The sequence below is a fragment of the Bacillus sp. PK6-16 genome (assembly GCF_056530295.1).
The window spans coordinates 4,845,172-4,902,842 of the sequence record NZ_CP096511.1; the positions used below are offsets into that span (position 1 = coordinate 4,845,172).

General features: G+C 35.3%; 47 protein-coding genes, 2 pseudogenes, 3 riboswitches and 1 other annotated feature (2 of these 53 only partly in view). Of the genes and pseudogenes, 12 read left to right on the top strand and 37 right to left on the bottom strand.

Annotated elements, in window-relative coordinates; genetic code table 11:
• Positions 1–127, top strand: partial view of an EamA family transporter gene (locus M1D66_RS24910; RefSeq protein WP_000100295.1) — the 3' portion only. Its footprint begins 302 nt before the window's first position; 127 of the gene's 429 nt are visible here — the last part of the coding sequence; its start codon lies beyond the left edge, outside the window; it ends in the stop codon at positions 125–127.
• Positions 128–138: 11 nt separating this feature from the next.
• On the opposite strand, the gene M1D66_RS24915 is transcribed toward M1D66_RS24910, so the two are convergent.
• Positions 139–732, bottom strand: a complete 594-nt coding sequence (locus M1D66_RS24915) for a DedA family protein (protein WP_000434878.1) — start codon at positions 730–732, stop codon at positions 139–141.
• Between the two features lie 487 nt (positions 733–1,219).
• Between M1D66_RS24915 and M1D66_RS24920 the strand changes: the two genes are divergently transcribed.
• Positions 1,220–3,982, top strand: coding sequence for a tetratricopeptide repeat protein (locus M1D66_RS24920; protein ID WP_086385309.1), 2,763 nt, complete (start codon positions 1,220–1,222; stop codon positions 3,980–3,982).
• Between the two features lie 36 nt (positions 3,983–4,018).
• Here M1D66_RS24920 and lepB read toward each other — a convergent pair whose 3' ends face one another.
• The 3 genes from lepB to M1D66_RS24935 form a co-directional block, all read right to left on the bottom strand.
• On the bottom strand, positions 4,019–4,555 hold the full coding sequence (lepB, locus tag M1D66_RS24925; RefSeq protein WP_000983310.1) for a signal peptidase I: 537 nt from the start codon (positions 4,553–4,555) through the stop codon (positions 4,019–4,021).
• 177 nt (positions 4,556–4,732) lie between these two features.
• A complete protein-coding gene (locus M1D66_RS24930) occupies positions 4,733–5,413 on the bottom strand; it encodes a lysoplasmalogenase (RefSeq protein ID WP_001051080.1) in 681 nt (226 codons plus the stop codon).
• 120 nt (positions 5,414–5,533) lie between these two features.
• Positions 5,534–6,484, bottom strand: a complete 951-nt coding sequence (locus tag M1D66_RS24935) for a DMT family transporter (RefSeq protein WP_000845697.1) — start codon at positions 6,482–6,484, stop codon at positions 5,534–5,536.
• A 271-nt stretch (positions 6,485–6,755) separates the two neighbouring features.
• Between M1D66_RS24935 and M1D66_RS24940 the strand changes: the two genes are divergently transcribed.
• Positions 6,756–8,681 carry a heavy metal translocating P-type ATPase gene (locus M1D66_RS24940; protein WP_086385310.1) on the top strand — a complete coding sequence of 642 codons (1,926 nt, stop codon included), beginning with the start codon at positions 6,756–6,758 and terminating at the stop codon, positions 8,679–8,681.
• 187 nt (positions 8,682–8,868) lie between these two features.
• Here the strand turns inward: M1D66_RS24940 and M1D66_RS24945 are convergent, their stop codons facing one another.
• From M1D66_RS24945 to M1D66_RS24955, 3 genes are read right to left on the bottom strand one after another with little or no spacing between them, the layout of a single operon-like run.
• Positions 8,869–9,735, bottom strand: coding sequence for a YihY/virulence factor BrkB family protein (locus M1D66_RS24945; protein ID WP_242554881.1), 867 nt, complete (start codon positions 9,733–9,735; stop codon positions 8,869–8,871).
• Between the two features lie 6 nt (positions 9,736–9,741).
• Positions 9,742–10,257 carry a DUF4075 domain-containing protein gene (locus M1D66_RS24950; RefSeq protein ID WP_001085387.1) on the bottom strand — a complete coding sequence of 172 codons (516 nt, stop codon included), beginning with the start codon at positions 10,255–10,257 and terminating at the stop codon, positions 9,742–9,744.
• A 53-nt stretch (positions 10,258–10,310) separates the two neighbouring features.
• Complete coding sequence (locus M1D66_RS24955) at positions 10,311–10,775, bottom strand: low molecular weight protein-tyrosine-phosphatase (RefSeq protein WP_242554882.1); 465 nt, start codon at positions 10,773–10,775, stop codon at positions 10,311–10,313.
• A gap of 174 nt (positions 10,776–10,949) precedes the next feature.
• Between M1D66_RS24955 and M1D66_RS24960 the strand changes: the two genes are divergently transcribed.
• Entirely contained in the window at positions 10,950–11,174 is a 225-nt protein-coding gene (locus M1D66_RS24960) for a DUF1128 domain-containing protein (protein ID WP_000366196.1), read from the top strand.
• A 192-nt stretch (positions 11,175–11,366) separates the two neighbouring features.
• Complete coding sequence (locus M1D66_RS24965) at positions 11,367–14,033, top strand: cation-translocating P-type ATPase (RefSeq protein WP_242554883.1); 2,667 nt, start codon at positions 11,367–11,369, stop codon at positions 14,031–14,033.
• 188 nt (positions 14,034–14,221) lie between these two features.
• Here the strand turns inward: M1D66_RS24965 and M1D66_RS24970 are convergent, their stop codons facing one another.
• The 7 genes and pseudogenes from M1D66_RS24970 to M1D66_RS25000 form a co-directional block, all read right to left on the bottom strand.
• A complete protein-coding gene (locus M1D66_RS24970; RefSeq protein WP_001064409.1) occupies positions 14,222–15,304 on the bottom strand; it encodes a toxic anion resistance protein in 1,083 nt (360 codons plus the stop codon).
• Positions 15,305–15,322: 18 nt separating this feature from the next.
• Positions 15,323–16,954, bottom strand: a complete 1,632-nt coding sequence (locus M1D66_RS24975; RefSeq protein WP_000492859.1) for a YceG family protein — start codon at positions 16,952–16,954, stop codon at positions 15,323–15,325.
• A gap of 109 nt (positions 16,955–17,063) precedes the next feature.
• Positions 17,064–17,855, bottom strand: coding sequence for a TerC family protein (locus M1D66_RS24980; protein WP_000025704.1), 792 nt, complete (start codon positions 17,853–17,855; stop codon positions 17,064–17,066).
• Positions 17,856–17,927: 72 nt separating this feature from the next.
• Complete coding sequence (locus M1D66_RS24985) at positions 17,928–18,506, bottom strand: TerD family protein (RefSeq protein ID WP_000236643.1); 579 nt, start codon at positions 18,504–18,506, stop codon at positions 17,928–17,930.
• 85 nt (positions 18,507–18,591) lie between these two features.
• Positions 18,592–19,176, bottom strand: coding sequence for a TerD family protein (locus M1D66_RS24990; protein WP_000146726.1), 585 nt, complete (start codon positions 19,174–19,176; stop codon positions 18,592–18,594).
• A 22-nt stretch (positions 19,177–19,198) separates the two neighbouring features.
• Entirely contained in the window at positions 19,199–19,795 is a 597-nt protein-coding gene (locus tag M1D66_RS24995; protein ID WP_001121586.1) for a TerD family protein, read from the bottom strand.
• 128 nt (positions 19,796–19,923) lie between these two features.
• Positions 19,924–20,802: pseudogene (locus tag M1D66_RS25000) on the bottom strand (ROK family protein).
• Positions 20,803–21,003: 201 nt separating this feature from the next.
• Between M1D66_RS25000 and M1D66_RS25005 the strand changes: the two are divergent.
• On the top strand, positions 21,004–22,080 hold the full coding sequence (locus M1D66_RS25005) for an LPXTG cell wall anchor domain-containing protein (RefSeq protein ID WP_242554884.1): 1,077 nt from the start codon (positions 21,004–21,006) through the stop codon (positions 22,078–22,080).
• Positions 22,081–22,195: 115 nt separating this feature from the next.
• On the opposite strand, the gene proS is transcribed toward M1D66_RS25005, so the two are convergent.
• Positions 22,196–23,626, bottom strand: a complete 1,431-nt coding sequence (gene proS / locus M1D66_RS25010; RefSeq protein ID WP_006927466.1) for a proline--tRNA ligase — start codon at positions 23,624–23,626, stop codon at positions 22,196–22,198.
• Positions 23,627–23,673: 47 nt separating this feature from the next.
• Positions 23,674–23,880, bottom strand: a binding site (T-box leader).
• A gap of 93 nt (positions 23,881–23,973) precedes the next feature.
• Positions 23,974–24,267 (bottom strand): YesK-like family protein, encoded by a 294-nt coding sequence (locus M1D66_RS25015; RefSeq protein WP_000383850.1) that lies wholly within the window; start codon positions 24,265–24,267, stop codon positions 23,974–23,976.
• Positions 24,268–24,421: 154 nt separating this feature from the next.
• Here M1D66_RS25015 and M1D66_RS25020 point away from each other — a divergent pair, with 154 nt between their 5' ends.
• Together M1D66_RS25020 and M1D66_RS25025 are read left to right on the top strand one after the other, a co-directional pair.
• Positions 24,422–25,735, top strand: coding sequence for an alkaline phosphatase family protein (locus M1D66_RS25020; protein ID WP_016121785.1), 1,314 nt, complete (start codon positions 24,422–24,424; stop codon positions 25,733–25,735).
• Between the two features lie 108 nt (positions 25,736–25,843).
• On the top strand, positions 25,844–27,127 hold the full coding sequence (locus M1D66_RS25025) for an MFS transporter (RefSeq protein ID WP_000738812.1): 1,284 nt from the start codon (positions 25,844–25,846) through the stop codon (positions 27,125–27,127).
• Positions 27,128–27,196: 69 nt separating this feature from the next.
• On the opposite strand, the gene M1D66_RS25030 is transcribed toward M1D66_RS25025, so the two are convergent.
• The 7 genes from M1D66_RS25030 to M1D66_RS25060 all read right to left on the bottom strand — a co-directional run bounded on the left by M1D66_RS25030 (position 27,197) and on the right by M1D66_RS25060 (position 30,690).
• The gene (locus M1D66_RS25030; RefSeq protein WP_002023181.1) at positions 27,197–27,448 is read right to left on the bottom strand and encodes a helix-turn-helix transcriptional regulator; all 252 of its coding nucleotides are present in this window, start codon (positions 27,446–27,448) and stop codon (positions 27,197–27,199) included.
• Positions 27,449–27,504: 56 nt separating this feature from the next.
• Complete coding sequence (locus M1D66_RS25035) at positions 27,505–28,737, bottom strand: MFS transporter (protein WP_212126049.1); 1,233 nt, start codon at positions 28,735–28,737, stop codon at positions 27,505–27,507.
• 66 nt (positions 28,738–28,803) lie between these two features.
• Entirely contained in the window at positions 28,804–29,385 is a 582-nt protein-coding gene (locus M1D66_RS25040) for a TetR/AcrR family transcriptional regulator (protein WP_001254452.1), read from the bottom strand.
• Between the two features lie 80 nt (positions 29,386–29,465).
• Complete coding sequence (locus M1D66_RS25045; RefSeq protein ID WP_000817973.1) at positions 29,466–29,609, bottom strand: hypothetical protein; 144 nt, start codon at positions 29,607–29,609, stop codon at positions 29,466–29,468.
• 125 nt (positions 29,610–29,734) lie between these two features.
• The gene (locus M1D66_RS25050; protein WP_000505774.1) at positions 29,735–29,980 is read right to left on the bottom strand and encodes a hypothetical protein; all 246 of its coding nucleotides are present in this window, start codon (positions 29,978–29,980) and stop codon (positions 29,735–29,737) included.
• A 13-nt stretch (positions 29,981–29,993) separates the two neighbouring features.
• The gene (locus M1D66_RS25055; protein ID WP_000206515.1) at positions 29,994–30,308 is read right to left on the bottom strand and encodes a thioredoxin family protein; all 315 of its coding nucleotides are present in this window, start codon (positions 30,306–30,308) and stop codon (positions 29,994–29,996) included.
• A gap of 10 nt (positions 30,309–30,318) precedes the next feature.
• Positions 30,319–30,690 (bottom strand): DnaJ family domain-containing protein, encoded by a 372-nt coding sequence (locus M1D66_RS25060; RefSeq protein WP_000382375.1) that lies wholly within the window; start codon positions 30,688–30,690, stop codon positions 30,319–30,321.
• A gap of 371 nt (positions 30,691–31,061) precedes the next feature.
• Between M1D66_RS25060 and M1D66_RS25065 the strand changes: the two genes are divergently transcribed.
• Entirely contained in the window at positions 31,062–33,086 is a 2,025-nt protein-coding gene (locus M1D66_RS25065) for a glycosyl hydrolase family 18 protein (RefSeq protein ID WP_242554885.1), read from the top strand.
• A gap of 454 nt (positions 33,087–33,540) precedes the next feature.
• Here M1D66_RS25065 and M1D66_RS25070 read toward each other — a convergent pair.
• The 7 genes and pseudogenes from M1D66_RS25070 to M1D66_RS25100 form a co-directional block, all read right to left on the bottom strand.
• Positions 33,541–33,735 (bottom strand): annotated as a pseudogene (locus M1D66_RS25070) (P-loop NTPase family protein); the annotation flags it as partial.
• On the bottom strand, positions 33,732–34,481 hold the full coding sequence (locus M1D66_RS25075; protein WP_000016084.1) for an ABC transporter ATP-binding protein: 750 nt from the start codon (positions 34,479–34,481) through the stop codon (positions 33,732–33,734). The pseudogene M1D66_RS25070 and the gene M1D66_RS25075, both read right to left, overlap by 4 nt.
• The gene (locus M1D66_RS25080; protein ID WP_000715573.1) at positions 34,478–35,476 is read right to left on the bottom strand and encodes an ABC transporter substrate-binding protein; all 999 of its coding nucleotides are present in this window, start codon (positions 35,474–35,476) and stop codon (positions 34,478–34,480) included. Before M1D66_RS25080 ends, M1D66_RS25075 begins: the two co-directional genes overlap by 4 nt.
• The gene (locus tag M1D66_RS25085; protein ID WP_001057166.1) at positions 35,473–36,246 is read right to left on the bottom strand and encodes an ABC transporter permease; all 774 of its coding nucleotides are present in this window, start codon (positions 36,244–36,246) and stop codon (positions 35,473–35,475) included. Before M1D66_RS25085 ends, M1D66_RS25080 begins: the two co-directional genes overlap by 4 nt.
• Positions 36,218–36,538, bottom strand: coding sequence for an MTH1187 family thiamine-binding protein (locus M1D66_RS25090; protein ID WP_000082906.1), 321 nt, complete (start codon positions 36,536–36,538; stop codon positions 36,218–36,220). The genes M1D66_RS25085 and M1D66_RS25090 overlap by 29 nt, the downstream gene beginning before the upstream one ends.
• Positions 36,539–36,639: 101 nt before the next feature.
• A riboswitch (TPP riboswitch) is annotated at positions 36,640–36,741 on the bottom strand.
• 52 nt (positions 36,742–36,793) lie between these two features.
• The gene (locus M1D66_RS25095; RefSeq protein ID WP_242554886.1) at positions 36,794–40,375 is read right to left on the bottom strand and encodes a non-ribosomal peptide synthetase family protein; all 3,582 of its coding nucleotides are present in this window, start codon (positions 40,373–40,375) and stop codon (positions 36,794–36,796) included.
• 132 nt (positions 40,376–40,507) lie between these two features.
• Complete coding sequence (locus M1D66_RS25100; RefSeq protein ID WP_000761085.1) at positions 40,508–42,250, bottom strand: methyl-accepting chemotaxis protein; 1,743 nt, start codon at positions 42,248–42,250, stop codon at positions 40,508–40,510.
• Between the two features lie 134 nt (positions 42,251–42,384).
• A riboswitch (cyclic di-GMP riboswitch) is annotated at positions 42,385–42,469 on the bottom strand.
• 282 nt (positions 42,470–42,751) lie between these two features.
• Between M1D66_RS25100 and M1D66_RS25105 the strand changes: the two genes are divergently transcribed.
• The gene (locus M1D66_RS25105; protein WP_000498724.1) at positions 42,752–44,065 is read left to right on the top strand and encodes an anaerobic C4-dicarboxylate transporter family protein; all 1,314 of its coding nucleotides are present in this window, start codon (positions 42,752–42,754) and stop codon (positions 44,063–44,065) included.
• Positions 44,066–44,180: 115 nt separating this feature from the next.
• Here the strand turns inward: M1D66_RS25105 and thiE are convergent, their stop codons facing one another.
• Both thiE and thiM read right to left on the bottom strand, forming a co-directional pair.
• Positions 44,181–44,840 (bottom strand): thiamine phosphate synthase, encoded by a 660-nt coding sequence (thiE, locus tag M1D66_RS25110; RefSeq protein ID WP_242554887.1) that lies wholly within the window; start codon positions 44,838–44,840, stop codon positions 44,181–44,183.
• Positions 44,841–44,855: 15 nt separating this feature from the next.
• Positions 44,856–45,665: a hydroxyethylthiazole kinase gene (thiM, locus tag M1D66_RS25115; protein ID WP_016121778.1), complete on the bottom strand. Its 810-nt coding sequence runs from the start codon at positions 45,663–45,665 to the stop codon at positions 44,856–44,858.
• Positions 45,666–45,737: 72 nt separating this feature from the next.
• Positions 45,738–45,850: riboswitch (TPP riboswitch) on the bottom strand.
• 209 nt (positions 45,851–46,059) lie between these two features.
• On the opposite strand from thiM, the gene topB reads away from it, so the two are divergent.
• Positions 46,060–48,249, top strand: coding sequence for a DNA topoisomerase III (gene topB, locus M1D66_RS25120; RefSeq protein ID WP_069604063.1), 2,190 nt, complete (start codon positions 46,060–46,062; stop codon positions 48,247–48,249).
• Between the two features lie 40 nt (positions 48,250–48,289).
• On the opposite strand, the gene M1D66_RS25125 is transcribed toward topB, so the two are convergent.
• The 4 genes from M1D66_RS25125 to M1D66_RS25140 all read right to left on the bottom strand — a co-directional run bounded on the left by M1D66_RS25125 (position 48,290) and on the right by M1D66_RS25140 (position 55,760).
• Positions 48,290–51,151, bottom strand: coding sequence for a YhgE/Pip domain-containing protein (locus M1D66_RS25125; RefSeq protein ID WP_049106505.1), 2,862 nt, complete (start codon positions 51,149–51,151; stop codon positions 48,290–48,292).
• A gap of 305 nt (positions 51,152–51,456) precedes the next feature.
• Complete coding sequence (locus M1D66_RS25130; protein WP_242554888.1) at positions 51,457–52,248, bottom strand: endonuclease/exonuclease/phosphatase family protein; 792 nt, start codon at positions 52,246–52,248, stop codon at positions 51,457–51,459.
• 4 nt (positions 52,249–52,252) lie between these two features.
• Positions 52,253–53,890, bottom strand: coding sequence for a PTS transporter subunit IIBC (locus M1D66_RS25135; RefSeq protein ID WP_000705569.1), 1,638 nt, complete (start codon positions 53,888–53,890; stop codon positions 52,253–52,255).
• A gap of 205 nt (positions 53,891–54,095) precedes the next feature.
• Positions 54,096–55,760, bottom strand: coding sequence for a glycoside hydrolase family 13 protein (locus M1D66_RS25140; protein WP_001044710.1), 1,665 nt, complete (start codon positions 55,758–55,760; stop codon positions 54,096–54,098).
• Positions 55,761–56,004: 244 nt separating this feature from the next.
• On the opposite strand from M1D66_RS25140, the gene M1D66_RS25145 reads away from it, so the two are divergent.
• Positions 56,005–57,339: an FAD-binding oxidoreductase gene (locus M1D66_RS25145; RefSeq protein ID WP_242554889.1), complete on the top strand. Its 1,335-nt coding sequence runs from the start codon at positions 56,005–56,007 to the stop codon at positions 57,337–57,339.
• A gap of 124 nt (positions 57,340–57,463) precedes the next feature.
• Here M1D66_RS25145 and M1D66_RS25150 read toward each other — a convergent pair whose 3' ends face one another.
• Positions 57,464–57,671: the final stretch of an ABC transporter permease gene (locus M1D66_RS25150; protein ID WP_242554890.1), read on the bottom strand. It continues 476 nt past the right edge of the window; only the last 208 of its 684 coding nucleotides appear in the window; the start codon falls outside the window, past its right edge; it ends in the stop codon at positions 57,464–57,466.

Below are 57,671 nucleotides of genomic sequence, written 5' to 3' on the forward strand. Positions count from 1 at the left end.
CGATAAATTAAGCGTCGTATTTTCTATCATTCTCGCTATGATTATCCTCGGTGAAAAGTTAAACTTTATGACCGGCGTTGGTGTAGTCTTTATTACAGCTGGTGTATTATTTATTGCTTTCAGCTAAAAAAACCGCTATTAGCGGTTTTTCTTTTTCTTTATGTACAACCATACAACACATGTAACAACTGCTGAAATTAATAAAATCCATATTCCATAATGATGTAAACTATACTCAACGAAGCGCCACTTCTCGCCTAACTTCCAGCCAAGCCCAATAAAAACACTTATCCAAATGAGCGCACCACCGTAAGCGTACAAACAAAAACGCCAAAGTGTCAAATTTGATACCCCAGCAAAATATGCTGTTAAATGACGTACGCCCGGTATAAAATAACCAATCATTAAAAGAAATGGCCCATATTTTTCAAATAAAATATGTGTTTTTTCAATGTGATGTTCTTTAATTCTAATTTTCGGCCCATATTTCTTTAAAACAGGGAGCCCAAGTTTTAAACCTAATATGTAGCTTAACGTGATTCCTAACATCGCACCAGCCATCCCACTTAAAAAAGCAGCAGTTCCTGACATAACTCCTTTTGAAACATTATAACCAACAAAGGTCAATAAAAACTCGTCTGGTATCGGTAATCCGACAATCCCACCAGCCAAAGCTATAACAATTCCAAAATAGCCATAATGCGCGATTAACTCGCCAATATGTTGTTCCATTCGGAAGACACATCCTATGCACGGTCGTTATTCCACATTGTACCCTTTCTATCTTTAAGGCAAACATGGTATACATATTCACTATACATTGTTTTTATAATGAACTCTACTTCTATTCTTTCCTTTAACAGAGATAAAGTAAAACTTTACTCAGTGGGAGTTTTGTTCATCCTCTACTAATTATTAACCTATGCCAATCTTGCTTTTACAGACATCCCGACTCCCACATAACTCACTTACATTCACCAATTTTGAGATTAGATTCTTACTGCCCGCAAATAACCCGATAAAAAATAAAAATTCATATGCGTGTTTTTTTGTTACAATAAAGGAAAGTTACTTTTCGCAACGGTTTAACTCTCAAGAAAAATGATATATCTAGCAAAAACATAGTTTGGTCTATATAATGAAACTTTTACCTATTAAAAGAACATACACCCTTTTACATACAACATCATTTTTCTAAATTATACAGGGGGGAACGAACATGACCATTGAAAATCAATTTATTCAAAAAGTTTACTATAAAACATTTTTAACAGAAGAAACTTCTACTCCTGCATCGGAAGTACTCGGTGAAGCATATATAAATGAATCTAAAAATGAATTCTCCAACATTTCTAATATTCGATTTGCTCAAGGTGAATTTTATTATCAAAATAAAGATTTTGAAGCAGCTATATTTAAATGGGAAAAAGTAAATAATGCTCTTGCACTTTGGGCGACAAAAAATATTGCAGATGCTTATTTTGAACTAGGATTCTTACCAAAGGCAGAAGAAATTTATCAATCTATTCAAACGGAAGATACGACTCTTACGATGGAGGTTTCCTTACAACTTCTTTCTCTTTATATCGAACAAGATCGTTTAGGACTCGCTTTTAAGACGATTAGTGAAGCTGTTGCATTCCAACCGGATTACCCAAATATTACTGCAATTGCACGTTCTTTCTATGAAAAACAAGAAGATTGGAACAACGCTATCGAACTAGCTGTTCAAGAAGGTATCCGAACACAATCTTTACACTGGTTTGATACGTTAATAACTTACATAAACAAAGGATTTACAAAAAATATTAAGCCTGAATATTTCTATGAGTCTTTAAAAGCTCTATATGCTGTTGATCAAGCTCAATTTAAAGAACTTGTTATTGCTCTTTGGAATAGCTATCAACATGAATCCTTATACCTTCCTTGGATTCAAAGTATTAATCATTTATTCTTGCATATTGAAACAGACAATAATGACGATTGGAATGAAATTTCTACTCGCTACCAAGAAACATACTTTGCATTAATTACCGGAAATCATTTTATGCATGAATTAAACGGACTTGTACCAAATTTATTAACAAATTGGTTCAGTTTAACGAAAGCAAAAGATTCTCTAGTTGTCTCTGCAGCAGTGTTAGCATGGAATGAAGTCTCACCTACAACTTTAGAATCATTACTCGTAAAAAGTGCTGGATCCTTACTTTCTAATACATCAGCTGAAGCAGATGTAAATATGGAAACAGTTTCTCATTTATTCGAAACAATCGCTGTATGGGCTGAGAAAAATGATGTAGATTTAAGTCATCAATTTACGCTACTCGTCCATGAACTATGTGATTTAAATGTCACACCAATACTAATAGCTGGAACTAGTGACCATGATAAAACATCATTTGTTAATTCAATATTGGGAGAGAACATCTTAACTGAAACTTTAACAACTCCTATTCTATTTAAAGACGCTAGTCAAACTGAAATAACAGAATTTACCGAGTTAGATATAAGAAATATCCCTAACCTTGATGAATTCCATCAAATAACGGCTACATCTGCTCAGTCAGAACTTGAGAAAAAATGTATAGAAATTAAGCTACCAAGTAGGTTTTTAAGAAAAAATAAGTTTACATTTCTTATTACACCATCCATTCAAGGACAATTGGATAAAAACAATGCATACTTTGAATACTTACAAGCAGCAGATAGCCTTGTATACGTATTAAATTCTTCTTCACCATTGCATAGTCAAGAAATTGATACGTTAATTTATTTACGTGAACAAGTACCAAACTTACAAATTCACTTCGTATCACACACAAATAATACGACTACTAATGAAAAACTAATTAGTAAACTTAAAGTACATTTTCCAGATGCACAATTCTTCCCATACTCTCCTTCGCAAGAGAGTAGCCAGCAACTTGGAGATGTAACAGAATCTATTCTTTCTAATCTTGCAAAACGCGATATAGAAAAAGAACGTATAGAAAAGCTAATATGGTTTACGCAAAAGACAATTGCTTATCTCATAAATGAACGTGTGGAATTAGAAAATACATTAGTAAAATCCGTACGCTGGAATAAACACATCTCAGTGAAACTTACTGGATTTATTAATAACCTTACTGCTCTTGAAAAAGATAAAATTCGCTCTATTACCGAATCCTATCTTTTAACGAAAGAAGAAATTACACGAGATATACATTCTCAAATCCCTGAATTATTACAAAGCTGCTCTGATCTTGTTCAAGAAGATAGTGATTTCAAACTAGTTCATGAAGAATTAAATGCTGCAATGAATGAACGAGTTCAAAAGCATGTACAACAGGTACTTCTTCCTAAATTTACTGGGTCTATTCAAGAATGGATTGAAACAGCACATAATGAATTTATTCAAGCTCAAGCTTATTTAGATGAAATGAGTGAAACGTTTAATAAATTATATAAAGAAGAACGTATGAAACTTCCTTGCGATTTCAAATTATTAGATGATTGGAATCGAGATGTTGTACGAATGACAAATCGAATTACAGTAACGAACATCAATATTTTATTACGCTTTACACCGACACAGTTTTTCTTAAAAAGTGCCGGAAAATTATTTGGTAATATGCAAAAAAACCAATCTATGCTCGCCAACAAATATAAACAATATATTGAAACAGAAGACTATACAGAAATTGCTCACACAATTTCAAAACAATTCTTCCTTCAATTTGAAGTATTTGAAGGTGCATTAGAACGTGATATCATGATGTTCTTCAAAGATCCACTTAATATATTGAAACAAAATGTAGATGCAGCTCAACTTGAGATAAAGGAAGACGAGCAAACATTAGCAACGCTAAGAAGCAATCCAGAAACATATCATGATCCTTTGGCGTTATTTAAACTACAATTGCTACAACATAAATTCGTTTTAAGTACTACAAAGAAACATGAAGATATGTTCGTATCTAACGAATCTCCTACTGTTTAACAAAAAAACCAAGCAAACTAAAATTTGCTTGGTTTTTTACTTTATTATTTTCATATGTTCAAACGGATAATAAATGCCTGCTAACTTTCCTAACACATCTTCTCTATCAATAAAACCTAAACCATTTCTACTATCTTTACTTATTAAGCGATTATCTCCCATAACAAAAATCTTATTTTTAGGAACTGTAATCGGTCCAAAGTCCTCTGTTAAATTCATAAGTTTTTTTTCTGCTTGTTTTTTATTACTATCCAAATACTCTTCATCTTTCACTTCAGAATTTACATATAATTGATCATTTCTCATCTCAATTATATCTCCAGATAATCCAATCACTCTTTTGACATAAAAATTATCTGTTTTCACAACAATAATGTCTTCTCTCCCATAGCTTTCAAATTGTTTTGCTAACTTATTAACAATTACCTTATCTCCATCTTGCAACGTTGGCCTCATAGATGCTCCTTTTACAGTCGTAGGGAAAAACACAAAAATTTTCGCCAAAAACACCAATAAACATGCAATTGCAATAGTTCCAAAGAATTCACGCCAACGTTTTTTCTTTTGCATCATTTCACCATCTCATCATCTTTTTACTTTTATTATAAATAATACAACCGATATTTTTCTACAAAATTCTGAATTATAAAATTATAATATTAGAAATTTCAAAATGGTAATACTGATCAAATTAAACAAGCAAAAAAGATACTCTCAAAATAGTCTATCCACTATTTTGAGAGTATCTTTTTATAATCCCACATATACAATACACATTTGAGCAGCTACATATGTAAACCAAATCCAAAGTGGCTCATACTTCAATTTACGCCCTCCGATATCTGTCACGCCAATAATAAAATCAGAAATCACAAACAGTAAACCACCAAACGCTGGTATCCACCATATTCCTGTATTTTCATAATATAAGGCGAATGCAAAGCAAGCCATTCCTCCAACCCACAAGCCGTAAATTAGAGCTCCTATCGTAAACAATTTATCCTGTTTATCATTTCGGATAAAGAAGAACCATCCTACAATTAGAAAGAGCCCATATACGAGTAAACCAATCCAAAAACCATTCCACGAAATTCCTGTTTGCAAAAATGCTTTTACATAAAAACAATGAGCAAGAGCGAAAGTAACCATCCCTCCAATTAACCTGTGACCAATTGGAATCAGCCCAGCCATAAACAAATCTCCCACAGTCGATAAAGTCATACCAAGTGCAACCCACGTACTATACTCTACAGATGGATCTTGTAACCATATCCAAATTGCACTACCTGTTAAAGAAAAACTAAGAATAAGACGGATTGCTAAAGGTAACGGCATATTATCTTTCGTTCTTTTTGTCTGCCGCATTGCATAAATTGCACCAATTAAAAAAAGAAGTATTTGCCCAATTAACACCACGTAAAGTAGATTCATAATATGTTCTCCTCAATAAATGCTTTTTGTATCTTTTTTCGTTACACTTAGTCTATTATCCTTTTTCTATAAAAAAAGAAGAACAGTACTGTTCTTCCATTGTAATCGCTTTTCTGCTTTCTATGCTACTTGTTTTTCTTTCTCTATTTTTTGCTTAGCTGGCGTCCGATTTACCACAATAATTCCCGCGGCTACACATGCTAAACCGAGTAGCACAAATGAATGAATTGCTTCACCTAAAATCATGCTCGATAATAACACACCAAATACGGGTATAAAGAACATATACATAGATACTTTTCCAACCTTGTTGTACTTCATAATTGTATTCCAAATGCAAAAACCAGCTGCAGATAAGAAAGATAAATAAATCAGCATAAGTAGTGCATGTAGACTAAATGTAAATGGCATGACTCCAACTTGTAAAGCCCCTATACATAATAATCCTATAGAACCAAACATCATTTGGTATGCTGTCATATAGCCAACATCTAATGTTTTACTACCTTCTTTTGCTAATATGTTTCCATATGAATACAGCATTGCTGCACTAAGAAGTAATAAGCTTCCGATTCCAAAATGAAATGATAAGCTACCATCACTCGGCACATTTACTAAAACGACGCCACAAAAACCAATCGATACCCCAATTATTTTTCTTATATTGAGAGCATCATCTTTATATAAAAAATGGGCGAGTAAAATTTGAAAGAATGATGATGTCCCTGAAATGATAGCTCCTTCAATTCCTGAACTATAACTCATTCCAATGTAAAAACAGATATATTGAAGAAACGTTTGGAATAAACCAATTTGTATTAACTGTTTCCCCGTTCCTTTTTTGAAGCTCATATCTTTTCCTAACACTTTAAAGAATAATAAGAGCATGACTCCAGATAACAAGAAACGATAACCGGCAAATAATATTTGTTCTCCAACTTCTTGTGGTTGAATTCCAAGTTCAGCATAACTTAACTTAATAAAAGGAAATGCGCTTCCCCATAAAAAAGTTGCTACTATTGCAGCAATAAATACGCCAATCGGATGGGTAAAAAATTTCTCTGTCTTCACTTGTTGTCTTCCTTTCCGACCTTTTTATGAACAATATTCATATATACCAAAGGAATTGCGAAAACACAAGTTTTCCGTTTATACTTGAAACAAAACCGTACCATCTCATAAAAACATATGATATACTATAGAATAATTACAACATAATAACTATTAAAAACAGATTCAACAGAAATGCTGCTATCCATTATGGATGGCAGCTTTCGTCGTTTTATAGGGGTTTCGATTTTGATTATTTTTCTCAATAAGAATTCGGAAGGAGCGAGTAGTAATGAACTCAGAAGTAAAAACGTTACACGCAAAAGAAACAATTTCTCATCCCACTTTATGGGATACATTAAAAAAACATTATGAACTTGTATTTGCATTGGCATCTGGTATTTTTATTTTAGCTGGCTGGCTATTCACAAAGAACGATGCAATGAATGCAGGTATTACTTGCTATATCCTTGCTTATATAGTTGGTGGATATGCAAAAGCGAAAGAAGGAATTGAAGATACGATTGAAGAAAAAGAGCTAAATGTTGAAATGCTAATGCTCTTTGCAGCTATCGGTGCTGCAATTATTGGCTACTGGGCAGAAGGGGCTATTTTAATCTTCATCTTTGCGCTCAGCGGTGCTATGGAATCTTATACATTAAGTAAGAGCCAAAAAGAAATTTCCGCTCTTCTTGACTTACAACCCGAAGAAGCATTACGCATTTCCAACGGAACAGAGGAACGTATTCCTGTTGGAGAGTTACAAATTAACGACATTATTTTAATTAAACCAGGTGAACGTGTTCCTGCTGACGGTACGATTCATAACGGTGAAACAAATATCGATGAAGCAGCAATCACGGGAGAACCTATTCCAAATGAGAAAAGACATGGCGATGAAGTATTTGCAGGTACTGTAAATTTACGTGGTGCTATCGAAGTTAAAATTACGAAGCCGAGCGATCAAACATTATTCCAAAAGATTATCCGTCTCGTACAAAGTGCACAAAGTGAAAAATCACCATCACAACTATTCATCGAAAAGTTTGAAGGAACATACGTAAAAGGTGTACTACTCGTTGTTGCGCTTATGATGTTCGTTCCTCATTTCTTACTTGACTGGAGCTGGAATGAAACGTTTTATCGCGCTATGATCTTACTTGTAGTCGCATCTCCTTGTGCGCTCGTTGCTGCCATTACACCAGCAACGTTATCTGCAATTTCTAACGGAGCAAGAAATGGAATTCTCTTTAAAGGTGGCATACATTTAGAACGCCTCGCTTCAGTAAAAGCAATCGCCTTTGATAAAACAGGAACATTAACAGAAGGAAAACCTACCGTAACAGATATATATGTTCGAGAAAATATGACAGAAAAAGAAGTACTTTCTATTACAGCATCAATTGAAAGTCACTCTACACATCCTTTGGCTGAATCTATTGTTAAATATGCACAACATGCGTACGACATTACATTAAAAAAACCAGAAAAGGTTGAAGATGTAACTGGTTTTGGGCTAAAAGGAATATTCGAAAACAACGCTTATAAAATAGGTAAAGCTGATTTTATCGGTGAAGAAACAAAAACATTTCATAATGGTATTTCTGCCTCACTTGAAAAGGAAGGTAAAACTGTCGTTTATATTAGTGATGAGGGAGGCATTCTTGGACTTATCGCTTTAAAAGATACGCTTCGCCAAGAAACAATAGCTGCTATTCGTGATTTACAAAGCATTGGTGTCGAAGCAATTATGATTACTGGAGATAATGAAGAAACGGCAAAAGCAATTGCCTCTGAAAGTAATATAAAGGAATATTACGCATCATGCTTACCAGAAACAAAAGTTGAAACGATTAAAAAGTTAAAAGAAAAATACGGTACAGTAGCAATGGTCGGAGACGGTATAAATGATGCACCTGCACTAGCTACTGCTAGCATTGGTGTCGCAATGGGAGAAGGAACAGATGTAGCTTTAGAAACTGCGGATGTTGTACTGATGAAGAACGAACTATCTCGTCTTTCTCAAGCAATCCGTCTATCAAAACGAATGAATCGTATTGTGAAGCAAAACGTAATCTTTTCGCTAGCCGTTATTGCCATGCTAATTTGTTCAAACTTCTTGCAATTTTTAGCTCTTCCATTCGGTGTTATTGGCCATGAAGGAAGTACGATTCTTGTCATTTTGAATGGCTTACGATTATTAAAAGGAAGCAAATAAAACGGGTCCCTCATAGAGGACCCGTTTTTTTTAATGATAGCTATTATGACCGTTCGCACTGCTACTCGTTTTATGCTTTGGATGCGAACTGCTCTTTTGTTTATTATTACTTTTATTATTATGGTTCTTTTTATTATTACTCATGAAATATCCCCCCTGTTCCTTTTTATTATGGAACAAGAGCTCATTATTCATTACGGGAATTATTGTCACCGGTTCTATAATGGTGGAGTAAACCATTAATTTCACCGCCAAGTAAAATTACCCATCCAGTTAAGTAAAACCATAACATTAAAATAATGATACCACCGAGACCACCATATGTATTGGCGTAATTCGCAAACTTATCTACATAATAAGCAAATGAGTACGATACCACAATCCATCCTACAGTAGCAAATAACGCCCCTGAAATAACTTCTCTTCTTTTTAACTTTCGATCTGGTGCAAATGTATATAAGAAACTAAACAAAGCAAATAGCACGAAGAAACTCGCTACTAATCGTGTAATGCTCCATACGACAGAAAAACTATCTGATAAACCGAGTGCTTTAAACACTGCTGCTCCAATAACTTGTCCGAATACCGGAACAATTAACGCAAAGACAATCATAAAAATAATAGCTAATGTAAACACAATTGATAACGCTCTTGTTGTAATAAAAGAACGTGTTTCCTTCACGTCATAAGCGCGGTTAAAAGCATTCATAACCGCATTAACACCATTTGAGGCAAACCATAACATGGATAATAAACCAAATGATAATAAACCACCATTTTGCTGGTTTACAACTTTATCTACATTTACCTCAATTAAGTTCATTGCATCATCTGGTACATAAACCTCTAATAAACTAAGCACATCCTCTGTTTGAATGGGAATAAATCCAAGAAGCGTAATTAAGAAAACGAGCCCAGGAAAAATTGCAAGTAAGAAGAAATAAGCGAGCTGTGCTGCCAAGCCCGCTACATCATCGCGCATCGTCCGGTCATATAAATCTTTACCAAACGAATAAGTACGATTTCTTCTCACCTTTTCTAAAATTTTTCTCATATATGTTTAAACGCTTTTCTTCTCTTCTTTATCTTGCTTTAACTCAATGTACGCTTCAGTTTTTTTTTCCACTGCATTTGAGTCTTTTATAAATAATTCACGCGCTTCTTTCATACCACCATCTTCAGCAACTACTGGCTCTTCTTCTGCTTTCAGCTCATCTACCTTTGGAGATACAGCTTGAATTTCAATCGTTTCTGGCTTTTCTTCTGGCTCAACTTTTTTCTTACTAAAAATTTCTTTCGTTTCTTTTAACGTCTCTACAACAGATGGCGTTAATTTTTTAATTTCTGCTACTTTCGCTTTTACCACATTGAAATCAGCAAGTTCGCGTCCTTTATCTGTAACAGTTTGCACTTTTTCTTTGATCTTTGCATTTTCACCAATTTCAATCATCTTTGTTTTTGCTTTTTCTGCTGTATTTTTTACTTTTTCACGGTTTTCTTTCTTTAACATGGATACAGCTACACCTGCCGCTACACCAATCGCAATGTTTCGAGCAATATTATTTTTCTTTGCCATATTCCTTCACCCTTTCATTTCTTATGTTAGAAAGTATTTCTTTCTAAGCTTCCTCATATTCCTTGTTCATTTCGAATGAAAGCTAATAGCTTTGCACACCCTTCTGTTACAAGGTCATATACTTCTTGGAAATTCCCTGTATAGTAAGGGTCAGGAACGTCTGGCCAGCCACCGTCTGGAACAAAGTCGGACAGCCTACCAATATAGCCTCCAGTTTTACCTAAACTTTTTAAATCTGCTATATTCTTGTTGTCCATGGCAATAATATAATCAAACTTTGTTAAGTCTTCTTTTTCTACTTGCCTTGCTTTAATTCCTTCAAAAGTGACTGCATTTTCTTTTAAAATTTTTTGTGTTCCTTTATGTGGCGGATGGCCAACATGCCAATCTCCAGTTCCTGCAGAATCAATGACAATTTTCTCTTCAAGTCCCTCTTTTACGACAAGATTTCGAAAAATCGCTTCTGCCATCGGAGAACGGCAAATGTTCCCAAGACAAACAAACAATACTTGAACCATGTTTTTGTTTCTTCCCTTCTTGGTGCATTTCTTCATATATACTTATAGTATAAACAACCAATTATGAAATATAAAGGAAATCCCTACTAATTTAATAGGATTGAAAAGATCCATTAACGAAAATGATAAAAAATGTTAAGATAGCCTTATGTTATTTTAAAGGGGGACACTTCGGTGGATTTATCCGTAAAGTCAGAAGAAAACGTTGAATACATGGTCGAAGCTATTAAAGAAAAATTACGTATGGTTAATGCTGGAGCGATGAGAGCTGCTAGTTTTAACGAAGAAATGTACGAAGATTTACGTGACATTTATGATCATGTTATGAAACGTGAAACATTCAGCATTAGTGAAATGCAAGCTATTACAGAAGAATTAGGTACATTAATTAAAAAGTAAAAAAGCCTCTCTTATATGAGGCTCTTTTTTATTTCCAACAAATTCATGACAACTCTTCTCTTTCCCTCAACCAACTGTAAAATATTGTACAATAGAAGTAGAACCTCACCTTAGATTTTTTCTCCATACATACTACTCACAAATAATAGCAACACTACCATTGCTAACTGTTTTTACTGGAGGTGCTTACTTATGAGCAATTGGTACAGTAAGACGAAAGATCAAACATTAATTGACCTAGAAACAAACGAACAACACGGTTTAACAGATGAAATTGTAAGTGAACGTTTAAAGCAATACGGTTCTAATGAATTAGCTACAAAACAAAAACGCACTTTATGGCAGCGTATTTTCGCCCAAATTAATGACGTCCTCGTATATGTCCTTATTATTGCTGCCCTTATTTCTGCCTTTGTAGGTGAATGGGCGGATGCCAGCATTATCGCGCTCGTTGTAGTTTTAAATGCTGTTATCGGTGTTGTCCAAGAATCGAAAGCAGAACAAGCTTTAGAGGCATTGAAAAAGATGGCAACACCTAAAGCTATCGTCAAGAGAAATGGTGAACTAAAAGAAATTCCATCTGAGCACGTCGTTCCAGGGGATATCGTTATGCTCGACGCCGGACGATATATCCCATGCGATTTACGCCTTATTGAAACCGCAAATTTAAAAGTTGAAGAATCTGCTCTAACTGGTGAATCTGTCCCTGTTGATAAAGATGCAATCTACCACCCTTCCATGCAACGTGATGAGCAAGTACCACTCGGCGATCAAAAAAACATGGCATTTATGTCCACTCTTGTAACATACGGAAGAGGCGTCGGTGTTGCTGTTGAAACTGGAATGAACTCACAAATTGGTAAGATTGCTACCCTTTTACATGAAGCAGACGATGATATGACACCACTTCAAAAAAGCTTAGCACAAGTCGGAAAATATTTAGGCTTTGTCGCTGTAGCTATTTGTATCGTTATGTTCCTCATCGGTTTTTTACAAGGCCGGGATACGTTAGAAATGTTTATGACTGCTATTAGTTTAGCCGTTGCAGCTATTCCAGAAGGCTTGCCAGCTATCGTTTCCATCGTTCTTGCAATTGGTGTGCAACGTATGATTAAACAAAACGTTATCATTCGGAAACTACCAGCTGTTGAAGCCCTCGGTTCTGTCACAATTATTTGTTCAGATAAAACAGGTACGTTAACGCAAAATAAAATGACCGTTACTCACTTTTATAGTGATAACACATACGATCGCTTAGAAAGTTTAAATGTAAATAATGATGCGCAACGTCTATTGTTAGAAAATATGGTGCTATGTAATGATGCTTCTTACACTAACGAATCACAAACGGGAGACCCGACTGAAATTGCACTTCTCGTTGCTGGAACCACTTTTAACATGCAAAAAGATCATTTAGAAAAAATACATGAACGTGTTAACGAAGTACCTTTCGATTCAGATCGTAAAATGATGTCAACCGTACATACATACGATGAAAGCTACTATAGCATGACGAAAGGCGCTATTGATAAGCTCTTACCTCGATGTACCCATATTTTTAAAAACGGCAAAATCGAGATTTTAACTGATTCTGATAAAAATCAAATATTAGAAGCTGCCGGAGCAATGTCTCAAGAAGCTTTAAGAGTACTTTCATTCGCATTTAAACAATACAATTCAAACGATGTGGATATAAATCATCTTGAAGAAAATCTTATCTTTATTGGTCTTGTCGGTATGATTGATCCACCACGAACTGAAGTGAAAGATTCAATTACAGAATGTAAAAAAGCCGGTATTCGCACAGTTATGATTACTGGTGACCATAAAGATACCGCCTTTGCAATTGCCAAAGAACTTGGCATTGCTGAAGAAATATCGGAAATTATGATTGGAACTGAATTAGATAACATTTCTGATACAGAACTAGCTAGCAAAATTAATCATTTAAATGTATTCGCTAGAGTCTCTCCAGAGCATAAAGTGAAAATTGTAAAGGCATTACGCGCGAAAGGAAATATCGTTTCTATGACTGGTGATGGCGTCAATGATGCACCATCTTTAAAGCAAGCCGATGTCGGCGTAGCGATGGGCATTACAGGAACAGACGTTGCAAAAGGGGCAGCGGATGTTGTGTTAACAGATGATAATTTTTCATCTATCGTGAAAGCTGTTGAAGAAGGTAGAAATATTTATCGCAACATAAAAAAATCAATTCTCTTCCTACTCTCTTGTAACTTCGGAGAAATTATCGCTTTATTTTTAGCAATTTTACTCGGCTGGGCAACACCACTACGACCTATTCATATTTTATGGGTGAATTTAATTACAGATACACTGCCTGCATTATCACTTGGGGTTGATCCTGAAGATCCAGATGTGATGAAGGAAAAACCACGACATGCAAAAGAAAGCTTATTTAGTGGTAGCGTTCCTTTCCTAATTTTCAATGGAGTTATCATTGGACTTTTAACGCTAATAGCTTTTATCGCCGGAGCAAAATTCTATACTGGAGATACAAATTTATTCCCTCTTTTCCCAGAGCGAATTGATGACGATGCTCTATTACACGCTCAAACGATGGCATTTGTCGTTCTTAGTTTTTCTCAGCTCGTTCATTCATTTAACTTGCGTTCAAGAACGAAATCAATTTTTTCAATTGGGATCTTTACAAATAAATATTTAGTTTTCTCCCTTCTTATCGGTGTTCTTATGCAAGTTTGTATCATCTCCATCCCGCCCCTTGCAAATATATTCGGTGTACATGCATTAACGATGCGAGATTGGGGATTTGTTCTCTTATTAAGTATCATTCCACTTATTGTGAATGAGATTATTAAATTAGTGAAGAGAAACTAAAAGGCAATGAGGAATAGTCCTCATTGCCTTTTCATTTATCCTACTATTTTCCGTGCAGTAAAACTCCCACCTCAAAATTTAGTTTGAGCAAAGAAGTTAGGTGGTGGATTAACTGCCCATAAATGTCCAATTGGTGAAGGCTAATAATTAGTGGGGATGAACAAAACCCCACTGATTAAAGTTTCACTTTATCCTTGTAATTCTTTTTTGATGTTCTCTGTTAATGTAGCCATACGTTTGCGGCTTTCTTCACGCTCACGTTTGTTTTGCTCTTCAATTTGTTGTGTTTCTTGCATACCTCTTGAAATAATGTTCCAAGTTTCCTCAAGTGTTTCCATCTTAATACTAGAAGAACCTGATAATCTCGCTACTTCTACACTTTGCGTTGCGATATTTTGTGCATTTTTCTTAAGTAATTCATTTGTACGGCGATCCAGTTCAGCCATAGAATCCGCAACAAGCTTTTGACGCTTGGCATTTACCGCTTGAATGATACCATTTTTAAAGATAGGAATCGTTGTAATAAATGCTGTATTGATTTTACCAATTAATTTATTATTACCACGTTGAATCATACGAATTTGTGGTGCTGTAAGTAACGCAACCATACGTGCTTTTTCTAAATCGTCAATACGCTGTTCTAAAATTTCAACAGAGTTTTTAAGCGACTCTAATTCAATACCTGCTAATTGATCATTATTACGTACACGCTCTTCATACATCGGAACTAACTCTGTATTTAAACGCTCTAATAACATTTCTCCTGCTACTACGTACTTCTCTAAGTCTAGATAATATTTTAAGTTTTGCTCATACAAGCCATCTAACGTACCAATTGATTTTTTCATCTCATCTTGGTACTTCGTAATTTCCACATAAACTTTATCAATTTCACGGCCCATCGTTTGATACTTGCTAAAAATTTGTTCAATCATTTTATCCGCTTTTTTAAACATACGTGAAAAGAAACCGCTTTTCTCTTCCGCAAAGTCTTTACTATCGAATCGGTCCATAATTTTACCAAGCTGTTTTAATAATTCACCAGAATCTTCTATCTTTGATAATGACATTGTATGTAAAATTTGATCAGCAAAACGTGAAATTTCCATAGAAGGTTCTTTTCCAAGTTCAATTAATTCTAATTGATCTTTAATATCTACCGCATTATAAATACGTTGTACATCCGCATCTTGTCTAAGTTGTAAGCGAACATCTTGTGCTGTTTGTTCATTTAATTCTGTTTTCGGATCTAGTACGACTGGGTTATTCATATGGTATTCTCCCTTTCCTTATAAAAATGGACGAAATAGTCCTTTTATTGTTTGTGATAAATTTTTATAGGCTGATGAACCATGAAACTCAAGATCGAAATTAACCTCTTCAAGCCAATGTGAATCAAATGCTCCCGCTTCAATATACGGTTCAATATCGTTTCTTCCCGTTGGATTGAAATGGAATACATCTACTCCAATTTGATTCAAAAATAGTAATAAAACAGCGTCAGAACGAGTTAATTCTCCGCTCTTCTCATTATTAAATATAACAATTTTCGGTACATCTTGTGAATAATCAAATTTCTCAAGCTGTTCTAAAATATTGGGTGGTATTTGAGAAAGTTGTGCGAAAACATATAGCGCTACATCTTGTTTCGTCTCTTTCGCAATTGGTTTGCACATTTCACTTTCGCACGTATGGATAATCGCCTCTGCAATCCCATGCTGTAAACCTTCCGGTAAACGCTTATGCGGCCACCAATGGCTATTCATAATTAGATCAGGATGCAATTTTCCAGCTCGGTCCAATGCATCTCGATAATGATATTGGAAGTTTGCTTTTTGCTCTTTCGTAAACGGGAATGTATTAATTAATAAACTGTTATCAAATGATGTAACAGCCTTTAATCGTTGAAAATATTCTTTATCATTCTTTGAAACGCCTGATATTTTCGCAAATAAAGAAGGAATATAAATGTGTTTATTTTCAACAAAGAATGTCGGGCGTACAAACGCCTTTTCTTTCGTAATTAAAAAGAGTTCATCATATGTTGTTTTTAGTGTACGAGCTACAGGCGTATAGGAACGGAATTGCCACGGCTTGTACAGCAGTGAATTATCGTGGTGAAGTACTTGTTCAATTTCTTTCGAAGCTTGATACGCTACTGTTGCAACACGCTCACGGCGACGATCAGGGAATGGTTCAAGCGAAATGCGACTTGAATGAGATACAACAAAAGTTCTTCCCTCTTCATCAATATTTTCAAATCCATCTTTTCCTTCTGGGTGATAATAAAGCACATCACAACCGAGCATAATAAGAAAGTATAAGAAATATATACGGCTTTCCTGTGCATCACCGTACCAAATGATACGCGGCATTTGTTTCTTATAATTAATCGTAGAGAACCACTTCGCTACGTAATTTTCGCTTAGTTTAATTATGTCGATTAAGAAACGACGGAAGCCTTCTGTCTTTAACGACTGATTATGTTGCTTCTCATATAATTTCAATAGTGAAATAAACGTCGTATGTATGTAATGCTGTAAATCAGGATTGTCTACTTTCGGTAAAAGTTGTTTCCCAGATAAGTGTGCAACTAGCCTATTTACTGTCAGGCCATTTGGTGCTTCTTGATGTAATCCGAACACTTCTTGAATATGACGAAGCTTTTCCGAATCAATCACTTTGTTTAAATTTTGTTCGTGTAAAACTTCGATTCCTTTCGCTTCACTATAATCAAACAGTTCATTAAAATATTCATCTACATCATTAGGAACGCCAAGGATTCGACATGCTATATAGCTAAATTTCATCTCATTCTCTGTCAGCTCATATTGTGGGCGTTTTTCTAAAAGCGTTTCAAATTGCTTTAAATCTGATTCATCTTTTAATGCATATGGTTGAAGTGTAAAACGTGAAAACACAACAGTTCACCTCCAAAAACATTTACGTTTTTTCTAAGTCCTTCTTCTATTATAAACTATTTTTGGTTATAAAAAATGGGCGCTCGCAAAACGAGCAAACCCATTTCAATTATTTATTGTCTTCTTTAGTAGCTGCAACTTCTTCTCTAGCTTGTCCAGAATTCTTCATGTAGTGAAGTATAAATGTTGCTCCAAATGCTACAACTAAAATAATAAAGAATAGTGTATGACTAATCTCAATCTCGATTAAAGACAGTAACATTTTTGCTGCAATAATTAAGATTAAAATGTATGCTGTCGTTTCAAGCTCTGGAATACGCTCTAACAATTTTAAGAATACACCAGCAATACCACGCATCATTAAAATACCTAGCATTCCGCCTAATAGTAAAATCCAAACTTCATTAGATACACCAAATGCAGCAAGTACGCTATCTACAGAGAATGCGATATCCATTAATTCAACCATCGCAACTGTTCCCCAGAAGACACCAAACATTCTAAAGAGAATACTATTTTGATTCATACCGTGAGCTTCGTCTTCTTCACTTGCACCTTTACGCTTATCAATAAAGTATTTTACTGATAACCAAGCAAGGTAAAGTGCACCAAGAAGTTTTACCCACCATAATTTAATTAAGAACATTCCGATTCCAATCGCAATAAAGCGGAACACATAAGCTCCAATAAGTCCATAGAATAATGCTTTTTTACGTTTTTCTTCCGGAAGATGTTTTACCATTACCGCTAACACAAGTGCGTTATCAGCAGATAATAATCCTTCAAGTACAACAAGTGTACCAATTAATCCCCAAGATACTGGATCCTGCAACACTTTAATCCACATGTCCAAGTCGAAAAACTGAGCATACGTATCAAGGATTCCTTGCAAAATACTCATCTTACCTTTATCCCCTATTCTTTGCTAGATTTATAGAAAGGTCAAAAAAAGGAAACGAATATCGTTTCCTTTCTATGCATCCAAGCCATACGCTCTTACAAGCGCACCTAAACCACCTTGGAATCCACTTCCTACTGCATTAAACTTCCACTGTCCATTATGACGGTATAATTCACAAAAGACAACTGCTGTTTCGATGGAGAAATCTTCCCCTAAATCAAAACGAAGAACTTCTTCACTCGTTTCTTCATTCGCTAAACGAACAAACGCATTTCCTACTTGCCCAAAGTTTTGACTACGGCCTTCTGCATCATAAATCGTAACTGTAATAGCAATTCTGTGCACATCTGCTGGAACTTTCTTCAAGTCCACAACAAGTTGCTCATCGTCACCTTCACCTTCACCTGTACGGTTATCTCCTGTATGTAAAACAGATCCACAAGGAGACTGTAAATTATTATAGAAGATAAAATCAGTTTCCTTCGTACATTTTCCGTTTGCATCTAATAAAAAGGCAGATGCATCTAAATCGAAATCGGCTCCGCCGTCATAAGATTTAATATCCCATCCAAGACCAATTACTGCTTTTGTTAAACCAGGGCTTGTCTTACCTAAATCGATTTTCTGGCCTTTTTGTAATTGAATAACCATCTATATTCACCTCTATATTTTTATCTTTAAAAATATATCCATCAGTAAACATACATTTCACCGATGGATATATAAATCAAATCTATTACTCTACATCTAAACCAAAGTTATTACATAGAGACGCTAATCCACCTTGGAATCCACTTCCGATTGCATTGAATTTCCAATCACCTGCATGACGATATAATTCACCTACTACTACGGCTGTTTCAATAGAGAAATCTTCTCCTAAATCGTAACGAATTAATTCTGCATTCTTTTCTTCATCAAGAATACGTACGAAAGAATTAGAAACTTGTCCGAAGTTTTGGCTACGGCCTTCTCCATCATAAATTGTAATTGTGAAACAAATACGTTCGATGTGAGCAGGAACATTTTTCAAATCTACTTTAATCGCTTCGTCATCGCCTTCACCTTCACCAGTGCGGTTATCTCCTAAATGCTCTACAGCACCATTCGCACCTTTTGGATTATTATAGAAAACGAAATCTTCAGCTCCTGAAACTTTACCATTCGCGCCTACTAAGAAAATACTAACATCTAAGTCGAAATCGTTTTGTCCGTCATAACGATTCGTGTCCCAACCAAGTCCTACAAGAACTTTCGAAAGACCTGGATTCGTTTTTGTTAAGTCTACCTTTTGTCCCTTTTTCAATGAAATTGATGCCATATACAATTCCTCCTCGGTTATTTTATTGATAACGTGATACAATCTCACTTAAGTTTTTATCTTGCGTGCCTTCTCCAACTGCTGAAAACTTCCATTCACTTCCGTGACGATACATTTCACCTGCAATTAGAGTTGTTTTGCCAGCATAATTATCCGATAAATTATAGCGTGCTAATTCTTCACCAGTTTGCGGGTTTTGAATACGAATATATGCATTACGAATCATCCCGAAATCTTGACGACGATTTACACAGTCATAAATATTTACAACGAATACTAAACGATTAATACGGCTTGGAACTTTATGTAATTCTACGAAAATTGTTTCGTCATCACCAGCGCCTTCACCTGTTAAATTATCTCCTGAATGAATAATACTACCACAAGTAGAAAGTTTATTTCCGAAGTAAACTAAATCATTTTTGTTTAAAAAACGATCTCCTTCTAACATAACAACAGATGCATCACAATCTACATTTGGTTTACTTCCAAATAATGAAGACAGAAATCCACCTGATTGCCCAATTGGATCCCAGCCTAAGCCAACCTGTAGTTTTGCTACTTTTGGTTGTCCTTTCGTTAAATCGATCTTTTGACCTTTTTCTAAAATAATAGGCATGAAGTTTCTCCCTTTCTACAAAGCATTTTCCAAATCGGAAAATATTGTATTCTTCTCTTATATTGTAGCATTATTTACCTAGCGATAAAAAGGATAAATTCTCAGTTATATGAAAACATTCATATAATTTACTTATGATGATGTAAGAAGTGGTAAATAGCACCAATCATTCCTGCACAATTACCGTTTTGCGCAAGTTCAATCTCACAATTATTATAAATCTCTTGATTTAAGTATTTACTGACCTCTTCTTTTACTTCTTTTAAAAACTCATTTCCTCTATCGGTAATTCCTCCACCAATAATAATCGTTTCTGGATTAAAAATATAAGCAAGATTACTAATTCCGATTGCCAAATGTTTAAAGAAAATCCCAACTGCTTGAGCAACTTCCCGATCTCCTTTATCATACAACTCGAAAATTCTTTTCCCATTCCACTTGCCTTTGCCTTTATATTTGCTTACAAGTCGAATTAATCCTTAAATCGAAGCAACCTCTTCAAACGTTTTTCCTTCTATTAACATATTCCCCCATTCACCAGCACTAAATGAATGTCCTCGGTACAATTTTCCATCTATAAAAATTGCTCCCCCAATCCCTGTTCCAAGGGTGAGCATAATAAAGTTATCTTTCTCTCTTCCACTACCATTCCACTTTTCTCCAAACGCTGCACAATTCACATCATTGTCAATCGATACTGGAACTTTTAATATCTCTTGCAATCTATCAATAATAGGAATAGTACTATATCCCGGAATATGATCCGCACCTCCCGTCACAATTCCTTTATTAATATCAACAATTCCCGCAGTGCTAATACCGATTCCGGCAATAGTATGTTCATTCATTATTTTTTTGGATACATATATAAGTTTTTGAATAATTTGTTCTCCGCCTAAATGAATTTCTGTTGCAACTGTTTGACGCTTTAATACTCTCCCTATTTCTGAAACAATACCATACTTAATTTGCGTACCGCCAATATCAAACGCTATATACTCTTTCATCTGCTGCCACTTCCTCTACCGTTATGAATGTAAATTCTCCCCCTCTACTATTTGCAGGAAATCTACATTAACTCTTTTCTGCTTTGACAAATACACCACCTTTTTCTATATATAGTTTTTTTTGCATAAAACTCTTTTTCCTAAGAAATATTACAAAGGGATGTATTTTAGATGGAACATTAATCTCTTAGGAGGAAAACCATGACGAAAATCTTCATTTTAGCATCAACACTCTCTTTATCTTTTTTTAGCGGTTTAAATATCGGTAATGCTGCAACTGAAAACTTCCAACCATTAACAAACGCTATTGTACAAAATAGCGATCATTTTGCAGAAGGAAACTCAAAGGATAATAATATACCTCCAGGAAATAACGGTTCTCAGGACGATACTGGTTCTGGTGACAATGGTTCTGGCGGTAACGGTTCTGGTGGCAGTGGCTCTGGTGGCAATGGTTCCGGCGGTAACGGTTCTGGTGGCAATGGTTCTGGTGACAACGGTTCCGGCGGTAACGGTTCTGGTGGCAATGGTTCTGGCGGTAACGGTTCTGGTGGTAGTGGCTCTGACGGCAGCGGTTCCGGTGGTAGTGGCTCTGACGGCAGCGGTTCCGGTGGCAATGGTTCTGGTGGTAACGGCTCTGGCGGCAATGGTTCTGGCGGTAACGGTTCTGGTGGCAGTGGCTCTGGTGGCAATGGTTCCGGTGGCAATGGTTCTGGTGGCAACGGCTCTGGCGGCAGTGGCTCTGGTGACAACGGTTCTGGCGGTAATGGTTCTGGCGGCAATGGCTCTGGTGGCAACGGTTCTGGCGGCAATGGCTCTAGTGGCAATGGTTCTGGCGGTAACGGTTCTGGCGGTAACGGTTCTGGCGGTAACGGTTCTGGCGGTAACGGTTCTGGCGGTAACGGTTCTGGCGGTAACGGTTCTGGCGGTAACGGTTCTGGCGGTAACGGTTCTGGCGGCAATGGCTCTCAAGGCGGCAATCGTGTTAAAGGTGATAGCAGTTCTCAAGGGGGGAATGGCTCTCAAGGTGGCAATCGTGTTAAAGGCGATAGCAATTCTCAGGAGGGCAACGGTTCTCAAGGGGGCAATCGTGTTAAAGGCGATAGCAATTCTCAGGAGGGCAACGGTTCTCAAGGGGGTAATGTAAAAGGTAATACGAAAAAACAAGGTGATAAATTACCTAATACTGCAACGCATTACCCTATATCTATTTTAATGGGGCTTTCAACATTCCTAATTGGTATGTTACTGTTTATTCGTCGTAAAAACGTAAAATAAGAACAACATCCTTCCATCTAAAAAGTACATGAAATACTGTATAAAACTAAAAAGGACTTTGGATTACATTTTATTATGCAGCCCAAAGTCCTTTTATCACCTATCAGAAAAAGTATTAATACGCTTTTCCCCAATACACCATTTGTTTAGCTTCTTTACCACAACAAATACATTCTTCAGCTAAATGCTCTTGCTCAAAAGGCATACAACGTGAAGATACGCCAACTTCTTCTTTTAGTTTTTCTTCACAAGCTAATTCCCCGCACCACATTGCCTTAATAAAGCCTTGCTTTTCGTCAGCTATTTTTTTCATCTCTTCGAAATTTGTCGCAACATACGTATTCTCATCGCGAAATGCTTTTGCTTTATTAAATAAAGCAATATGAATTTCTTCAAGTAATGCTGGAATACGTTCTTCTAATTGATCCATTGGTACAAACTCTTTTTCCTTCGTATCTCTTCTTACAAGTACAACTTGATTCTTTTCAATATCTTTAGGGCCAACTTCTAATCGAATTGGAATCCCCTTCATTTCATACTCATTAAATTTCCAGCCTGGTGTTTTATTACTAGCATCTATTTTTACTCGTGCAACCTTTTGAATATGTGCTTGTAACTCTGTTGCTTTTGCTAAAACTCCTTCTTTATGCTGAGCAATTGGTACAATAACAACTTGCACTGGAGCGACTTTTGGTGGCATTACAAGTCCATTATTATCACTATGAACCATTATTAGCCCGCCTATCATTCTTGTTGATACACCCCAAGATGTTTGGTGCACATATTGCCACTTACCGTTACGATCTAAAAACTTAATATCAAATGCTTTAGAGAAATTCGTTCCAAAGTTATGAGAGGTTCCTGTTTGAAGTGCTTTTCCATCATGCATTAAACTTTCAATTGTATAAGTTGCCTTTGCTCCAGCAAACTTCTCTTTTTCTGTTTTTTGTCCTTTAATAACTGGTATCGCTAAATAATCCTCACAGAAAGAAGCATATAAGTTTAAAATATTTAATGTTTCAGTCTGCGATTCTTCTGCCGTTTCATGGATTGTATGACCCTCTTGCCATAAAAATTCAGTCGTACGAAGGAATGGCCTAGTTGTCTTCTCCCAACGAACTACTGAACACCACTGATTATATAACTTTGGCAAATCATTATAGGATTGCACAATTTTTGAAAAGTGCTCACAAAATAAAGTTTCAGATGTAGGACGTACACAAAGTCTTTCCGCTAACTTTTCATCTCCGCCATGCGTAACCCATGCTACTTCAGGAGCAAATCCTTCAACATGATCCTTCTCTTTTTGCAATAAACTCTCTGGGATAAACATTGGCATATATACATTTTCATGGCCAGTTTCTTTTAACTTCTCATCCATCACCTTCTGCATATTCTCCCATAAGGCATAACCATACGGACGTAAAATCATGCATCCTTTTACACTTGAATAATCAACAAGTTCGGCTTTTTTTACAATATCGGTATACCACTGCGCAAAGTCCTCTTCCATCTTCGTAATGGCTTGCACTTGTTCTTTTGCCATAGTCAGTCTTCCTCCTTCTAGAAAATACAAAAAAGCCCGCGTCCCTAAATAGGGACCGAGCTTTGTCGGCGTTACCACCCTGATTCATGCACAAAAATTGCGCATGCTCTCTTTTTGATAACGGGAAATTCCCGCTGCATATGCAGAACTCAAAGGCAGGTTCCATATTGCCTTTTTAAGAATCTTTCAGCCTGACGGATTCTCTCTCTGCTAAAAAGGTTGAACATGTACTAGTCCTTTTTCATCGTTATAACGAAATAAATTTGTTGATTATCATAATACAAATTCTTTTTTAAAACAATAGCTAATTTTCTTATTTTTATATATTCTTTTCATTTTTTGCAGTTTTATACGTAGCTTTTCCGCGTAATTTTCACAAGTTGATGCGCAATCATACCGATAAGTGTACCAAGTAGGACGAAGAAACCAATAAATCCATATCCCATTCCTTCCCACCCACCAATAACAATCATTGTAACGGGAAAGGACGCTAAGCAAAGAAGTATTAAACTAAGTGCAAATATAATATCGAACTGTTTGTCTGGAAACCGTTTCTTTAGTAAATATGAAATAGCAAATACAAGGATAATCGTGATTCCGCCAATGATGTAAAAGATACCAAATCCATCTAACCAATCCATAGTGTTTCCTCCTTCCATAGATTCCCTTATACTTAATTATATGTTTAATTTTTCTGAAAATAAATAATAAATTTTCGCCTAAAAATATATTTTTATTACTAGGTATTAATAGTAATATATAAGAATAGGTTTTATATAATCAGGAGGGAACTTTATGGATAAAGCATTAACAAACCATGTCATTATTTTATCATTCGACTGTTTATCAGCTTTAGATTTTCCTATACTACAAAAACTACCTCATTTCCAATCTCTAATAAAAAAGGGCACGGTTGTCGAAAAAGTAGAACCAATTTATCCTTCTGTAACATATCCAAGCCACTCAACAATCGTAACCGGCAATTACCCTAACAAGCACGGTGTTGTTAGCAATACGTTACTTCAACCAGGGCGTGAATCACCTGATTGGCATTGGTACCGAAAATCAATAAAAGGAACAACATTGTATGATGAAGCGCGCAAAGCAAATTTAACGACAGCTGCCCTTCTATGGCCTGTTACTGGAAGAGCGAACATCGATTACAATTTACCAGAAATTTTTCCAAATAGACCTTGGCAAAATCAAGTGTTAGTTTCCTTATTTAGCGGTAGCCCACTATACCAATTAGATTTAAATCGTCGTTTCGGCCATATAAGAAATGGTTTATCACAACCAGAGCTGGATGATTTCGTCCTCGCCTCTGCTGTGCATACAATCCAGACGAAAAAGCCTAATGTCATGTTCGTACATTTCACCGATTTAGACACACAAAGACACTATCACGGCTTTGAATCTAACGAAACAATAGCTGCTATCCAGAGACACGACGAACGTCTAGGGAAAATTATTCAAGCACTAAAAGAAAGTGACTTATACGAAGAAAGTACAATTATTGCCCTTGGTGATCATAGCGCTTTAAGTGAAAACAAATCCATCCAATTAAATGTGCTATTCCATCAAAGAGGACTTATATCTCTTAATAAAAAAGGAAAATTAGTAGACTGGAAAGCCTATTGCCAAAGTTGCGACGGCTCTGCCTATGTATATGTAAAGGACAAAAATGATACGGATACAATTCGGGAGGTACAACTACTCCTTGAAGAACTACTTCAAAATAAACAAAACGGAATTGAATTTATACTTCATGATGAAGCTGCCAAAGACTGCGGTGCAGACGGTAATTGTTTATTCATGTTAGAAGCACGAGAAGGGTATTATTTCACTGAAAACTATACAGGAGATTTTATAAAAGAAATTACCGAAAAAGATGTTACGCCTAGTAAAAAATATACATTTGGTACGCATGGATACTCTCCAACAAAACCTAACTATGAAACAATTTTTATCGCTGCTGGGAAAGGAATAAAAAGTGGCGTTACCGTCCCGTATATGAGACTTATTGATGAAGGTCCAACTATCGCTAGACTACTCGGTTTACACTTAGGTGAAACAGACGGAGCAATTGTAGAGGATTTACTCCAATTGTAAAGAACTGTGTATATATGTAAAAGTTATGTAAAATTCATCACTGTTTCTCTTTTTATAATTTTTATTTTTGTACACTGTTAGTAAAACAAATTTGAGGGGGAACATTATATGAAAAAAATGTCCAGACAAGAAAAAAGCTGGATATTATACGATTGGGCGAACTCCGTATATTCGCTCGTCATTACAACTGCATTATTTCCAATTTACTTTAAAGCAGCTGCAAAAGAAGCTGGACTATCTGGGGCAACTTCAACAGCATATTGGGGGTATGCAAACTCATTCGCAACACTTTTAATTTCTATACTTGCTCCTATTCTTGGCACAGTTGCTGATTATAAAGGATTTAAAAAACGTTTTTTCACATTCTTCTTTGGACTCGGTATCGTATTTACAAGTATGTTAGCAGTCGTTCCAACCTCTCAGTGGTACTTATTGCTAGGGTGCTATATGCTCGCCTTAATCGGCTTTGCTGGAGCAAACATTTTCTATGATGCATTTTTAGTAGACGTCACTTCTGAAGATAGAATGGACCGAATTTCTACAAGAGGATTTGCATTAGGTTATATCGGGAGTACAATTCCTTTTATCGGTTGTATCGCTCTTATTATTCTTTCCCAAAAAGGAACTATTCCCTTATCGGTCGGCATTGCTAGTCAAATTTCCTTTGCAATAACAGCTCTTTGGTGGGGATTATTTACAATTCCAATGCTAAAAAACGTAGAGCAAACACACTATATTGAGCGTCATCCAAGACCTATTAGAATGAGCTTCAAACGTCTTGCTGATACTTTTAAAAATATTAAAGAATATAAAACTGTATTTATGTTTCTAATCGCTTACTTTTTCTATATTGACGGAGTCGACACAATTATTACTATGTCTACCGCTTACGGAACCGATCTCGGTATTAGTGCAACGAATCTATTAATCATATTATTTGTAACACAAATTGTCGCTTGTCCATTTGCTTTACTATATGGAAAACTATCTGAAACATTTACTGGTAAAAAAATGTTATATGTCGGTATCATTATTTATATCATTATTTGCACATATGCTTATTTCTTAAAAACGACACTTGATTTTTGGATTTTAGCAATGTTAGTTGCTACATCTCAAGGTGGTATTCAAGCACTAAGTCGTTCATACTTTGCAAAACTAGTACCTAAAGAATCTGCAAATGAATTCTTCGGATTTTATAATATATTTGGCAAGTTTGCCGCGATTATGGGTCCAGTATTAGTCGGTGTTACAACCCAATTAACAGGAAAAACAAACGCTGGTGTTCTTAGTATTATTGTTCTGTTTATTATCGGAGGATTTTTACTAACTAGAGTTCCAGAAAATAATACATCCGTTACACCACCTAGTCCAAAGACTAAAACGCTATAAGAAAAGATCCTCTTCTCATAAGAAGAGGATCTTTTTTATTTTTAAAGGTGCGACTTATAATGAACGACTCTACTGCTTGTACAAAAATAATTTATCAACAGTTGTTCCTAATACTTCAGCTAAACGGAATGCTAACGCTAAACTTGGATCATATTTATTATTCTCAATTGCATTTATCGTTTGTCTAGAAACCTTACATTTATCAGCTAATGCGCCTTGTGAAATATTATTTTCAGTGCGTAATTCATAGATTTGATTTTTCACACCATTGCTCCTAACCTGTAAAATCGTTTTTACAACATCAGTATATAATTGGCTCATATAGTTGTCAAAAGTTCCTCAAAGAAAAAGGGAGCAATATTGCTCCCTTACAATAGTTATTTCGAAGCTAACGAATTTGTTAGTGCCTTTTTATTAGCAACATCTTCTTTTTTTATTTGCATATGTAGAACTGGCCCTATCGCTAATAAAATAAGTGCCATTGCTATACAAAACACAGTAACTAGTGAAGTTAGTTCCTTTAATCCTCCAGCTAGTGAAGTTCCAATTAGCATTGCCCCCATAAACAGTGGTAAAATCGTCCCATTTACTCTTCCAACCATATTTTCTGGTACAAGTTGAATCATAAGCGTACCGACAACAATATTAACACAAGCTAAACAAATACCTGTTCCAAACCTCATGAAACTAGTAATCCAAAATGATGTAGATAGCCCTTCTACTAAAAATGACATTGCTAATATGCCCATACCGAATACAAACATTTTTTTCGGATTCACTTTTGAAGCGAAAATTGCAGCAACAATACCACCAATTAACATACCTATTCCATCAGCTGCAGCTAAATATTGAACTGCTTCCTTTTCCATTCCAAGGCGTTCTATTACAAGAAACACCTCTAATGGAGTTGTTAATCCAACAGCTAAGCCTATAATGGTGAAAGTGATCGTAATCATACGTAAATTTTTCGTATGAAGAACATACTTCCAACCTTCTTTTATATCATTTTTTAATGAATCTCTCGCCACTTGCTCTTTTTCAACCCATTTTGGTAAAAATGAAAGGGCGATAGCAGATAACAAAAATAAAATGATTAAGCTATATAGTGACGTAAATAAACCAAGTTGTGTATAGACAAGCGATCCTACCACTGGTCCAAAAATCAGAAATAATGACTGTAATGTTTGGTTAAATGCAATTGCATTTGCTACCTCTTCTTCTTTTACATAGCGCTTAAATATGCGCGAAGATGAGGGCTGAGAAAACTGGCCTACAATCGCGGAAATGAGTGTTGCAAAAAATATAGCCTGCCAATAATCCAGCTTTAACAACAGGACAATTCCTATAATAGACAGTACACTTAATACATCTCCAGCGACCATTGTTCTTTTCGGATTCCAGCGATCAGCTAGCGCACCACCGATAAACGAGAAAATAAAAATAGGTGCATATTCCATAACTGATAACAAAGAAACAGAAACCGGATCATTATTCGTTCGCTCCATTATGAAATATAAAAGAGCCATATTTCTGATCCAAATTGCAAATTGTTGTAAAATATCAGATGCCATAACGAGCATAAATGCTCGGTTTTTAAATAAAGCGTTCATTTTCATCCCCCTTTTACAAACCGACCGTTCGGTCTATTTTATTTTGTAAGAAAAGCAACTGACCTATTATTCAGCTGCCATTCCTTTTAACAATACATCTATTGCCTTTTTATAAATACGCTTCAACTCTTTATAATCTAGCTCGTAGTAAAGTACTCCAAGCCCTGATAATAATCCATTCACAATATACATAAGATCACGAGTATTATCTTCACGGAACTCTCCAGACTGTATACCTGCTTCAATTAATTTCTCAAACATAACATATGATTCTCTAGTTAAAGCTAATAGTTCCTCCAAAATCTCTTTACTTACAACTTGACTCATAGAGAATTCCTCTATTGCATTTGAAATTGGTTGCTGTATGTCCTCTACATGATATTCCGCGAGACCATATAGTTTTTCAGTACTAGTGCTATACAACTTCTCTTTTTCATTCCATTTTTCAACCCAATCATACGTATGCTGTTTCACTACAAATAAAAATAATTCTTCTTTACTTTTAAAGTGATAATAAATGCTTCCTTTACTTCGCTCTGTAATTTCACAAATCTCTTCCATAGATGTAGCTGCGTAGCCTTTCTGTGAAAATAGACTTTTTGCTTTATATGCAATTTCTTTCTTTATCTCTTCTGCGCTTCTTCTCATATTCACACCTCTTTAAACCGACCGTTCAGTTTAATAATAACAAATCAAAAACCTCTATCGCAAGAGGCTATATTCCTTATTTAAGAAAACGTACTTTCAAACCAAGTTCGAATCATATGTATGGTTCCAAACTTAAATGCTAATTTAACAAAAAACACGCCTCCCGCAGCTAATAAAAATAACACTATTTTCCCCTTATTTTTCACTTTCGGTTCCCTTTTCATTTCCATTCCCCTTAGTATGTTAAAAATATTAATCAAACGTTTGTTTAACTGTGTTTATGCATATGTAAGCCAACTAATCAAACGTTTGTTTAAAAAGAAATACGCCTATATAAGGCGCATTTTCATCAATCACCACCGCCACCGCAGCTTCCCCCGCTATCTCCCCCAAAAGACCCTCCACAATCATGTGAACCGCCATCATGCGAGCTATCATTATCCGATCCAGCAAAGAAAAATAATGGTGATGAGCTGTTAGATGAATTATGTATGTTATTTTGTTTCGCCAAGTTCACCTTCTTTTTGTTCGATCGAACTGCTGTTACGATTATTCCAACTACAACAAATAATAGTATGACAATAATAAATCCCATATAAAAGCCTCCCCTATTCCTCAAATAATTGAATGATTCTCTCTAGATTTTCAAGTGAAATGAAGCGTGATTCACGAAGAATTTCTTTTCCATTATGAAATAATAAAATTGTTGGCCCTGTAAATACTCCATATCGCCCCGCAATCTCTTGCATGTCTTGTAGTAATATCTCTATTTTCTCTACGTAATCATAATTCTCTAATACGCAATTTACTTTTCTTAGCATAACATCACAAACACCACAATTTTCCGTTTTAATAAACAGAAGTACCAATTGTTGTTCTTCGATATAGGTCGCTAATTCTTCTATCGTTTTAAATGTAGTCATCTTATCCCTCTTAGCGTAATTTACGAAATACTTTGTCTTGATACATACGAAAAGCTGAACTATCTTTAATCTTTCTCTTTTCCATTACCTGCTGAAAACGAAGCGTTTTTGCTGTTAACTCTTCTCGTAATTTCTTTCTCTCTTCTTCATCATAACAGCAAGCAATTAGATCCTCTATTTTTAATATATCTTTTTGTAGTTCCATTTCTGGTGGAATCATTCCCGCATTTTTTAAAATTTTATAACTCATTCTAAGTTCTGGAGGTACCATTGAAAGATCTTCTAATTGTAGTGGTTTTCCTTTTCCCGGAAGATAATCAAGATCACCATTCCGTATTGCTTGTCGAATTTTTTCTTCAGCAATGTTCAAAAACACATCCACACTATTCCCTCCTTTACATATTTTTACTATTATTTTACATGATATTTCCTTATCTTTCTACGTCTTTAATAATTGGCTCCATACAATTTTTTCTCAAATTTATTTATAATGAGCTTTTTCCTCCCATACCGATTTTTCGTTTTCATATATAGTTTGTATTTAAGCCTTTTTGTATTGAGAAAGTCTTTTTCAACTTAATAAAGCGTTTACACTAAATCTTACATTTGTTACGATTTAATCACCCCCAGCTCCCTTGTATAGACTTCGTGATGTCTGATCATTTTATCTAGACGTTTCACACGTCTAGATTCATTTTGATTTATTGGCGTATGCCTTTAAATATATCTTTTATTTTGAAAGGAGAAATGGCTATGAGGTCTCAAAAATTCACACTGCTATTACTATCCCTACTACTTTTCTTACCTCTTTTTCTCACAAATTTTATTACTCCAAATCTCGCATTAGCAGATTCACCAAAGCAAAGTCAAAAAATTGTTGGGTACTTTCCTTCGTGGGGCGTTTACGGACGTAATTATCAAGTTGCTGACATTGATGCATCAAAACTTACTCACCTTAACTATGCTTTCGCGGATATTTGTTGGAATGGAAAACATGGAAACCCTTCTACTCATCCTGATAATCCAAATAAACAAACGTGGAACTGTAAAGAATCTGGTGTACCATTGCAAAATAAAGAGGTTCCTAATGGTACTCTCGTACTCGGGGAACCATGGGCTGATGTTACCAAATCGTATCCTGGCTCTGGGACAAATTGGGAAGATTGCGATAAATATGCCCGTTGCGGAAATTTCGGTGAACTAAAACGATTAAAAGCTAAATATCCTCACTTAAAAACAATTATTTCCGTTGGTGGCTGGACTTGGTCTAACCGCTTTTCTGATATGGCCGCTGATGAAAAAACAAGAAAAGTATTTGCTGAATCTACAGTAGCTTTTCTTCGCGCATATGGGTTTGATGGCGTAGATTTAGACTGGGAATATCCGGGCGTTGAAACGATTCCTGGTGGTAGTTATCGTCCTGAAGATAAACAAAATTTCACTCTCCTTCTTCAAGATGTCCGAAATGCTTTGAATAAAGCAGGTGCTGAAGATGGCAAACAATATTTACTAACAATCGCTTCAGGCGCAAGCCAACGCTACGCTGATCATACAGAGCTAAAGAAAATTTCTCAAATACTCGATTGGATTAATATTATGACATATGATTTCCACGGCGGATGGGAAGCTACTTCTAATCATAATGCAGCTCTATATAAGGATCCAAATGACCCAGCAGCAAATACGAATTTTTACGTAGATGGTGCTATAAATGTTTATACAAATGAAGGTGTTCCAGTCGATAAACTAGTATTAGGCGTACCCTTTTACGGACGTGGCTGGAAAAGTTGTGGCAAAGAAAATAACGGACAATATCAACCTTGCAAACCAGGTAGTGATGGGAAACTTGCTTCTAAAGGTACTTGGGATGATTATTCTACCGGTGATACAGGTGTGTATGATTACGGTGATTTAGCAGCCAATTACGTTAATAAAAATGGTTTTGTACGCTACTGGAATGACACAGCTAAAGTACCTTATTTATATAATGCAACTACAGGCACATTTATTAGCTACGATGACAATGAATCTATGAAATACAAAACAGACTATATAAAGACGAAAGGTTTAAGTGGAGCAATGTTTTGGGAACTAAGCGGAGATTGCCGTACAAGTCCAAAATATAGTTGCAGTGGTCCAAAATTACTTGATACGCTAGTAAAAGAATTACTTGGTGGACCCATTAGTCAAAAAGATACTGAGCCACCAACGAATGTTAAAAACGTTGTAGTTACGAATAAAAATTCAAACTCAGTTCAATTAAACTGGACTGCATCTACTGATAACGTAGGAGTTACGGAATATGAAATTACTGCTGGAGAAGAGAAATGGAGTACAACAACAAATAGCATTACAATTAAAAACTTAAAACCTAATACGGAATACACATTTTCAATAATTGCCAAAGATGCTGCTGGAAATAAATCACAACCTACCGCTCTTACTGTCAAAACGGATGAAGCTAATACGACACCTCCTGATGGAAATGGTACTGCTACATTTTCAGTCACTTCGAATTGGGGCAGCGGTTATAACTTCTCGATTATAATCAAAAATAATGGAACGACTCCTATTAAAAATTGGAAATTAGAATTTGATTATAGCGGTAATTTAACACAAGTTTGGGATTCTAAAATTAGTAGTAAAACAAATAATCATTATGTAATTACAAACGCAGGATGGAATGGTGAAATTCCTCCTGGTGGATCTATTACAATTGGTGGTGCAGGAACAGGTAATCCTGCCGAACTTTTAAATGCCGTCATTAGCGAAAACTAGACGTAATATCCATTAATTAATTCACTAAAGTTTGAATTTAGGTTTGAGCAATACCTCCTAAATTCAAACTTTTAATTTTACGAAAAATCAAAAATATCATAATAACCTATTATAATTATATTTAATTTCTAATATGAAGTTTATATGAAGTTTATATGAAGTTCATTTGAATTTTACATGAATTTCCTTTAATTTCTATTGTCTTCCTATAATATCCATATTATCCTTTACATAAAGGAATTATTTTCATTCCATTTTGAACTATCTATATATATAAAGAAAGATAGTCACCTGTTAGGGAAAGGCTTTCGTATTATAAATATAACAAAAGAAAAAGCACGCTTATAAGCGCACCATAAGAGTGCTTCTTCATACAATTCTCATGTAAGAGTTCTCGAAAATCATGTTAATCACAAAGAAAAGGCATTAGCTCCTAAAAGCTAATGCCTTTTCTTTATTCATATTGTTCAGTATTCCAATCTTCTATATTCCATACTTTTGTTATCCACGATTCATAGAAAGAAGGTTCATGTGAGACAATTAAAACCGTTCCTTTGTATTGTTGTAACGCTTCCTGTAAAGCCATCTTAGTTTCTACATCCAAATGATTAGTCGGTTCGTCTAAAATTAAAACATCAGCTTTTTCTATTTTTTCATATAAGGAGCTAACACACTTAAAATCTCTTCTTTATCCTTTTTTAATTCGAGTGATGTTAACATATCCATCGTTCTCGGCCTAGGTAATTTCACTTGTACCTCGCCAACTATTGACGCTGGTCTTTGAGATAAAATAAATACGCGATCTGAAAGCAAGATTGCCTCATCTAAGTCATGTGTCACCATAACGATTGTTTGCTTTTCTTGATGCCAAGAGTTTAAAAGCCAGCTATGTACTTCCATTTTTGTAAATGCATCTAATTTACCAAAAGGCTCATCAAGCAGCATAATTGGCTTTTCACATAAATATGTGCGCAGAAAACTAATTCTTTGACGCATACCACCAGATAATTCATCTGGATAATGGTCTGCATATTCATCTAGTTCGAACTGCTTTAATGCTTCCATTCCTTCTGTCAGCCTTTGTTTTTTCGGCTTTCCTTCAATTTCTAACGGAAGAACGATATTTTGCAAAGCTGATCGCCACGGTAGTAATAAATCTTGTTGTGGCATATAACTAACAACATCTTGCTCTTGTACTTGCTTATCGTTATACGTTACGTTCCCGCTTGTTGGTTTTTCAACATTTGCAATCATGTTTAATAATGTGCTTTTCCCGCAACCACTCGGTCCTACAAAGGAAACAAACTCTCCCTCTTGTATAGAGGCACTAATATTCTCTAATACATTCTTTCCGTCGAAAGATTTCACTATATTTTTTATTTGTAATCCGCTCATTTTTCACTTGGAAGGAATTCATTTGTAAAAGCATCTTTTACATCGATTTTCTTTTTAATAACTTTGTTGTCATATAAGAAATTCATGTAATTCGTCCAAATTTCTTCCTTCTGTACTCCCCATGCTTTAGCATCATCTTGATACTTCGTACTTAACCATTTTTGGCTTTCTTGAACTAAATCTTTATTTACATCTGGAACAGCTTTAATTAAAATATCAGCAGCCTCTTTCGGTTCCTTAATTGCAAAATTATAACCTTCTGTCGTTGCACTCATAAACTTTTTCACAAAGTCTTTATCTTGCTTCGTATGTTTTTCACTCGTAATAATAACAGGACTATAGAAATCAAGCGCTGGATCTAAGTCCTTCACCATAATCGTATTTAACTCTTTTCCTTGGCGCTTCGCTTCAATCCCATCCCAACCGTAATAAATCCATTCGAAATCTGCATCACGACCGATTGATTTAAAGAAATCTGTTTGTCCTAAGATGATTTTTTCAACTTTATTAAAATCAGCTTGATGTTTATCCATAATCGTCTTTAATGTCGCTTCTTCTGCTGGTCCTCCCCAGCCGCCGTAACGTTTACCTTCAAAATCTTTCGGTGACGTCATATTATCTTTCTTAAGCGATGCAAACGCCGAAGTGTTATGCTGAATAATCGCTCCTACAGATACAACAGGAATTCCTTCCACACGAGCTAACGTTACATTTTCTTGTGCGCTTATTGCGAAGTCTGCTTTTCCTGATGCTATCATTTGCTCTGCTGTTACATTGTCACCTGGTTGAATAATTTCTACATCTAATCCTTGCTTTTTGTAATAATCTTTCGTTTGCGCTACATACAAGCCAGTATGATTCGTATTTGGAAACCAATCTAATACTACTTTTACTTTTTGATCTTTACTTGCACTTTCTTCTTTCTTCGCCGGATTACATCCAGCCACACCTACCGCTACTAAGGCAGCTAACATAACTTTCAAACCTTTTTTCATTTTCTGCCGTCCTTTCTATATATCCATGGTGCTGTTATTCTTGCCATAAACTCTACGATAAAATACAGGCATAATGTCACCATAACGATGATTGCTGCAACCCCAAATACTCGGGCAGTCAAAAAGGATTTTGTAGCCCTCGTAAGCATAACGCCTAATCCTTCACTTGCACCGAGCCATTCTCCGATAATTGCCCCCATTACGCTATATGTAACTGCAATTTTTAAACCTGAGAAAAAGTATGGAAGCACTGCTGGAAATTTTACTTTCTGGTAAACTTGCCATTTTGTCGCCTTCATTGTTTGTAACAGTTTCAGCATGTTTTTATCTACTGTTTGAAAACCTTCTAAAATACTAAGCGCAATTGGGAAGAAACAAACGAGTATTACGACCATTACTTTCGGCAACATCCCATATCCAAACCAAATAATAAATAGCGGTGCAAGTACAACAATTGGAATTGTTTGCGAAATAACAAGCAATGGATTTATTAGAATACGAAATAACGGTATAACGTCCATAATAATTGCGATGCTCGTCCCCAATAAAATTGCAAAAAATAGTCCAATTATAACTTCCTGCAGTGTTTGCATCGTATTTGGTAATAGTAAATCTTTCATCCCAATTAATTCTTGAACAATGGCAGAAGGCTTTGGTAAAATCCACGGTTCGATTTTAAATAATGAAACAGATCCTTCCCATATCGCAATGAGAAGGATAAGCCAAATAGTTGTAATAAGTTTAGATTGCTTCTGGTTTTGCATATTCATCACGGTACTTCCAAACCTTTTCATCTATCGTTACACCAGTGCTTGGACGATAATGGATTTTAATAGAAGTAATCACTTCTTCTGCTCCAGCATCGACGCAAGCTTGTTGCGCACGTTTAACGACATCAAGAAGTACATCTAATTCTCCTTCCAAAGTTGTTTCCATTGCCCCTACTTCATAACGAACTCCCGATTGTTGCACAACTTCAATTGCTTTATCGACAACAGAATATACATCTTTCGTTTTCGCTTGTGGTACTACTGAAAATGACATTGTAACTTGTTGTGACATAATAAAATCCCCCTTATAAAATTAAATTTCAAAAATAAGAAAAGGCTTTCCTACTGCGTAGGAAAGCCTTGTATGCAAGTTATTACAGAATAACATATGCTACATCACTTTAAGTAACTCCCTACGCTGGCATTATCCAGATCAGGTTGAGGGTCGATGTTTACTTACATCCTCTCAGCCAATTGGCTCCCCGGTCCTTAATTCGTTTTCATTGTAGCATGATTTATTTTATTGAACAAACAAAAGCATGCATAATCATTTCATTATTTTTGGAAAATAACCAACTTTTTCACCATGAGCTAATAACTGCTGAATAAATTCTTTATTAATTGCTGGTACTATCAATTCTTTTTTCTTAATCCATTTATTCGTTCTACGCGTACCCATTACAATTTCAGATTGCTGCGCTCCATCTCCTGCAACTTGAGAAGCAATTAACTCTGCTATTACTTCATTTCCCTTCGCTAATGCAAGTCCGGTATTTACATATTCTGAAAGTGGAACCATTTCAAGATTGTATCCACACTCTCCAATTAGCTGTATAAATTGTTCAAACTCAATTTGATGTGGATGACAAATATGTAACGTCTCTCCTATAATTTGCGAATCTTGCAAATACGATACAATTGATTTACTAGCAAAATCAATTGGTGTGAAATCAACTTTCCACTTCACATTTGGTGCTTTCCCAATTAATAGCATTGTTTTAATAAGACGATAAAATGCGTTTCCTTCAATATTTTGTTGGAACGAACCTGTTTCTGAATGACATGCTAAATTACCTGCACGATAAATATTTCCGCGCAAACCATTTTTCATTGCTTCACGAACAATGTTTTCCGCTTGTAGTTTACTATTTGAATATACATTCTCTAAGTCTACACTGTAATTAAAATCACCAGTTTTCATGTATGTATCCCATTGATCTACCGCTAATTCTAACGGGATACCAATTGTAGAAATAAAATGGAATGTAGCACCTTTCTCCGCTAATGCTAGCATACGGCTAGTTCCTTGGACATTTATATTTTCAAATTGTTTTACATCCCCAAAATGTCTTACATCTGCACCGCAATGAATTATCGTATCCATCTTAGAACTGATGAACATAAATTCTTCTTCGCTCATCCCAAGATACTCTTCTCCCAGATCACCGGCTACGGCCTGTATACGCTGTAACCATTCTTCACATACATCATTAAAGTAGCCTGTTAATGTATCTATAATTCTTTGCTGCACATCTTTAGTTGGTCTTACTAAACAATAAATAGTAGCAGATGTATCTCTCAACAATTCATATAATATGTGTGATCCTAAATAACCAGTAGCTCCTGTTAAAAAGACATTTGAAATCTGGTTTTCTTCCAAAACGTTTGCATACGTGATAGTATCTGGTTCGTGAATCACTTTATATTCACGAAATACTTCTTCTTTCTCTACTTTTACTTCTCGCTCAATTCGAGCTAATCCATATATCGTTCTTTCTTTAAAGAAATCTTGAATTGTTAAATGTGAGAAATCTTCTTTTAACAATGTTAAGACTCGTAATACTTTTAATGAATGTCCACCAATTGTAAAGAAATCATCATGCACTCCAACTTTTGAAATTCCTAATACTTCCGCCCAGGCGTTCGCTATTTGTTTTTCTGCTTTATTAGAAGGTGCAACATATTCTTGTAGCCGAACCGGTTCATACTTTTCTTCTAACTGAGCTAACTTCTTAACATCAATCTTTTTATTAGGTGTAAGTGGTAATTCATTAATATAAATTAGTTTAGATGGCACCATATAATCTGGTAATTGCTCTTGTAACTGATAAACTAATTCTGGTATTTCTTTTTTATTTAAAGTTGTATAGAACGCGATTAAATATTGGCTACCTTCCTTACTCTTCTTAGCAAAAACAGCATTTTCTTTTATATTATGATTTTGAGAAATTTTACTTTGGATTTCGCCTAGTTCAATACGATGTCCTCTAATTTTTACTTGATCATCTTTCCGATGTAAAAACTCTATATTTCCATCCTCTAGCAACTTAACGATATCACCTGTTTTGTATATATTAACTATAGGATTAAAAGGGTTCGGAATAAAAGCTTCAATTGTTTTATTAGGCTTATTAAAATACCCTTTTGCTAATCCCACTGAATCTATATATAATTCACCAGGTACACCAATTGGACAAAGATTCATATTCTCATCCAAAATCATAACTTGATAATTAGCACATGGTTTACCAATGGGAATACTCGCAACATCCTCATTTAACTGACTAGGTATTTTATAGGTTGTCGTCACTACAGTACATTCTGTCGGTCCGTATACATTATGAATTTCAACATTTGTACCTATTCTTTCTCTCCACAATTTAATAACCTCTACAGGCAACATTTCACCGCCAATCGCAATTCTTTTTAGGGAAGCTAGCTTATATATATCTTCTTCTGCCAAATAAGTTGCTACTTGTCGAACAAAAATTGTTGCTAATGCCAAGATTGAAGTTGCTTTCACTTTATAGATTGCATTTGCAAATGCTTCTACAGACAATCGCTCTTCCTCTAATAGTACATATAAGTTTCCTCCACAGAATAAAGAAGCAAATGACTCCCATACAGAAGCATCGAAACTAAAGGAAGGAAATTGGGCAAATACATCCTCTTCTGTCAATTCATATTGCTTTTTCATCCAAGTATACAGATTAACAACGCCTCTATGTGCTAACATCGTTCCCTTTGGATTCCCTGTTGAACCAGATGTATAAATCATATAAGCTACATCATCACAATGAATAGACAACTTTACATCTATATCTTCATAAGTTTCACTATCATACATTGAAACTGTTTGAACCCCATCACATGTTATAGGCGTCTCTTTCATCAATATAACTTTCGCTTGGCTATCTTGAATAATGTACTGTATTCTACTTTCCGGATAATCTGGATCAATCGGAACATACGCTGCACCAGCTTTTAATATAGCTACCATACTTACTACTGTGTCTATGCTACGTTTCATAAATATTCCAACATAGTCTCCTAATTGGACGCCGTTTTTAATTAACATATGAGCTATTTGATTACTTTTTTTATTTAGCTCCTCATAAGTTAAAGTACCTTCCCTTGAAGATAAAGCTATACGATTTGGAAATTGAGTAACAGTATTATAGAACATATCGACGATACTTTTCTCAGGATATACTGCTGTCGTATCATTCACTTGACTATAAAGTGCCATCTCGGCCTCTGTAATAATATTAAAATCATTTATATGATTATTCTTATTTTGTGATTTATTAATTAAAACACCTTGTATTTGTTGTGCATAACGAGTAATTGTTGTCTCTTTCCAATTAACACTATTAAATATTATTTCTACACTTTGCATATTTTTACTAAATACAAATTGTAATGTATTCGTGTCTTGTAGCTCATAATATGTTTCGCCAATAATAATAGGTGACATTTCATATAATGTATTACCGTTTTGAAACTTTTCTATTTCTTCCTCATTCATTTCTTTAATTTGCTCCAGTTGCTCTTCAATCTGTAAATTCAAACTTTCATAGGAGAGAAAATTAGAAACTTCAATAATAATCGGAAATAAACTTCCTCTTACATGATAAAGCACGACAATATGTTTTTCTTTAGAAATATGATATAACCACGTTGCAGTCGCTCCTATTAAATCTACAATGTGAGTCAAATTTGGAAACAGTTCCGTTTTCCTTTTTACCCCAAGTTCTGTTCCTTGCACATCTTTAGGTATTTTAATACTCCCTTCTACTTTTCCTAAAAATTCTTTTACCATCTTATTATAAGAAATTGCTAATTTCATATTTATGTAAATTCCTCTCTTAAATATAATAAAGGTGTGAAAATTCACACCTTTTTCATCCCTTATTAACGGGCAGATTCGTTCAATTCATAATCAAGGGGGATCCCCCTTGATTAGAATTGAACTTTCTCCTTATTCGCTTTTAAACTCACCAATAAGCTCTTGTAATTCTTGAGAAAGCCAACTTAAAGAAGTCGCTAATTCTGCAATATCTTGTACTGATATTTCTTGCTCTTTCATGCTTTCTTCAACATTACTACTGCTGTTAGCATAAGTATTTGCAATATGTGATAATTCATTTACGACTTGAACGATATTCTGGCTATTTTGTAAAATATCACTCGAATTACCAGAAACAGCTTTTACTTGATCTGTAACAGATTGCGCTGATTTTGAGATTTTTTCAAAGAAATCACCGCTACTTTGAACAAGCGAAATTCCAGTTTCTACTTCTCTTGAACCTTTTTGCATGGAAACTACAGCATCTTCTGTCTCAGCTTGTGTTTCACCAATTAATTTCGCTATATCTTTAGCAGACGCTTCCGTTTGTTCTGCTAATTTTCGTACTTCATCAGCAACAACTGCAAACCCTCTTCCAGCTGCTCCAGCACGTGAAGCCTCAATAGAAGCATTTAAAGCTAATAAATTTGTTTGATTTGAAATACCTGTAATTACAGTTACGATATCACTAATTTCTTTTGACCTTGTTTCTAACGAATAAATGATGGAAGATAAATCTTGTACTGCATTTTGGATTAAACTCATTTGATTAATAATTTGTCCAATCACTTCATTACCTTCAATTGAATGTTGTTCCATACCTTCAGAAGCAACCGCAACTTGTTTTGCAGCCCCAGTTATTTCTTCTACCTTATCTTCCATTCCATGTACAATTCCTAAACATTGTTGTACTGAAGTTTTTTGAGACTGTGCCCCTACTCTTAAACCTTCAATAGAACTTGCAATCTCTTGAACTGCCATGCTGTTTTCCTCTGTACTCGCCGACAATTCTTGTGAAGAAGAAGAAACTTGCTCAGCAGTTTGCCTTACTTTATCTATAATCCCTTTAAATTTTTCAATCGTGTTATTGAAATAAACATTAATAATTCCAATATCATCTGGTCTTTCTTTTAATTTAATACTTAAGTCACCTTCACCAATTTTACGTAACCCTTCTCGTAAATCTTTTAATGGAGCTAACGAGTGACGCACAATAAAGAATTGAGTAATAGTCGCAATTGCTAATGAAATAATGATAAAGAGTAAGCCCTGTATCATAAACTTCTCTTTTGTAATAGGAACAATGGAAGCATCTAAGTCAGCCGCAACAATTGCAACAATATTGTTTTCTCCATCTGTAATTGGTTCTAATATTGTCACCCACGAACCTATTTCATCTTCATATACTTCTGTCATTTGAGCCTTTTTCGTATCAATCACTTTATCGTATGCCTTCATCCAATGAGCGGGTTGTTCATAATAATCTCCCGGCTTTATAGGAAACGCATTTGTTAACTCTGTAGTCAAACCAACGAGTTGTAATTCTCGCTTTTCATTCGGCTTTGCTCCTGTAACATACGTTTGTCCAACGCTTTTCAATTCTTTTGACACTTCATCTAATTTCTCTGTTAACTTTTCTTTTTTCACTTTTTCGGCTGTAGGATCTTTCGCCATGTCTCTAACTAATTCTACATCCAGTTTTTTCAATACTATTTCTCCTGTTTCAATAGACTGCCTTTCAAATAAAGACATCATACTATTTTGAAACATATTGAAACTTAATGCACCCATACTTCCAACAAGTGTCAAAATAACTAATACGGTTAATAAGACGTTCTTTTGAAGGAACGATAACTTATGCCAATATTTTTTCATTAATATCCACCTTCCTTAATCAATACAAACAAAAAAACAAAATATATGGATATTTTGTTTGAAAATGTTTCTCAATATGTTCGAGAATAAAAAAAAGCCAATGTAAAAGCATTGGCCAAGACCAACCCTATCCGTCCGGTAACTGGCTAGCGTAGCCTTTCGACCTTAGCTCCTGTAGTTTTGCGTCCTCATGTTTCCATCAGTTTGCCTTTCTCGCTGAACGAGTTGAACGATATGGGAGTTCTATGAGAATTAATTTATTCTCTTTCAAAGATTACAACATATAAATCAAAATGTCTACTTATTTAGAGATATAAATACAAATTTTTAATGCATTGCTTTTTCAAAATAATTTCAAAAAGTACGTGAATGTTACTTTTTTTGTGTTATATAATAAAAAATGTATAAATAACAAGGATTTCTTCGGGTATTTATTTAATTTTCATTCAAATTAAACTATTCGAATATATCTTAACTAATGAATTTCGGAGGTAGTTTATCATGTTTTGGCTACAATTTCTTACCTTGTTACTCTGTATTTTTATTGGTGCACGCCTAGGCGGAGTTGGTTTAGGAGTAATGGGTGGAGTTGGTATGGCAATACTCGTTTTTGTCTTCCACCTACAACCAACCGCGCCTCCTATCGATGTAATGCTTATGATTTTGGCAGTAATTACAGCTGCTGGTGCTTTGCAAGCTGCTGGAGGAATGGACTATCTTGTTCATCTAGCTGAAAAGACATTACGAAAAAATCCAAAGCGTATTACTTTTTTTGCTCCAATTGTTACTTATTTATTCACACTATGTGCAGGTACTGGTCACGTTGCCTATTCTGTACTTCCTGTTATTGCAGAAGTCTCTCGTGAATCAGGGATTAGACCGGAACGCCCAATGTCGATTGCCGTAATCGCTTCTCAACAAGCAATTACAGCTAGTCCAATTTCAGCTGCCACAGTTGCTCTTTTAGCAATGTTAGCTGACTATAAAATCACCTTATTAGATATTTTAAAAGTAAGTATACCTTCTACTTTCATCGCTTGTATGATAGCTGCATTCGTTGCTAGTAAGATGGGAAAAGAATTAAATGAAGACCCTGAATACTTAAAACGATTAAAAGAAGGAATGATTCCTAAGCTTGAAGAGAAAAAAGAATTTGTAGGTGTAAAGGGCGCAAAATTATCAGTTATCCTTTTCCTAGTAGGAACCTTCCTTGTTGTACTTCTTGGTTCATTTGAAGCACTTCGTCCAGGATGGATAGTTGATGGGAAGTTAGCTCGTCTTTCCATGCCGAACACAATTGAGATGGTTATGTTAACTATCGCGGCTCTTATTATTATTTTCTGTAAACCCAATGTAGAAAGCATTGTGTCTGGTAACGTCTTTAAAGCAGGGGCAACAGCAGTTGTTGCTATTTTTGGTATCGCTTGGATGGGAGATACTTTCTTTAATGGAAACTTAAATATGATTCAAGGATCCATTCAGCATTTAGTAACAAGTGCACCTTGGCTATTTGCCATCGCACTATTCATTCTATCTATTTTACTGTACAGCCAAGCAGCAACTGTTCGTGCCTTAATGCCACTTGGACTATCTCTTGGCATTCCACCAGCGCTACTGATTGCGATGTTCCCTGCAGTAAATGGATATTTCTTCATTCCAAACTATGGAACAATCGTTGCTGCCATTAACTTTGATCGTACTGGTACAACAAGTATCGGTAAATACGTATTAAATCATAGTTTTATGATTCCTGGCCTAATTGCAACATTTACTTCTATCGGAATTGGAATGCTCTTAATTTCAATTATGTTTTAAAGAAAAAGCACAAACCTTTATTTAAAAAGGTTTGTGCTTTTTTAATCAAATGTTTGTTTAAATTTTTGGGCAGTCTATTTCTCCATGTAGCACTTAAAATACTACACGTCCTTCCCTACAAACTTCTCTTTACTTCTTCAGCTAATTTTCTCGTACTTTCATACGCAGATTCAGCTAAACTAATTGCTGAAATAACTGAAACACCGTCCGCACCCGCTTCTATAACTGCCGCTGTATTTTCAATTGTAATCCCACCAATACCAACGATTGGCACTGTAATTCCTTGTTCTCTAAAATAGGCTAATCCTTTCGTTCCTTGAACCGCTTTCGTATCTTTTTTCGTACTCGTTGGGAAAATAGGTCCAACGCCTAAATAATCTGCTCCATTTTCGATTGCAAAGCGTGCTTCTTCAATTGTATGAGCAGATACGCCGATAATTTTATCTCCCATTTTTTCACGAACAGATGTAATTTCTTCATCATCTTGTCCTACATGAACACCATCTGCATCTAATTCAATGGCTAATTCTACATCATCATTTACAATGAAAGGAACACTATATTCCTTACAAAGCGTCTGCAATTCTTTTGCAAAGCGCACTCTATCTTCTCCGATTAAAGAACCTTCCCCCTTCTCGCGAAACTGAAAAATTGTCACTCCACCATCTAACGCTTCTTTCAATACAGCTAAAGGATCCCTCGTGCAGTTATTACTTCCCATAATAAAATACACTTGCAATAGCTTAGACATTTTATCTATTTCAATGCGTGCCATTTCTTTCACTCCCTCTTACTCTAACTCCTCAATCTTTCCATACTTCTCAATATCACCAGAAGTAGTATTCGCTAACTGATTTAAAAATTCAATTTGGAAACTACCAGGTCCCTTTTCCACGGTCTTAGCAGCTGCCAGTTCCGAAGCTACACCATAAAACGTTAATGCTGCTACTGCTGCTTTTACATAATCTTTTTCCACTGCTACAAATGCTCCTATTACAGAAGTTAGTAAACAACCTGTTCCCGTAACTTTCGTTAAAATAGGGTGACCATTTCGAATAACAATAGTTCTCTCTCCATCTGTAACAACATCTTCTTTTCCAGTAATGACCGCAACTGTATTTAGTTCATCTGCTGCCTGCCTTGCAATACTTACAACATTTCCATTTCCAGTACCAGCGTCTACCCCTTTAATTTCCCATTTCTCATTAATAACATTTGCTATTTCAGCTGCATTTCCGCGGATAATTGCTAACTCAATTTCAGCCGGAATATGTCTCGCAACTTCTGTTCGATACGAAGTTGCTCCTGCACCAACTGGATCAAATAGTACTGGCACATTGTTCGCATTTGCTGATTTACCCGCGAGTAACATCGCTTCTACTTCTTCAGGACGAAGTGTCCCCATATTTAATACTAACGCTCCAGCAATGCTAGCCATTTCTGCTACTTCTTCTTTCGCATACGCCATTACAGGCGATGCCCCAAGTGCCAACAAACCGTTAGCAGTAAAATTTGTTACAACAACATTTGTAATATTATGAACAAGCGGATTAGATTCTCTCACCAAATCCACTACTTTACTAATTTCTTTCATATTCATCCTTTTCATCTCCTAACTATAATGATGGGAGATACACAAAAAGACACTTTGCGCGTACGCAAAGTGCCTGAATATGTGCTTTTACACTCTCCCTACGCTGGCATTATCCAACAGGTTCAAATGGTCAATGACGGACTAGTAGCCATACTCTCAGTTTGTATCCACAAACTCCCATGTGTTTCTTATTCATCTACTTCAAAGTCTACTCTTATTCTAGTAAAATAACAAGTTCTTTACTTTTCTATTTGATATAGAGGCAACTGATAAAGTGAAACTTTAATCAGTTGGGATTTTGTTAACTCCATTAAAAACAGCTGAAATATGGAGCGAAACTGAATCTCAAGAAGATGTATGCTATATTTAACTTATGGAAATTTGAAAGGATGTTTTTAATATGTCAAAAAGCGTTGTAATCGCTGAAAAACCTTCCGTTGCACGAGATATTGCTCGTGTACTGAAGTGTGATAAAAAAGGAAACGGCTATCTTGAGGGTAGTAAATATATTGTAACTTGGGCTTTAGGCCATCTCGTTACATTAGCAGACCCAGAAAGCTATGATGTGAAATATAAAAAGTGGAATTTAGAAGATTTACCGATGCTACCGGAGCGTTTGAAATTAACGGTTATTAAACAAACTGGGAAACAATTCAATGCTGTGAAAAGCCAGCTACTTAGAAAGGATGTAAATGAAATTATTGTAGCGACAGATGCTGGACGTGAAGGAGAATTGGTCGCTCGCTGGATTATTGATAAGGTTCGCATTAATAAACCGATCAAACGTCTATGGATTTCATCTGTAACCGATAAAGCAATTAAAGATGGTTTTGCAAATTTAAAACCAGGTAAAGCCTATGACAATTTATACGCTTCAGCAGTTGCACGTTCAGAAGCTGACTGGTATATCGGTCTTAATGCAACTCGTGCTTTAACGACTCGCTTTAATGCCCAGTTAAATTGCGGCCGTGTACAAACCCCTACTGTTGCTATGATTGCTAGTCGTGAGGATGAAATAAAGAACTTCAAAGCACAAACTTACTACGGCATCGAAGCTCAAACAATGGAGAAGCTCAAACTTACTTGGCAAGATGCAAATGGCAATAGCCGTAGTTTTAATAAAGAAAAAATCGATGGTATTGTAAAACGTTTAGATAAACAAAATGCTACTGTTGTGGAAATTGATAAGAAACAGAAGAAGTCATTCTCTCCTGGTCTTTACGATTTAACTGAATTGCAACGTGATGCGAATAAAAAGTTCGGTTACTCTGCTAAAGAAACATTAAATATTATGCAAAAATTGTATGAACAGCATAAAGTACTAACGTACCCTCGTACAGATTCACGCTACATTTCATCTGATATCGTTGGAACACTTCCAGAACGTCTAAAAGCATGTGGTGTTGGAGAATACCGTCCCTTCGCACATAAAGTATTACAAAAGCCTATCAAACCTAACAAATCATTTGTTGATGATAGTAAAGTAAGCGATCATCATGCGATTATTCCAACAGAAGGATACGTTAACTTCTCAGCATTCACAGATAAAGAACGCAAAATTTATGATTTAGTTGTAAAACGTTTCTTAGCTGTGTTATTCCCGGCATTCGAATATGAGCAACTAACGTTACGCACAAAGGTTGGCAATGAAACGTTCATTGCGCGCGGAAAAACAATCCTACATGCCGGTTGGAAAGAAGTATATGAAAATCGCTTTGAAGATGATGATGTAACTGATGACGTAAAAGAGCAACTTCTACCTCACATTGAGAAAGGCGATACATTAGCTGTAAAGTTAATTATGCAAACATCAGGTCAAACAAAAGCACCTGCACGATTTAACGAAGCGACTTTACTTTCAGCAATGGAGAATCCTACAAAATATATGGATACGCAAAATAAACAACTTGCTGATACGTTAAAATCGACTGGTGGATTAGGTACTGTAGCGACACGTGCAGACATTATCGACAAGCTATTCAATTCATTCTTAATTGAAAAACGCGGTAAAGATATTCACATTACTTCAAAAGGTCGCCAGTTACTTGATTTAGTACCAGAAGAATTAAAATCTCCTACACTAACTGGTGAATGGGAACAAAAACTTGAGGCTATCGCAAAAGGTAAATTGAAAAAAGAAGTATTCATTTCTGAAATGAAGAACTATACGAAAGAAATCGTTTCTGAAATTAAATCAAGCGATAAAAAATATAAACATGACAACATTTCAACGAAGTCTTGTCCAGATTGCGGTAAACCAATGCTAGAAGTAAACGGCAAAAAGGGAAAAATGCTCGTATGCCAAGATCGTGAATGTGGTCATCGTAAAAATGTATCTCGTACAACAAACGCTCGCTGTCCGCAATGTAAGAAGAAACTAGAATTACGTGGTGAGGGTGCAGGACAAATCTTTGCATGTAAATGTGGCTATCGCGAGAAATTATCAACATTCCAAGAAAGACGTAAAAAAGAATCTGGAAACAAAGCCGATAAACGCGATGTTCAAAAATATATGAAACAACAGAACAAAGAAGAAGAACCATTAAACAACCCGTTCGCAGAAGCATTAAAAAAATTAAAATTTGATTAAACAAAAAGGTTCCTACCTCTATCGGTAGGAACCTTTTATTTTAGTGAATGATTTTACTTCCTTTTGCATTCTCAACAAATTTTTCACTTGATTTGTTAATTGGTGTTTTCAGTAATAACGCAGCAACAATCATAACTACTACGAAAGCACTTAACACAAGTAAATCTCGCGTTACGATATCCCAAAGCATTCCGCCAACTGTTTCACGAATTGCGCTAATTGCGTATGTGAATGGTAAGAACGGATAAATCGCTTGGAAGAACGCTGGTGTCATTTGGATTGGGAATGTTCCGCCCGATCCTGCTACTTGTAGTACAAGTAAAATGATCGCCATCGATTTCCCAACGTTTCCGAAAATAGAAACGAGTGAGTATACGATACAAACGAAGACTCCACCAATAAATAAACTAAATAACACAAACCAGAACTTATCGACTACGTACGTACCGAGTAAGAATATATCTCCCATCGATACGATAAACGCTTGTGAAAGACCTATCGTTAAGAATGTTAATAAACGTCCGAAGTAAATTTCATGGCTCTTATAATTCGCGCCCTCTTCGTGTACTTCTACCGTTAATAATGAAACCATTAATAATGCGCCTACCCATAATGCAAGCACTGTATAGAATGGTGACATCGCTGAACCGTAGTTCGGCATCGCAAATAATTTATTTTCTTTTAAATTTACTGGATTCGCAAAGTAATCACTTTGCTTTTCAACATCATTTTTCAATAAACGTATGATGTCTTTTAAATCCTCTTCAGATTCAAAATCACGAATTTTATCTGCTAATTCTTTAATCTTTTTCTCAGTCTCCGGCATTTCAGCTTTAATATCTGCTAATTTCTTTTTCCCGTCTACTAAGCCTTTTGATGAATCTTCTAGTAATTTTTTAACATCTGGAAGCTTTTTGTCTGCATCATTTAAAATTTGAGTTGTATTTTTCGACATCTCTTTTGTACGAGCAATTGCTGTATTGAAATTAGGTACAATTTCTGAATCATACGTCGATAATACATCTGTTAATTGAGCTGATCCGCCCTTCGCAGCGTTGTTAATACTTTCAATTACATCTTTTGTAGGTTTCTGGCCATTGTTAAGAAGTGTAATTCCCTTATTCGTTGCCTCTACACCTTTTTGTAAGCTGCTTTTCGCTTTGTTTAATTTTGCGATTCCATTATTAAGGTTTTTATCACTATTTACATCCGCTAAAACCTTATTTGTACTTTCTAGAACTGGAATCATATCATCAATTAAACCGATTCCAGATTGGAATTGACCATTTAAGCTTTTCAAGGCTTCCTTCGAACCTTCTAAACCATTAATACCTTTGTTTTGTACATCCTCTAGTGCTTTTTGGACACTAGATTTAGTACTTTCTAGACCATTTTTCGCTTTATCATAATCAGCTTTTGCATTATCGTATATTTCATTCGCATTAGCTTTCGCTTGATCTACTGTGCTAACTGCTTTTTTATAATCTGCTACAAACGTTTCATTATAATCTTTTTCCGCTTGATCAATTAATGCATTTGCTGCATCTAATTTTTGATTTGCTACATCTGTTACATCTTTCTTTACTTCTTGTCCTGTACCGATAACATTTACAATATCTTTAATACCGTTGTTTGCATTTTCCATACCACTTTTCAGCTTAGTTAGGCGATCCACTCGCCCTTGGAAAAAGCTTTTTCCAAAATCAGTCGTCGCTGAGTTTTGAAGTTCAGTAAATACATTAATAAGATACGAAATACCTTCTGTACGAGCTTGCAATTGATTTGATACTGCATTTAAATCTTTCTTTGCTTGTTCTGGATCAAACTGACCATTTTGCAATCCATTTAAAACACTTTTCCCATAAGCTGTTCCTGCACGTGATGAGCTTAAAACATTATTTACTGTTTGATTAATATTTTGCGCTATACTTTTATATCCGTCATTATTCAACTTAGAAAGGTCCGGTCTTGCAGGGAATTCAGGTAATCCATTCATTCCAGAGAAATCAGGAATATTTAAATCCACACCTGGATTCATTAAAAAGTTAGTAAATACAGCTGCACTATCCATAACGCCTTTTGCTGCTACTAAATCATTTCTTATCGTTCCTGGAGCGTTTTTTAATGTTTGATCTTGTCTTGCAAAGAACTTATCTAAATTCGCCAATGCTTCCTGCCCATCATTTATTACACTCTCTACAACAGGTAAATCTTTCTGCGCTACTTTCACAACATCTTCTGCTCGAGTTGCATCATCTAACGCCTTATCCATGAGTGTATTCATTTCTGGGAACTGCGCTTCTAGCTTAAAGACAAGATCTTTTACTTTCTCGATACTTGGTAAGTTTGTTTCTAAATCGATTCCAAGATCATTGAAAATTTTAAAAATCTCACCGTTTGCTGTTTTTACAAAGTTTTTACTAATTTCTTCTGTAATACCTGATGCACCTTTTGCTGTAATCTTCGGTGCAATCGCGTTTACTTTTTCATTCACATAGTAATCCAGTTCTGGTTTTTTAGGATTTTCATCCAGAACAGTTGCAATTTTTTCAGAGAAATCTTTTGGAATCGTAATACTTGCATAATAATCTCCACGCTCAACTCCGTAAATTGCTTGTTTTTCATCTACAAATTTCCAGCCAAGATTTTTGTTTTTCTTAAGGGAGTCTACAATCTCTTTCCCGATATTAATATCTTTCCCTCTTAAATTAGAACCTGCATCTTGGTTAGAAACTGCAATGGGAACCTCTTTTGTATTTCCATACGGATCCCAAGAAGCTTTAATGTTAAACCATGCATATAACGATGGTAAAATCATTAATCCTAAAACAATAACAATTGCAGCCCAATGTTTGGCTACATTCCGTAAATCTGTCTTATAAATACGCCAAATCTGTTTCATAGAAGTTATCACCTAATTATATATTTTTCCTTCTTTAGAAAATGATACATACATTTTGCAATTATATCACTTTCTACATCGTGTATTAACCAAAAACGTACTATTTTTTCCCATTAACTTTCACTTACTTCATTATATAACGAAGTGAGTCAAAGTATGAATACAAAATGACCAAATCGGTTTTACATTCAATAATAACAAATATATATGAAATGTCATAAAAAATACAAGTATTTTCTCTTGGAAATACTTGTATTCCTAAAAAAAATCCTCACAGCTTTTATTCTCTGTGAGGATTTCTTCTATTATATATCTAATTGAACCTCTACACCGAAATGATCTGAAATTACATTTCTGTTTGTACCATTAAAAATAACTTTTGAAGAATGAACTTTTTTACTTTGGTTACACAATATTAGATCGATTCGCAAATTATGTTTATTTTCATCCCAACCAGCAATCTCGCCTTGGACAGTCGTTCCTTCATCCTTCTCTATTGCTAATTCATATGTGTCATACAACCCTTTTTGCATCATATACTCATAACCTTCGCCTTTCAATCGAGCATTGTTATTAAAATCCCCCATTAAGAAGGCGAGCTTATTGCTATCTACACGCTCCATCAAACGATCGACTTGACCTTTGAATGACTCTTCTTCATCATTCCACCAACCGAGATGACAAGAGTAAAACGTTATATCCTTACCATTATAAACAATTGTTGCACTTACAATTTTACGCGTTTTCCAATACGTTGTATCCTCGTTTTCTGAAATGAAGAACGTATCTTCTTTTATAATATTATGCTTCGTTATAATCGCTAATCCTTCTTCATACACGTCATAACCAATATGAGAGAAATCCCAAGTAATATTGTAATCTTTTACATGTAGCGCTTTTAACTCTTCTAATAGTAAAAGTCCAAAATTATCTTCTTTCTTGTTACCGCATACATTTTCAGCTTGTATGGACTGACTTACTTCTTGCAATGCGATGACATCGTACTCTTCTTCTTGAATTACTTTAGCAAGGTATTGTATCTTTTCTATTTGATTCTCTTCTTGCCAAGAATGACAGTTTAAAGTTAGCAATTTCATATTATTACGCACCTAACATATCTTGAATGTCTGACTTTAATACGTCAGCTTTCGGGCCATATACCGCTTGTACACCTTTATCTTTTACAATAAGCCCTAAAGCACCATTTTGTTTCCACTGTGCTTCTGGTGCAACAACATCTAAGTCTTTTACTGTTACACGTAAGCGTGTCATACAAGCATCTACGTCAGCAATATTTTCTTTTCCACCTAATAAATCGATAACTTTTGTTGCTAATGAACCATCTTGTACATTTCCTGTTCCTTCTGATGCCTCATCTTCATTATCAATATAGTTACCTGCACGCCCTGGTGTTGGTAAGTTGAATTTTTTAATTAAGAAATTAAATAGTGTAAAGTTAAGACCGAAGAACACTAATGAAACAATAACAAAGTTGATTAAGTCTCTTGTTAAACCTGCGTTAACCATCATTGGTGTACGAGTAATTAACTCAATAAATCCAAATGCATGAACACGTAAGTTAATTAAATCAGCTAACGCGAATGCAAGTCCTGTTGTAATAGCATATACAACATATAATACCGGAGCAATAAACATGAACATGAATTCAATTGGTTCTGTTACACCTGTTAAGAATACTGCTAATGCTGCTGATAAAAACATTGGTTTATATTTTGCACGCTTTTCTTTATCAACGTTACGGAACATCGCAAATGCAATCCCCATTAACGCTGCTGTTGAGCCGATAACTTGTCCAGCTTTGAAACGAGCTGGTACAACGTTATTTAATAAATCGTTATATGCCTTCGTATCTCCATTTGCCAATAAATTATTTAAATCTGTAATCCATGCAAGCCATAATGGATCTTGTCCTGCTACAACTTGTCCAACTTTTGAACCAGTTAGCATCGTATATGTTCCGCCTAGCTCTGTATAGTTCATCGGAATCGTTAACATATGGTGTAAACCAAATGGTAATAATAAACGCTCTAACGTTCCATATACAAACGGTGCAACAACTGGTGCACTATCTTTTGAAGCTGCAATCCAGCGACCAAATTCATTTAACCCACTTTGGATGAATGGCCATAGAAGTGATAATACAATCGCAGTAACTGTAGACCAAAGAATTACAACGAATGGTACAAATCGTTTTCCATTAAAGAATGCTAATGCCTGTGGCAGTTTATTATAGTTATAATATTTGTTATATAGATTAGCTCCTAAGAAACCTGTGATAATCCCCACGAAAACTCCCATGTTTAATGCTGGTGCACCAAGTACAGAAGTAAAGTAATCTTTTACAAGTAAATCTCCTGCTATTACTGAAGAAACTGTCGCTTTTGAATCCGCTAACATTTGAGCGTTTACGCCAAATATAGCTCCTGTAATTCGGTTTGTTAAGACGAATGCTAATAGCGCTGCAAATGCACCACCTGCACGATCCTTCGCCCAAGATCCCCCAATTGCTACTGCGAATAAGATGTGTAGATTTGTAATGATTGCCCAACCGATGTCTTCCATTACGCGAGCAATTGTATGAACTGCGTTAACATCCCCAGCAGACATACCAATTAACTTACCGATGGAAATCATTAAACCAGCTGCTGGCATTACGGCTACAACAACTAATAACGCTTTCCCGAACTTTTGCCAAAAATCAAAAGACGTAATTTTCATCTGTTCTTCCTCCCCTTTATTTATAAAAACATAATGATTTAAATTATAATTTCTGTTCCCTTTATGAAAACGATTCCTTATGTTACTTTATTTTTATCTTTACGCAACCGTTTTCATAAATCTATTTTAATAAAAGCGTTTTCACTTTGCAATAGAAATTTATTTTTTTTCATAAAAAAAGATGCTCAAAGAGCATCCTTTTTTATTATGAAATGCGATAAACCCTTGTTTCATAAGGCTTTAAAGCAATTGTTGTTACTTCTTCATGTTCCGCAACTTCATAGTTATTTAAAAGCAAACGTTTGCGTTCTAGTGCAAATGAACCCTCATTATACACAGCTTCCTCTTTTGAGATATTACTAATTACAATGACTTTTTCATCCTGTAACGTACGTGTATATGCATAAATTTGTGGATCGTCTTCTAAAAGTAAATCATACGTACCATAGTTCAGTACATCGTGCTCTTTTTTCAGGGCAATCATTTTCTTATAGAAATTGAAAATAGACTTTTCTTCATTTTTTTGCTTTTCAACATTAATTTCTTTGTAATTTGGATTCATGCTAAACCAAGGTGTACTTGTCGTGAAACCAGCATTCATCTCATCATTCCACTGCATAGGTGTACGTGAATTATCGCGGCAAGAAGCCCATATAATCTCCATCATATCTTGATGTGGTACGCCCTCTGCAATTTTCTCACGATATAAATTTTTAATTGCTACATCATCGTAATCTTCAATATTTGGTAACTGAACATTTGTCATACCAATTTCTTGGCCTTGATAAATAAAAGGTGTACCGTGCATAAAGAAATACATCGCCCCTAGAGCTGTTGCACTTTCACGCCAATATTGTTTATCATCTCCCCATGTTGAAACGATACGTGGTTTATCGTGATTCTCAATATATAAAGCGTTCCATCCTTTATTTTCTAATCCTTTTTGCCATTTCGTTAATACTTTTTTCAATCCTACAACATCAAGGTCTTTCTTCTTCTCTGCATCCCATAAACTTAAATGTTCAAATTGGAATACCATATTGAACTTACCTTGCTCTTCTCCAACCCAAAGCTCAGCATCTTCAATCTTAACACCATTTGCTTCACCAACAGTCATAATATCGTACTTAGAGAATGTATTTTCTTTTAGCTCTTCTAATAAAGGTTGAATACCTTTCACATTCATATGTTTATCAAAAGATGGCACATATTTTAACCCTTTTGGATTTGGCATATCCTTGAGGCCTTCTTCTTTTTTAATATGACTGATCGCATCAACGCGGAAACCATCAATACCTTTATCAAGCCACCAATTAACCGTATCGTATAGTACTTCGCGAACTTCTTTATTCTCCCAGTTTAAATCTGGTTGTTTACGTGAGAATAAATGTAAATAATATTGTTCTGTTTCTTCATCATATTCCCATGCCGAACCATTAAAAATACTTTCCCAGTTGTTTGGCTCCGCACCATCTTTACCATCATGCCAAATATACCAATCACGCTTCGGATTATCTTTAGATGAACGTGATTCAATAAACCATGGATGTTCATCACTCGTATGATTAATAACTAAATCAATAATAAGCTTCATATCACGCTTATGAACTTCATCTAGTAAAGCATCAAAGTCTGCCATTGTACCAAACTCATCCATAATATCTTGATAATCACTAATATCATAACCATTATCATCATTAGGCGACTTATACATTGGACAAATCCAAATTACATCTATACCTAAATCTTTTAAATAATCCAGTTTTGCAATAATACCTTGTAAATCTCCAATACCATCACCATTTGAATCCATAAAGCTTCGTGGATAAATTTGATAAGCAACCGCTTCTTTCCACCATGTCTTATTCATAGTCATTCTCTCCTTTTGCATCCCATCGGAAATTTTATGCAAACGTTTTCGTAACACTATCATAACAAAATATGAACAGTTTGCAACTGTTTTCATTGAACTCTATGTAGATTCTTTATTCTTATGCTTTATTTATTTCTCACAAAGGTAAATCTCATTCTTCATCTCTCCTTGTCCACGCGTATTACAGACATTTTTCATATATTAATAAAAAACTCTGATTATTTTAGAAAGGAGTAATAAATTGAAGCAAACAAAATTAACAGGTCATATCGTTGTTCCCACAGATCTTGACTACGACGTAGCCCGAATGAATTTAAATTTAAGTATTCCAAAACTCCCTTGTATTATTGTTTTTTGTCAAAATAACAAGGATGTCTGTAACGCCTTAAAATGGGCACGTGAACGTCATATACCATTTCGGTTAAGAAGTGGACGTCATAGCTATGAAAATTTTTCTCTTTTAAATAGAGGACTTATTATTGATGTGAGTGAAATGCATCGCATTACTGTTAATACAGAGAAATTAACAGCAACAATTGAGGCTGGTGCAAATCTTGGCACTGTTTATAAAGAACTTTGGAATTACGGTGTTACAATTCCTGCTGGTACAAGTGCAAGCGTTGGAATTGTTGGATTAGCACTTGGTGGTGGTATTGGTATGCTTTCGCGCTTATATGGATTAACATGTGATCAATTAATGGAAGTGGAAATGGTACAAGCATGTGGAAAATTTGGTGCAAAACTCATTCGTGCAAATGAACAAGAGAACTCTAACCTTTTTTGGGCATGCCGTGGTGGCGGTGGTGGAAACTTTGGAATTGTCACTTCATTAACTTTTCGAGTCCACCCGATAAAAAATGTATCAATTTTCTCAATTACATGGGAATGGGAAGACTTTATTGCTGCATTTCAAGCGTGGCAAAACTGGGCACCTTATATAGATGAACGTCTCACTTCATCGATCGAATTATTCGCCAAGCAACGAAATAAAATCGAAGCACAAGGCGAGTTTATCGGTTCTCCCTCTGAACTCCATTCCCTATTATCCCCTCTTCTTGAAACTGGTAGCCCCTCTCTCTTTATAGAAGAAGTTCCTTATATAAAGGCTGTTGAATTTTTTAATGGAGGTAACATCCCTGAAAATTTCAAGCGCTCTGGTTCCTATGTCTATAAACCTATTCCCCTTAAAGGCATTCAAATCATGCAATCCTTTCTTTCTCATGCACCAAATAAAGATGCTAGTATTTGGCATCAATCGCTCATAGGTGCTGTTGAAAATATTTCGCCGAATGAAACGGCTTATTTTCATCGTAAAGCAATTATTGCTCAAGAATACATTACCTCTTGGAAATGCGATGATGAAGAAAATCGAAATATACGCTGGGTTAAAGGTTTACGAGAAAGCTTAGATCCTTATACACTAGGTGACTATGTGAACTGGCCCGATATCGACATTAAAAATTGGCAAACTAGTTATTATGGCTCTAACTTTCACAGATTACGTAAAGTAAAAACCATGTATGATCCTTGTGATGTTTTTCATTTCCAACAAAGTATTCCTCCTTTTCATACGTGAAAAAAGGGGATAACATAAAAAAATCATCCAATATACCGTTACCTCGCAGTATGTTGGATGATTCAAGTTGATTTTCTATATCGTTTCAAATTCTTGCTCCTACTCATAAACTTTTACTTACAGATTAATTGTATTTCGTATCATTTTCATGCAATGAATGTAATTTAATATTTGGTACTTTATCTTTTTCAATACCTCTATTATAAGAAACAGGAACTTGAAATTCAAATTGCTTTGTCTCATGTTTTTGTAAATAGACTGGTTTCGGTACTGGATAGCTTTTTGAATTCTCGTTTGCATTATCATATAAAACAACTTTTAATGCTTGTGAA

Coding starts and splice junctions, on each gene's coding strand:
- M1D66_RS24915 (WP_000434878.1), bottom strand. CDS start 732: ATGGAACAACATATTGGCGAGTTAATCGCGCATTATGGCTATTTTGGA.
- M1D66_RS24920 (WP_086385309.1), top strand. CDS start 1,220: ATGACCATTGAAAATCAATTTATTCAAAAAGTTTACTATAAAACATTT.
- lepB (WP_000983310.1), bottom strand. CDS start 4,555: ATGATGCAAAAGAAAAAACGTTGGCGTGAATTCTTTGGAACTATTGCA.
- M1D66_RS24930 (WP_001051080.1), bottom strand. CDS start 5,413: ATGAATCTACTTTACGTGGTGTTAATTGGGCAAATACTTCTTTTTTTA.
- M1D66_RS24940 (WP_086385310.1), top strand. CDS start 6,756: ATGAACTCAGAAGTAAAAACGTTACACGCAAAAGAAACAATTTCTCAT.
- M1D66_RS24945 (WP_242554881.1), bottom strand. CDS start 9,735: ATGAGAAAAATTTTAGAAAAGGTGAGAAGAAATCGTACTTATTCGTTT.
- M1D66_RS24950 (WP_001085387.1), bottom strand. CDS start 10,257: ATGGCAAAGAAAAATAATATTGCTCGAAACATTGCGATTGGTGTAGCG.
- M1D66_RS24955 (WP_242554882.1), bottom strand. CDS start 10,775: ATGGTTCAAGTATTGTTTGTTTGTCTTGGGAACATTTGCCGTTCTCCG.
- M1D66_RS24965 (WP_242554883.1), top strand. CDS start 11,367: ATGAGCAATTGGTACAGTAAGACGAAAGATCAAACATTAATTGACCTA.
- M1D66_RS24970 (WP_001064409.1), bottom strand. CDS start 15,304: ATGAATAACCCAGTCGTACTAGATCCGAAAACAGAATTAAATGAACAA.
- M1D66_RS24980 (WP_000025704.1), bottom strand. CDS start 17,855: ATGAGTATTTTGCAAGGAATCCTTGATACGTATGCTCAGTTTTTCGAC.
- M1D66_RS24985 (WP_000236643.1), bottom strand. CDS start 18,506: ATGGTTATTCAATTACAAAAAGGCCAGAAAATCGATTTAGGTAAGACA.
- M1D66_RS24990 (WP_000146726.1), bottom strand. CDS start 19,176: ATGGCATCAATTTCATTGAAAAAGGGACAAAAGGTAGACTTAACAAAA.
- M1D66_RS24995 (WP_001121586.1), bottom strand. CDS start 19,795: ATGCCTATTATTTTAGAAAAAGGTCAAAAGATCGATTTAACGAAAGGA.
- M1D66_RS25005 (WP_242554884.1), top strand. CDS start 21,004: ATGACGAAAATCTTCATTTTAGCATCAACACTCTCTTTATCTTTTTTT.
- proS (WP_006927466.1), bottom strand. CDS start 23,626: ATGGCAAAAGAACAAGTGCAAGCCATTACGAAGATGGAAGAGGACTTT.
- M1D66_RS25015 (WP_000383850.1), bottom strand. CDS start 24,267: ATGGATTGGTTAGATGGATTTGGTATCTTTTACATCATTGGCGGAATC.
- M1D66_RS25020 (WP_016121785.1), top strand. CDS start 24,422: ATGGATAAAGCATTAACAAACCATGTCATTATTTTATCATTCGACTGT.
- M1D66_RS25025 (WP_000738812.1), top strand. CDS start 25,844: ATGAAAAAAATGTCCAGACAAGAAAAAAGCTGGATATTATACGATTGG.
- M1D66_RS25030 (WP_002023181.1), bottom strand. CDS start 27,448: ATGAGCCAATTATATACTGATGTTGTAAAAACGATTTTACAGGTTAGG.
- M1D66_RS25035 (WP_212126049.1), bottom strand. CDS start 28,737: ATGAACGCTTTATTTAAAAACCGAGCATTTATGCTCGTTATGGCATCT.
- M1D66_RS25040 (WP_001254452.1), bottom strand. CDS start 29,385: ATGAGAAGAAGCGCAGAAGAGATAAAGAAAGAAATTGCATATAAAGCA.
- M1D66_RS25045 (WP_000817973.1), bottom strand. CDS start 29,609: ATGAAAAGGGAACCGAAAGTGAAAAATAAGGGGAAAATAGTGTTATTT.
- M1D66_RS25050 (WP_000505774.1), bottom strand. CDS start 29,980: ATGGGATTTATTATTGTCATACTATTATTTGTTGTAGTTGGAATAATC.
- M1D66_RS25055 (WP_000206515.1), bottom strand. CDS start 30,308: ATGACTACATTTAAAACGATAGAAGAATTAGCGACCTATATCGAAGAA.
- M1D66_RS25065 (WP_242554885.1), top strand. CDS start 31,062: ATGAGGTCTCAAAAATTCACACTGCTATTACTATCCCTACTACTTTTC.
- M1D66_RS25075 (WP_000016084.1), bottom strand. CDS start 34,481: ATGAGCGGATTACAAATAAAAAATATAGTGAAATCTTTCGACGGAAAG.
- M1D66_RS25080 (WP_000715573.1), bottom strand. CDS start 35,476: ATGAAAAAAGGTTTGAAAGTTATGTTAGCTGCCTTAGTAGCGGTAGGT.
- M1D66_RS25085 (WP_001057166.1), bottom strand. CDS start 36,246: ATGAATATGCAAAACCAGAAGCAATCTAAACTTATTACAACTATTTGG.
- M1D66_RS25090 (WP_000082906.1), bottom strand. CDS start 36,538: ATGTCACAACAAGTTACAATGTCATTTTCAGTAGTACCACAAGCGAAA.
- M1D66_RS25095 (WP_242554886.1), bottom strand. CDS start 40,375: ATGAAATTAGCAATTTCTTATAATAAGATGGTAAAAGAATTTTTAGGA.
- M1D66_RS25100 (WP_000761085.1), bottom strand. CDS start 42,250: ATGAAAAAATATTGGCATAAGTTATCGTTCCTTCAAAAGAACGTCTTA.
- M1D66_RS25105 (WP_000498724.1), top strand. CDS start 42,752: ATGTTTTGGCTACAATTTCTTACCTTGTTACTCTGTATTTTTATTGGT.
- thiE (WP_242554887.1), bottom strand. CDS start 44,840: ATGGCACGCATTGAAATAGATAAAATGTCTAAGCTATTGCAAGTGTAT.
- thiM (WP_016121778.1), bottom strand. CDS start 45,665: ATGAATATGAAAGAAATTAGTAAAGTAGTGGATTTGGTGAGAGAATCT.
- topB (WP_069604063.1), top strand. CDS start 46,060: ATGTCAAAAAGCGTTGTAATCGCTGAAAAACCTTCCGTTGCACGAGAT.
- M1D66_RS25125 (WP_049106505.1), bottom strand. CDS start 51,151: ATGAAACAGATTTGGCGTATTTATAAGACAGATTTACGGAATGTAGCC.
- M1D66_RS25130 (WP_242554888.1), bottom strand. CDS start 52,248: ATGAAATTGCTAACTTTAAACTGTCATTCTTGGCAAGAAGAGAATCAA.
- M1D66_RS25135 (WP_000705569.1), bottom strand. CDS start 53,890: ATGAAAATTACGTCTTTTGATTTTTGGCAAAAGTTCGGGAAAGCGTTA.
- M1D66_RS25140 (WP_001044710.1), bottom strand. CDS start 55,760: ATGAATAAGACATGGTGGAAAGAAGCGGTTGCTTATCAAATTTATCCA.